Source organism: Legionella santicrucis (assembly GCF_001468135.1).
Taxonomy (GTDB): domain Bacteria; phylum Pseudomonadota; class Gammaproteobacteria; order Legionellales; family Legionellaceae; genus Legionella; species Legionella santicrucis.
The window spans coordinates 66,834-113,014 of sequence record NZ_LNYU01000083.1 but is presented as its reverse complement, the minus strand read 5'-3'; the positions used below and the strand labels follow the sequence as shown (position 1 = coordinate 113,014).

The following is a 46,181-nucleotide window of genomic DNA, read 5'->3' as shown; positions in this document are numbered from 1 at the left end:
TTTTGGCGGTAGCTTTGGTTAGAATATAAAGAGGATCAGTTCTCCTAATAAACTTCTTGAAAGTTTATTAGGGGTGACCTATTACTAATAGCGTCACTTAAGAAAACTGATTCCTATTTTTCTGTAGCCCGGATTCAACGTACCTTGCTGTTCGAGATGAGCTTAACTTAGTGGGCAGTGAAGAGATACATTAGCATCGTCTTGAACTGAGACACTCTCCATAAAACTATGCATTTAGCTTAACTTCTAAAGTATCTAGCTCTAATACTTTATTTTGACTAAATAATTGTTGCATAACAACACAAAAAGCGCCTTTACTTTCTTTAGAAAAACCTGCAACAGAATTTAATTGATTTTTATCTTTCAAGGTATTCATTAATTTTAAATGAAGCTTAGGGTAACGAATTTTAACCATACATAGATCATTATCTAATGGTTTTATGGAAATAAATTGTGACATTTTTACTTTATTGCCTAAAGGATCAAGCCAACCAGCCACAGCGGCACTAGTTGCATCTTTTTCTTGGAGATTTGCTGAATAAAAACCATTATCATCATTTAAATTACAAAATGCTGTGCTTATTTTATGGGAATCCTTTTGATCATCACTTAGTACTAATTTACCGAACCACGCTTTATTCCCTGTAACAAATTGCTCTTTATCATCGATACGTAAATGTCCATTAAGTTGACTTGTTTGCACCGCTTGCAATTGAATTCCAGGACGTAAAGCTAAAGTTTCATTATCTTGATTTGCTTGCTTTAACATATCCACTTTGAAATTAAAGCCTTTCTTATCAGTTTCCTTCACTCCAAAAATCCAACTATCATTGATAGGATTGTAACGTATAAATGAATTACCTACATGCCAATCCAAGGATGTCGATTGCTCTATTTTTTCTTTACCTTCATAAAAAAATACAAGCTCATTTGTTTGTCCATCAATTAAAGCAGCTTTAGCATAAAAATCGATACCCTGACGCTGCATTTCAAAAAAGTAACCGTATTTATCGCCACTTTCATTCTTTACCATTCCAGAAAAAGTCCAACTTCCTGTCATTGGAACAATAGATTGTTGTTGTGGTTGCGGCATTTTTTCAGTTTCAGTCGCAAACAACCCAGTACTTGTGTGGAATACGATTAAAAATAGAAAACAGCGAATCCAAGCAAACATAATCAGCAATAACCTTTTAACTGTTGATGTAACCACAATGCGTTCCAAAATGCATCATCCAATACAGCATCTACCGGTAAATAATGCATTCTGTCTGAACTAAATGATCGACATTTTACTGCATCTTTTTCCGTCATAATAATAAGTGATTCAATATAATTCAAATCTTCCGGCCTAAACTGATAATGATCAGGATAAGAACAGGTATTGAATTCTATCCCTAATTGCTGCAAAGTGGAATAAAAACGTTGGGGATTACCAATTGCAGCAATTGCCTCCCAAGTTCCATATAGCGTTTCGGGAGCAATCTCTTCATCAGTATTTAATTTTTTAATTTTCCCAGGTTTTAGGATCATAGAATATGCATTTTCCATGCTTCCTTCATTCACCACAATAAAATCAACTTGCTTTAAGCGGGATGCCGGCTCTCTTAACGGCCCTGCAGGCAAGCAAAAACCGTTTCCTAAGCCGCGTGTTCCATCAATAACAGCAATTTCAATAGCCCTTCCCATACAATAATGCTGCAATCCATCATCACTAATAATGATTTCGCTTTGATATTTTTTCAAGAGATAGCGTACCGCTTGAGTTCGTTTTGGTGCAATCACTACAGGGCATTTGGTTCTTTGTGCCAATAATAAAGGCTCATCCCCGACTTTTAAAGCAGAATCATGGGGTTGGACTTCATAAGGGAATTGTTTTACTGTCGCGCCATAACCACGACTCACAATACCTACTCTTAATCCTTTTTGTTGCATTTTCTTAGCTAACTCGATCACTAGAGGAGTTTTACCTACCCCTCCAACAGTAATATTGCCGACAATAATAAGAGGGACGGGACAAGCGATTTGGTAAAAACGCTGCAAAAAATAGCGTCTGACCGAAACCGCAATTTGATACCCCCAAGACAATGGGCGTAATAGCCATTGCAATGGATGTGCTCCGTACCATAACTTATCTAAAAAAGAAAGCATCAAGCTATGACTTCCTCTTGAATACCTACACGTTGCATCCCCTGGAGCTGAGCATAATGTCCTTGCCTATCAAGTAACTCCTGATGCGTACCTTGCTCTACAATACGTCCATGTTGCATTACAATGATTTTATCTGCATGTTTTATTGTCGATAAACGATGAGCAATAACAATGGTAGTCCGATTTTTCATGACCCCTTCTAAAGCAATTTGTATGTATCGCTCGGACTCACTATCCAAGGCTGATGTTGCTTCATCAAGAATTAAAATAGGCGCATCTTTCAAAATAGCACGAGCAATCGCGACTCTTTGTCGCTGACCACCAGAAAGCAATACACCGTTCTCCCCAACGCGGGTCTCATAACCTTCAGGCAATCGACTAATGAACTCATCAGCAAAGGCGAGTTTAGCCGCATGCATAATTTGTTCACGGCTTATATCTGAACGACCATAAGCGATATTATTAGCTAAAGTATCATTAAACAAAGTCACATTTTGACTCACTAAAGCCATTTGCTCTCGTAAACTCGACAAACTAATTTGATTGATAGGAATGTTATCTAAGGCAATGATACCTTCAGTAATTTCATAAAAACGAGGAATTAAACTGGCTATAGTTGTCTTACCACTCCCAGAATGACCTACTAAAGCAACTGTTTTTCCTGCTTCAACGGTAAAGCTCACATCATGCAATACATTCTCACCTTGCCTGTAAGCATAAGATACGCACTGAAACACCAACTCACCACGCACTCGCTGTGGCAAAATAATGCCTTGATCTTGCTCGATAGATACATCGAGCATATTGAAAACACTTTCGGCACCCGCCAAACCTTTTTGGATCACTGCATTAAGCGTTGTTAATGTTTTCATGGGTTTTATTAATTGTATCATCGCAGCAATAATTGCCAAAAAAGAACCTGCTGAAACAACAACCACAGTAGATAATTGAATTGCTGCTGCAATAATTGCAGCAATCCCAATAGCAATGACAATTTGTACCCCTGAAACATTAAGTGCCTTACTTGCAGCCACCTTCATATCATTTTGGCGCGAATGTTCTATCGCCCTACTAAACTTTTCTGATTCATAAACAATACCACCAAAGATACGCACCACTTTGTAGCCTTCAATGGCTTCACTAGCAATTTCGGTAACTTCACCCATTGTTTTTTGTACCTTATGACTGATTCGTCTTACTCGTTTGTTTGTGAAATTCACAATGAAGCCCACAAAAGGAATGGTTAAAAGAAACATGAGTGATAATTGCCAGCAAATAACAAACATTACTGTAAGAAAACCTACAATTAAACAAATATTTTGGACAATATCTGTTAGAGCATCTGCACTAACTTGAGCAACTTGTTCCACATCATAAAGAATTTTGGAGAGCATTTGTCCTGAGGTTGCTTGATCATAAAAATCAGCCGGTAAACGAAGAATATGATTAAATACTTTTTCTCTTAATACCTTAACCACGGATCGAGCAACCCAGGTCATACAATAACTACCTAAAGAGCTCACTAGTCCTCTCAAAGTAATCCCTATCAAAACGATATAAGGGATTTTCTTAATAAAATCCATATCGACATTAATAAAACTCTTGTCAAAAAAGGGACGCATCATGTAAGTAAACCCAGCATCAATCAGGGAGTACAACATATTGGCGAAAACACCTAATGCCAGTATTGGCCAAAACGGTTTTACATAAGTGAGCAAACGTTTGTATAGGATACTGGTTTTAACTGTGGGTTTCTTTTTCATGAATTAAGTGGTCAATCGGCCAAATGAACTATTGTAACTGTTATTACATGGAAGTGCTAACTTTAGGTTCATTCTAAGGTCATCTTAATGCGTGTGTAAGCACAACAAAAACCGATTTTTTGCACATTCATATCCGAAATACTTCCTGGTTCAGTAGTTACTGTGGCCCAAGATAAATGATGTTGTTTAGCAAAGTTTAAACGAGCAAGCAATAATCTTTTTTGCAGCCCTTTACCTCGATATTCAGGCAAAGTACTCGTAACTCCTAAATCACAAAAATCATCATGTATGGCAATTGTGGCTCCTGCTACAATTGCCTCATTATCATAAGCTGCAAAAACACTAACTCCTTTAGATTGAGCATAATGAATAAATTGATTTTTAGCTTCAGGAGCCGTAAAACCTAGTGCTACTCGGGTGGCCCATTCATGAATTTCATCGGGTTTTATTTCCTTTATCATCAATGGGTTTTTATGAAAATCAATAGGTTGATATGTTTTTAAATCCAGGACAGACACATTATTTAGTTCATTGATGCAATAACCCCGTTGACTTAAAAAAATAGCAAGATCATTTCCTACAAAAGGGCATAGCTCAATATCTACCCGTGGATGATTTAGGCTTTTATAAAAATGCTCAATGCATTCAATTTCAGTTTTAAATTGTTTTAATGGAGTATTAAAGCCCCATCCAACTACTTGTGATAAATAAGAATCAAAACCAGAAAAACAAGCAGCGCCCCCATTAATTTCCAATACTTTTCCTTCTGAATATCGCTTAGTGACCTCAATGTGAGTTTGCTTGATGCAAGACTCCATTTGTGCTGCCAGATTTTTAGTAATACATTTCATTAGCCACACCCCTGTGACCTTAGTGAAAATAGGAAATTGAAATTCAAAATAAATTCAGATTCTGTCATGCTTTACAGTTCATCCTTTTTAAGATAATCCGCGAGCCAACTCATAGACTAATCTTGGTCCCTGGTAAATCAAACCGCTATATACTTGTATTAATGAAGCTCCTGCGTTCAATTTTGATCGAGCACTCTCACAACTATCAATGCCCCCTACCCCAATCAAAGTCACATTATTACCCACATATTGTTTTAGCAAACGCAAGCATTGGGTTGATAATTCCCACAGAGGTTTACCACTTAATCCTCCTGATTCCTCTGCGAGAGATAAATGCTCCACTCCTTTACGTGAACATGTTGTATTTGTCGCAATAATTCCTTCTATGCCTAAATTCAAAATGACTTCTGCCATTTGTTTCAGTGTTTCTGCGTGTTCATCTGGTGAGATTTTAACAACGAGAGGAACATGACGTTGAAACTTATCCTCTAATTTGATTTGCTCAGCCTGAATTTTTGACAATAGATGGACAAAATACTCCTTTTGTTGTAATTGGCGTAAATCTGGAGTATTAGGTGAAGAAATGTTAATCGTTACATAGGAAGCATATTCATAAACTTTCTTGAAGCAATAAATGTAATCATCTGCAGCATATTCCAGTGATGTATCTTTATTTTTGCCAATATTAATACCTAATATTCCTTTATAGCGTGCTTTTTTTACATGAGTAACTAAAGTATCAACACCCTGATTGTTAAAACCCATACGATTAATGATTGCCTGAGCTTCAGGTAAACGAAATAAACGAGGTTTAGGATTACCTATTTGTGGTTTTGGCGTTACCGTTCCCAATTCAATAAACGCAAAACCAAGCTTAGCCAATGCATCTAAATGCTCGCCATTCTTATCCAATCCTGCAGCTAAACCCACAAGATGAGGGAACTGAAGTCCTAAAGCTTGCACAGGTTGATGCTCTGCTTGCTTAAAACAAAATTTAGGTATGTAGTGTAAAGCAGACAAACTCAAAGCATGGGTTTTTTCTGCATCCATCCTAAAAAGTAAGGGACGTAACATTGAATACATAGAGAATCCTGTAGCCTAAATGGAGCGAAGCATGATCCGGAAATTCTGTGTGGGTAAAGCCTTGGGTTACGCTTCACTTCACCCCAAGCCGCATTAATTAATGCGAGTTCATTTTCGAACTCACATTAATTAAATATCACATTTCTGAGCCCAAACCCGAAGCATCGCATTTTCTGATTTGTGCAAATGATAATCCACTTCTCTAATTTCTACACCATAACCATTTTTTTGCAGCTGCAGTAATACTGGACCTAAAAGCTCAGAACTCTTTCCTTCCATATCATTTAAAGGAAAAATTCTAACTTCTTTAGCTACTCTTGCTAATTCACGAATTACATTTAAATGAAAATCAACTGTTTGATCTTCTAAATCTGCAAATAAATAATGAGCACTTAAAGCAAAGTCAAAAGAAAAATCAGCATAAGGTAAATGATAATCAGCTGCCCCCAAATAGCGCCCTTCAGCCTTACCTTTTTCATAATCGGCAAAGAATGATTTCATTCCTTCTTGTCGGTATTCAAGCAATTGCTCTAAACTGCCATTACGGCTAAAATCAAATTGTTCTTGCTCTTTACGCACTTCATCCGCCATTTGAGCAAAAATCATAATTGCTTTGGAAGATAAAGTATCTTTATCCAAAACAAATAAAGGATCACAACTTACAGCTTGATGCGCCTCCAGAAATTGTTGTGCGTTTACGGCACTTGGGCCACATCCATATTCTAAAATTCGGGAATTCATGTCCTCTTGAGACAAATCAAACATCTCGCGATACTCATCAACACTATGCCCCCAGAGTACTAACTTGCGCATGAACGACTCTCCTAAATAGATAAACCTGAACTCTTAAAACTAAACTTTACTATTGCTCCTAATGGAACAATAGTCATTCTCTCATATACAAGGTCCCGCTTTGAGGCGTGATAACACCTAAAATAATGGATACTAACCTGCGCGCGAATGACAACCTATTCGCAACGTGTATTGAAAGGAATGCATCGCTTTCTTTCGGCTTAAGAGTAGGCGATTTTTTAAATCAGGTAAAGGAGATTCTCTAAATTATATTAAGAGTCCATGCTTATATGTTTCTATGAAGTCGCTGCTGCCAACAACAACCGCGAGACAGGGATAGAGATAAATAATATAGATAAGGATTTTAAGGTCCGTGCCTATCTGCGTTCGGCTGAGGAAATGCGTCATCAGCATTCTTATCTCGAACTCACGTTAATAATGAAATCTTCTCCATCGTATAGAAATTTTATTTGCAACTTCAATTCGATTGGGTATAGTCTAACAAATTTGTTAAAATTCACGGGAAGTCATCTATGTATACAGGACCGAACTATCAACTCGGTGACACTTATAATATGTTACGCGAGAGCGTTTATCAATTTGCTCGTGCTGAAATTGCACCACTTGCTGCTCAAATTGATGAAACAAATACCTTTCCTCATCACTTATGGAAAAAATTAGGTGACATGGGTTTGTTAGGAATTACAGTTAGCGAAGAATATGGTGGCGCCAATATGGGGTATCTCGCCCATGCAATCGCCATGGAGGAAATTTCCCGTGCCTCTGCCTCTGTGGGATTAAGTTATGGTGCTCATTCGAATTTATGTGTCAACCAAATTTATTTAAATGGAAGTCATTCTCAAAAACAAAAATATTTGCCTAAACTTATAAGTGGGGAATACATCGGTGCTTTGGCTATGAGTGAATCCAATTCAGGATCAGATGTAGTCAGTATGCAATTACATGCTCGTCCAGCAGGTAACAAATATATTCTCAACGGTACAAAAATGTGGATCACAAATGGACCTGACGCAGATGTCTTAGTAGTCTATGCAAAGACCGACAAACATGCAGCAAGTAAAGGAATCACTGCCTTTTTGATCGAAAAAGGAATGCCCGGCTTTAAAACAGCTCAAAAATTAGACAAATTAGGAATGCGAGGTTCAAATACTTGTGAACTTGTTTTTGAACAATGTGAAGTACCCGAAGAACAAGTTTTAGGTGAAGTGAATCAAGGTGTTAAAGTATTAATGAGTGGTCTCGATTATGAACGCACTATTCTTGCGGCAGGACCAGTAGGTATAATGCAAGCATGTATGGATGTTGTTTTACCTTATGTTCATGAACGAAAACAGTTTGAACAACCTATAGGTGAGTTTCAATTCATCCAAGGTAAATTGGCCGATATGTATACTGATTTAAATGCATCAAGAGCTTACTTATATGCCATTGCTAAAGCGTGTGATCAAGCTATGGTTAGTCGTAAAGATGCCGCAAGTGTCATTTTATATACAGCTGAAAGAGCAACACAAATGGCATTGCAAGCAATTCAAATTCTTGGTGGAAATGGATACATTAATGAATATCCCACAGGTCGTTTGCTGCGTGATGCAAAATTATACGAAATAGGGGCTGGCACTTCCGAAATCAGAAGAATGCTTATTGGACGAGAACTTTTTAAAGAAACAGTATAAGGAAAAGTAAAAATGGAACAGAATGACATTGTAATCGTTGCAGCAAAAAGAACTCCTATGGGCGCAATGCTAGGAAATCTATCAACACTTTCAGCTCCAGAATTAGGCGCAATCGCACATCAAGCAGCCTTATCTCAAGCTGGGATTAACCCTGCAGACATAGATGAAGTAATTAGTGGCTGTGTGTTACAAGCAGGAATTGGTCAGGCCCCGGCACGACAAGCAGCGATTAAGGCAGGGATACCTAATACTGCAGGAGCCACTACGGTCAATAAAATGTGTGGCTCTGGAATGAAAGCAATTATGTTGGCTCATGATTTAATTCGTGCAGGAACTGCGCATATTATTCTTGCTAGTGGTATGGAAAGTATGAGTAATGCCCCCTATCTACTGAGTAAAGCACGTTCTGGATACCGACTTGGACATGGTGAATTAAAAGATCATATGTTCCTTGATGGATTGGAAGATGCCTACGATAGAGGCAAATTAATGGGTGTTTTCGCAGAAGCTACTGCCAGCCATTTTCATTTCAGTAGGGAGCAACAGGATGAATTCGCTATACGTTCCATGAGCCGAGCGCTTCAAGCTATAGAAAATGGAGCATTCAAAGATGAAATTACTCCAGTAACAATAAATTCACGTAAAGGGGATGTTACTGTAAACATTGATGAAGGTCCTGATGCAGCCAAGCTTGCTAAAATCGCTCAGTTAAAACCTGCTTTTAAAGCAGATGGAACAGTTACCGCTGCTAATTCAAGCTCCATCTCTGATGGTGCAGCAAGTGTAATCCTGATGAGTGCTGGACAAGCAGAAAAACGAGGTATAAGACCTATAGCTCGTATTGTTGCTCATGCAAGCCACTCACAAGCGCCAGAGTGGTTTACAACTGCCCCAGTCGATGCTATGCGCAAAGTTATGAATAAAGCCTCATGGAAACAAAACGATGTTGATCTTTATGAAATCAATGAAGCATTTGCTGTAGTCACTATGGCTGCTATAAAAGAGCTTGAATTAAATCCAGAACACGTTAACATTCATGGCGGTGCATGTGCCTTAGGCCATCCCATTGGTGCTTCAGGTGCGCGTATTTTAGTTACCTTAATACACGCTTTAAAACATCAAGGAAAAAAACGTGGTGTTGCTTCATTATGTATTGGTGGGGGTGAAGCGACTGCTATGGCTATTGAATTAATTTAAAATAAACAGTTCCTTTCTCTTGAGAAGAGACTCAGGGTTGCTGTCACTAACGCAACATCTCAGCCGAGTAGCAAGCTCAGAGAGAACAACAAGATCTAAAATTTTGTTGTTCTCTCTGAGAGGTAATGAGATATTTTTTGGTGAATGACAAATACCTTTGACTCTTCTTATAGTATGTAGAGAGAGGCTGTATCATAAAAAGGACATTCATGCTTCGACACAGTCTTATCTATTTATTACTTAGCATCTTAGTAGTAATATTCGCAAAATATGCACATCTAATCATTGTTTATATCGATCTTTTTTTTACCTACATTAATTTAAAATTAACACCCATTTTCAGCCAAACCGGCTGGGGGCTTGTAGTTCGTAAAATACTTGTTCTTGTCTTATTGCCAGTAGCGATTACTGCTGTTCCAGCTCTTGTATATAGAATTTTTAAAGGCGGTGATATGCCCCACTTTATTGCAATCACCTGGATTATTTGGATCATCATTGTTTTAAGTGATATTTTGGTTCGCTAAGGATTAAGGCATGGCACAATTAATCAGTCAAATTAACACCGGTAGCCAAGAATTCAAGGCTAATCAAGCAACAATGCTCACCTTAGTAGATGAATTAAAAAACCAAATTCAGCGTATTGCTTTAGGTGGTGATGAAAAAGCACGTACTCGCCATCTAAAACACGGCAAATTATTACCAAGAGAGCGACTACAACAATTATTAGATCCTGGCAGTCCTTTTCTTGAACTCTCTCAACTTGCAGCTTATCAAGTCTATGACGATGTAGTTCCTGCTGCAGGAATAATTACCGGGATTGGCTGGGTTTGTGGCATCGAATGCGTCATCGTTGTCAACGACGCCACTGTAAAAGGAGGTACCTACTATCCTTTAACTGTTAAAAAGCACTTAAGAGCGCAAGAAATTGCACTGATGAATCATTTACCCTGTATTTATTTAGTCGACTCAGGCGGAGCTTATTTACCTCTTCAGGATGAGGTATTCCCTGATCACGATCATTTTGGTCGTGTTTTCTATAACCAAGCTCGATTGTCGGCACAAAATATTCCCCAAATTGCGGTAGTTATGGGTTCGTGTACTGCGGGAGGCGCTTACGTTCCAGCTATAGCAGATGAATCGATTATGGTTAAAAATCAAGCCACCATTTTTCTTGGCGGCCCCCCTCTGGTTAAAGCAGCAACAGGTGAAATCATTAGTGCTGAAGAGCTAGGTGGTGCTGAAATTCATTGCCGACATTCTGGGGTAGCTGATCATTATGCCGAAAATGATGCCCATGCACTTCATCTGGCACGAGTTGCTATCAGCAATTTAAACCGCAAAAAACCGCAACAACTAAAACGAATAGAAACCCTAGAGCCACTTTATGACAATAAAGAACTTAACGGTATAGTACCTGCAGATCCAAGAAAACCCTTTGATATACGTGAAATTATTGCCCGTATTGTTGATGGTTCAGAATTTGATGAATTTAAGGCACTTTTTGGTACCACCCTAGTTTGCGGCTTTGCACATTTATACGGTTATCCTGTTGGCATTATCGCCAATAATGGCATTCTTTTTAGTGACAGTGCTTTGAAAGGAACTCACTTTATAGAACTTTGTTGCCAACGTAAAATTCCATTAATATTTCTACAAAATATTACTGGTTTTATGGTAGGGTCAAAATATGAAGCCTCCGGTATTGCCAAGCATGGTGCTAAAATGGTAAATGCAGTAGCCAATGCCAGTGTGCCCAAATTTACAGTCATCGTAGGGGGAAGTTTTGGCGCTGGCAATTATGCAATGTGCGGCCGAGCTTATAATCCCCGGTTCCTGTGGTCTTGGCCAAATTCTCGAATTTCAGTAATGGGCGGCGAGCAGGCAGCCAATGTTTTAGCTCAAATTAACCGAGATAAACTCGCAAAACAAGGAACTGAATGGTCTGCTGTAGAAGAAGAGCATTTTAAGGCTCGATTGCGAGCTCAATATGAAACTCAGGGACATCCATTCTATGCCAGTGCCCGCTTATGGGATGATGGTGTCATTGCACCACAGGATACACGTAAAATATTAGGTTTGGGCTTATCAGCAGCACTTAATACCCCGATTGATTCAACACATTTTGGCGTATTTCGCATGTAAGGAAGGAGTACACGTGAGCGACTTGTTATCTGAAATTTATGGGCACTTATGTATTCTTACTCTCAATCGAGTAAATAAGCATAATGCTTTTGATAATCACCTTTTGACTGAAATACACGATCAACTCAACTCAGCCATAGCTGATTCTAATGTTCGTGTCATTGTGCTTAAGGCCAATGGAAAGCATTTTTCTGCTGGCGCTGATTTAGATTGGATGCAAGACATGGCTCGTTTTAATGAAGAAGAAAATTTAAAAGATGCCATGGTACTTGGTAATCTGATGTACAGTTTAAATACTAGCCCTAAACCTACTGTGGCTATGGTACATGGTTCTGCTTTTGGTGGAGGAGCAGGGCTTGCAGCAGCCTGTGATCTCACTATAGCCGCTCAATCGGCACGATTTTGTTTTTCAGAAGTAAGGTTAGGCTTAATACCCGCTGTAATTAGCCCTTATGTTGTTCAAGCCATAGGAGAACGTAATGCTAAAGCACTATTCATGAGTGCAGAGATTTTTGATGCAGCCAAAGCGTTGTCATTAAATTTGATACAACACTGCGTTCCTGAAGAAAATTTATTAGAATTCACACTTAATTATGCGCAACAAATCTGTAACAATGCGCCCGAAGCAGTACGAGCATCAAAACAGCTGGTAACCTATGTAGCAAATAAAAAAATCGATGCAGAATTAGTCTATTACACCGCCTCCTTAATTGCTCAAAAAAGGGTATCAGTTGAAGGTCAACAAGGGCTTAATGCATTTTTAAAAAAAGAAACACCTAATTGGGGTAACAATTAAAGAGGCTCTCATGTTTAATAAAATTCTTATTGCCAATCGTGGTGAAATAGCGTGCAGAATTATTAAAACTGCTCGATCCATGGGTATACACACAGTAGCTATCTATTCCTCGGTTGATAAAGAAAGTTTACATGTACGCAGCGCTGACAGCGCCTACTTTGTTGGCGACGCCCCTGCTAAAGACAGTTATCTAAACATTACTAATATTATTCATATTGCAAAAAATTGTGGTGCGCAAGCCATACACCCTGGTTACGGTTTTCTCTCTGAAAACCCTGAATTTGCCAGAGCCTGCTATGAAGCCAATATTATTTTTATTGGTCCTTCAATCGAAGCAATGGAAGCTATGGCATCGAAGCAATTAGCAAAACAATTGTTAGAAAAAACAAAAGTTCCCCTAACTCCAGGCTATCACGGCAGCGAGCAAGCAGAAGAACAATTACTTGCACAAGCCCAAAAAATAGGATTTCCTGTTTTAATCAAAGCTGCCAATGGTGGTGGAGGCAAAGGGATGCGTACTGTTTATCATGAATCAGAGTTCAGTATGGCCTTAGCTGGAGCTAAACGAGAATCTATGGCCAGCTTTGCTGATGACACCATGATTATAGAAAAACTAGTATTGCATCCTCGCCATGTCGAATTACAAATAATGGCCGATAATCACGGTAATGTGGTTCATTTATTTGAGCGCGATTGCTCCATTCAACGTCGGCACCAAAAGATTATTGAAGAAGCACCAGCTCCTAATTTATCTGTGTCTTTACGACAAAAACTAGCTGAGGCAGCTTGTGAAGTAGCCCGTTCTATTAAATACAGAGGTGCAGGTACTGTTGAATTTTTAGTAGATGGAGATGAACAATTCTATTTTATGGAAATGAATACCCGCTTACAAGTAGAGCATCCTGTTACTGAACAAATTACTGGGCTTGATTTAGTGGCATGGCAATTAAAAATTGCAGCTAACGAGCCTTTGCCATTAACACAAGATAAAATTCAATCCTATGGCCATGCCATAGAATGTCGTATTTATGCTGAAGATCCTCATCAGGATTTCATTCCGTCAATTGGTCAAATTAATTTTTTGCAAGAACCATCAGGTGATGGTATTCGTATTGATACAGGGATACAGCTTTCATCTCAAATTACCATGTATTATGACCCAATGATTGCCAAACTTATCGCTTGGGGCACTAATCGGGATGAAGCATTATCGAGAATAGAACAAGCACTGTCTCATTACTTTATAGGTGGAGTAAAAACAAATATTCCATTTTTACAAGCCATTTGTCATCACCCTAACTTCAAAGATGTAAAGCTAAGTACTGATTTTTTAAGCAAAGAAGATATTAAAATTGCAATACCTGATTATGAAATAGCTTTACTTATGGCCGTAAGTTTTGATTATTTAACTATGGTCAATTCCATCCAAGACCCACTACTTGAAGAAGCATTTGCTTGGCAATCTCTAGTGTCGAGTCATTGGATTTGGCGTTATAAAAATAAGGATACATCGATTGAAGCATTGATTATGGCAATCAATAAAAATAATTTTAAAGTTCAATTCAATCAAAAAGAACTTTTAATTCATGCAAATTTTATAGGCAATCAGCTACGTATTGAAACAGAAAATCAAAATTATCAAGCCACAATAGAAAACAAAAAACAATCACTGACCTTATATTCCCCACAAGGTTCCATAACGATTGAACGGTTTAATTGGAGTACATTAGGTACACAAACAACAACTCATAAAGGACAGTTGACTGCACCAATGCCAGCAACTGTTGTAGCAATTTTAAAAAATATTGGCGAAAAGGTCAAAGCTGGGGAGCGTTTAATTGTTCTTGAAGCAATGAAAATGGAACATACTATCCATGCGCCTAATGATGGTATTTTGATGGAAGTTTTTTATGCTGTAGGAGCTCAGGTTAAGGAAGGAGAAGAATTACTAACATTAAGTGAAACCGACTCTTAACTTGAGATATAAAAAAGAGATAATTATGGACTATCCGCAACATATAACTATTATAGAAGTAGGTCCCCGCGATGGCTTACAAAATGAAGCTGCTTTCGTGTCCAGCAAACACAAAATTGAATTAGTTAATTTACTCAGTGAATCTGGCTTACGCTATATTGAAGTAACTAGTTTTGTTTCTGCAAAAGCAATACCTCAACTCGCGGATCATAATGAAGTCTTTCGGGCAATAGATAAAGCACCTTCTATCCATTATTCAGCTTTAGTGCCTAATGAGCATGGTATGCTTAAGGCTTTAGAAGCTGGTGTTCGAGAAATCGCTGTATTTACAGCAGCAAGCGAACAGTTTAATCAACGAAATATTAACTGTTCTATTGATGAAAGTATTGCTCGTTTTAAACCAGTCCTTGCCTTGGCTCAAGAAAATCATATTAGGGTTCGCGGTTATATTTCCTGTGTCCTTGGTTGTCCTTATCAAGGAAGCATTCCACCAGAACAAGTAGCGCTTGTAACACAAAAACTATTAGACTTAGGAGTAGATGAAATATCATTAGGCGATACTATAGGGGTTGGAACACCTCGTCAAACACGTTTAGTATTAGATCAAGTGCTTAAACTATTACCTCTAAATCAATTAGCAATGCATTTTCATGACACATATGGCCAAGCTATAGCGAATATTTATGCATCGCTACAGCATGGGGTACATCGTTTTGATAGCTCAGTAGCTGGTCTTGGAGGATGTCCTTATGCTCTAGGAGCTAGCGGTAATGTTGCTACTGAAGACGTTCTATATTTAATGCACGGTTTAGGAATAGAAACAGGTATAGATATTTTTAAAATTGTGGCAGCTGGTGACATGATTTGTAAGATTTTGGGGCGTAAGAATCAATCAAAAGTTGCAAATGCCATGCTTCCTACTCCCTGCAACTAAGAAGAATTTCCTCAAATGGAAATTCAATAATAATTACAGAGAGAAATAATTATGAGTGACATTGTATGGAAACCTCAAAACCCTCAAAAGAGTAGAATGTGGCAATTTATGGAATTTGCTGCTCAAAAGCACTGTCAGATCTTTGAAAATTATCAAGACATGCATACTTGGTCTATCAAACATCCCGATTCATTTTGGCAAACACTTTGCGAATTTTTTCATTTAAAATTTGATAAGCCACCCCACCAAATTCTTAACTATTATAAAGAGATGATCGAAGCACGCTGGTTTACAGGTGCTCAATTTAATTTTGCAGAAAAACTTTTATCACGTAGAGATCAACATATCGCATTAATTAGTCTTAATGAAGATAATCACAGACAAACAATGACTTATGAGCAACTGTATATACAGGTTGCTCAATGCGCCGCGGGCCTAAAAGCGATTGGAGTCACGGTAGGTGATCGAGTAGCAGCTTTAATGCCCAATACTTCTTACACAATAATTGCAATGTTAGCCACAACCTCATTAGGAGCAATATGGTCTTCATGCTCACCTGACTTCGGCGCTCAAGCTGCAATTGATCGGCTGGGGCAAATAACACCCAAAGTCTTATTCATATGTGATGGCCACCAATATCAGGGGAAAAAACACAGTGGCGTGGAAAAAATTAAACAACTTAATGATGCCATATCCTCGCTCATAAAAATTGTAGTTTGCCCAAATACCAACGAACCTGTAGATATTTCTTTACTTCCTAAAGCACAATCATGGAATGATTTTCTCCGTCCAGCAAGCCAATGCGAATTTGTTTCCTTACCTTTTGAACACCCTGTTTATATTATGTTTTCATCAGGAACTACGGGCAAACCCAAATGCATTGTTCATGGTGCTGGAGGTACCCTACTCCAACATCTTAAAGAATTGGGATTACATACTGATCTTCATGCCACTGATAATCTATGCTTTTATACCACTTGTGGTTGGATGATGTGGAATTGGACTGTTTCTGCTTTGGCATTAGGAGCAACGCTCACTTTATATGAGGGTTCTCCAACTTATCCTGAAAATGGTCGTTTATTTCAATTAATTGAAAAAGAACAAGTAACAGTATTTGGAACCAGTGCAAAATTCATTTCTGCTGTTGAAAAAGCAGGAGTAGTTCCTAAAGATGAATATAATTTAACTCATTTACGTTGTATTCTTTCTACAGGCTCTCCACTATTACCTAAAAATTACGATTACGTTTATAACCAAATCAAAAATGATGTACAACTATGCTCTATATCTGGTGGCACAGACATTATTTCGTGTTTTGCATTAGGTAACCCAATGCTTCCAATCTACCGAGGTGAGTTACAATGTCTTGGTTTAGGTATGGCAGTAGATGTTTTTGATGAACAAGGTGACCCCATTCGAGGAGAACGAGGAGAATTAGTTTGTACCGCTCCTTTCCCCTCCATGCCCGTAGGCTTTTGGAATGATCCTGAAAGAGAAGCATATCAACATGCTTATTTTGAGCGCTTTTCTGGTGTTTGGGCACATGGCGATTTTGCTGAAATCACAAAACATCATGGATTGATTATCTATGGTCGATCCGATGCCGTATTAAATCCAGGAGGAGTGCGCATTGGTACTGCTGAAATTTATAGACAAGTAGAAAAAATTGATGAAGTAGTTGATAGTATTGTAATTGGCCAAGATTGGCAGGATGACGTTCGTATCATTTTGTTCGTCAAATTACGTGATGATATGAAACTTACTGAAGAAATCATCAACAAAATACGCTTAATTATTCGACAAAATGCATCTCCTAGACATGTACCGGCAAAAATCCTGCAAGTCGCAGATATTCCACGTACAATTAGCGGCAAAATTGTGGAAGTGGCAGTCAGGCAAGTAGTTCATGGTTTACCGGTAAATAATTTGCAATCTCTAGCAAACCCAAAAGCCCTGGATTATTTTAAAAATCGTGAAGAATTACAGCAATAACCCTGGATATCTATAAAGGAGCACTAACAAATTATGCTAAATTTAAAAGTATCACTTTGTTTATATAAACAATATGTGTATAATATTGCATTAGCGTCGATTTGAAATTCAGCTTGCGGACGCTCAAAAAAGATTTTTTTTGAAAACACGGCTAAAGCGGATATGATTTTCATTCCTCTAAGTCTTACGTCCGTAATAGCTCAAATCCCTAAAGCTCATGTTGATGCAAACTATTGGCTTTAAGTACAGATCACATGAAATGATACTGAGGAAACATAGCATACAGCATAGTATGAGAAACTTCCAAAGAGTTATTTTCGAGCGAAATGTGCCCAATGCATCGTTTCAGGGGGATGATCTATTACTTACGTCCGCACGCATAAGCCCAGGCTATAATTATGATTGAATTAATTGGATTATCCAAATCCTTTTCCGGAAAATCTGTCCTGCGTGACATTAATTTATTTATCCAAGAAGGTGAAATTTTCGGGATCATTGGTAAAAGTGGTGCTGGAAAATCTACTTTATTAAGATGTATCAATCTACTAGAACGTCCTGATCAAGGCGATGTCGTGATTGATGGTCAATACCTAACAAGCTTATCCCGAAAAGATTTAGCTTTAGCTCGCCATAAAATGGCCATGATTTTTCAGCACTTTAATTTACTCAGCTCTAAAAATGTCTATGATAATATTGCGCTTCCTATGCGAATTCAGGGACTGGATGAGGAATTTATCCGCAGAAAAATTGAAGAGTTGCTTCCTATAGTGGAGCTCTCTGAGAAGAAACTGGCGTATCCAGCACAACTTAGTGGAGGACAAAAACAAAGAGTAGCAATTGCCCGTGCATTAAGTTGCTCCCCTAAAATTTTACTCTGCGACGAGGCAACATCAGCATTGGATCCAGAGACAACAGATTCTATTTTAGCATTATTAAAAAAAATTAATGCTCTTTATGGCATTACCATTGTGCTTATTACCCATGAAATGGATGTGGTTAAACGTATCTGTAAACGATTAGCGGTTATGGTTGATGGTGAATTAGCCGAAACAACCTCTCTTGCCAATGTATTTAATAAAAAAGACAGCCTAGCTCGCGGTATGCTTTATGCCCAACTTAGTCCCGAATTACCAGAATGCCTTACGAATAGGCTTGCAGATTATGTCACAGATAAACCTTTACTTCGTTTATTTTTTCAAGGTGAAGAAGCGACAGTACCTTTTATTAGTCAAACAAGTCGGGAGTTAAATCTGGATATTAATATCTTGCTCGCAAATATTGATCGTTATGATACAGTAACTTGTGGTGTTTTAGTTGTTGAGCTCACCGCACACCAGTTTTTACTAGAAGCATTCATTGAGCGCTGTCAGCAAGCCAAACTAACTGTGGAGGTATTGGGCTATGTCCTTCCCAATGGCATATGATTTATTAATCGCGACAGGTGAAACACTGTATATGGTAACCCTAAGCACCCTATTTGCAGTAATACTCGGCTTGCCTTTAGGGACATGGCTCTACTCATCCAATCATGTCAAACCAATGCCACGAGTAAACAAAGTATTATCCACTGTCATTAATATGGCACGCTCCATCCCTTTTATAATTTTGTTAGTGGCAATCATCCCGTTTACACGCCTTATAGTAGGCACTTCAATTGGAATAAATGCCGCAATTGTGCCTCTAACAATTGGAGCCATCCCTTTTTTTGCAAGACTAGTAGATAATGTTTATCGCAGCTTACCATCAGGACTTATCGAAACAGGATATGCAATGGGTGCAAATACGCGGCAAATCATTTTGCATATTTTATTGCCAGAAGCGAAACCAGCATTAATTCATGCCATTACGGTCACTGCCATTACTTTGGTTAATTATTCAGCTATGGCTGGAACAGTTGGAGCAGGAGGTTTGGGAACATTGGCAATTAACTATGGATATCAACGTTTTGATGCTGGAATTATGATTTCCACAGTCATTATCTTAATTATTATGGTACAACTGACACAAATGATTGGAGATTATTTGGCAAAACGTTTTTTACATCATTGATGTGTATGGTGAACACTTAATGGCGTCAACCTAAGCCGAGCTACAGAAAAATAGGAATCAGTTTTCCTTAAGTGGGCGCCATTACGTGGACACTTACGATACATAATCTCAACATTGGAGTTTTAAATGCGGATTTTAGCTTATTGCGTTTTATTATTAAGTCTTATAGCTTGTCACAAACCCTCGCCACCAAATACTTTGATTATTGGGACAATTGCGGGACCAGAGACAGAGCTGGTTGAAACAGCAACGGAAGTAGCAAAAAATAAATATCATTTAAATGTAAAAATCGTGACTTTTAATGATTACAACCTACCTAATGAAGCATTGCAAGATGGGAGCTTAGATGCCAATGTTTATCAACACGTTCCATACCTCGACGCAGCAATGAAAGCCCATAGCTACCCCTTTGAAGCGATAGGAAGAACCTTTGTATATCCTGTAGGCATTTACTCCAAAAAACACACATCCTTAAAGCAATTACCTGAAGGAGCCGTAATTGCAATACCTAATGACCCAAGTAACGAAATGCGTGCTTTGCAATTATTGGAAAAAGCCAATTTAATTACTTTAAAAAATACTCATGATACTGGTTTAAAGAATATTGCTACAAACCCACAAAAACTTCAATTTAAAGAAATGGATGCGGCTCAATTACCCAGAGTTTTACCGGATGTAGATGCAGCTATAATTAATACAACTTTTGCCTTGCCCGCAGGTTTGAGTCCTTCTAAAGATTCTTTATTTAGTGAAGATAAAGATTCACCCTATGCCAATGTTATTGTGATTCGAAGTGATTCACCCAAAAAAGCAAAATTGGAGTTATTTGTTAAAGCATTTAATTCACCCGAAGTTAAAGAAAAAGCTAAAAATATATTTGGAGATGCAGCTATTCCCGCCTGGTAATAAAACTTCAACCCAATTTACTAAAACACTAAGATAAAAAAACGTTTGAGTTCAAATATGACTCAAACGTTACCCCACCATCAAGATTTATTTAAATACACACAAAAAAAATAAATTTGCACTATAATGATAAAAAATGATCAAATACTCACCCAGCCAATCATTCTCTCTTAATGAAAAGATGATATACTTTACTTAACCTAAAAGCTTTTGAGGTAAACTCTATGACATTCAGAAAAGGCGTATTTGATATTTTCGATTCTCGAAAAATTCACAGAGAACTTACGCCTGAGGCGGAAAAAGAACTTCTACAAAAACTTCGTGATCAAATTGGATTATCTGCATTTGATTTTCAAGATAAAGCTTTTAATGATCATGATACCAGCAGAATTCATAGTTCTTCGGATTTTAAACTGCAAATTGGTGCAGATAAAGAAAATACTTTTGATAAACTACTGCGAGGAAAGGAGCCAGAAAAGGCTGAAATAAAAAGAGAATTTGAAAAAGTATTTGTAAAAGAAGATTTTTATGATAAAGCGAAAGAATCATATAATAGATCAATAGCTGCATTCAAAGACGTAATTGTTGAAAAAGTTCCTAAACCCTATTCAGTAGAAGATATTCGAGGTGAACTCAATCGAATTCAAACTAATGCAAGAAATGCCATTGCAGCACAACAAAAAATGGAACTCGATAAATTTAAAGTTGCGGTAGAAAATCAAACAGCTAATTTGAAAGTGGCTTTAGATATCGATGATGACGAAGAAATAAAGGACATAAAATCCAATCTCATCAAAGAACTTGAAGATACTCATAAAAAACAATTAGACGCTTTTGATAAAGCAGCTGCAGAAAACATCACTCTATTAGATAAAGCAGCGAATGCTCAAATGGAACACTATATCTTTGCTGAGCAAATGAAAAAATTCGCCTGGGGGCAAACAGATGCTAAAAAACGCCAAGAAATGCTTGATGCACTTGATGCAGCCGTAGCCAAAAGACTCAAGGAGCACCCCGAGGGAAATACTTTTGTCGACACCGAAGTTAATCCAGATGGGATGTCAATTTCTGCCCTCGATCCCAATGATTTAGATTTTTTTTATACCTTAACAGGGAGAAAAATAGAACAAAAAAAACCTGGTGTTTGGACTATAGAGTTTCCTCCTAGAATTTTTGATCCCGGTTACTATCTAAGCTTTCCAGCAAACCAGGAAAAACCAAAAGCAGATATGCTCGCCCTCGCTCAAACAATTAGACGCGCTGGATTTGGTGGAATTAAAATGACTGTTAATTTTCCAAATGATCCCGATACCGAAAAGCAAAGACTTAAACAAGCTTATGAAGCATGTCTACTCGCTGGATTCCCTCCAGTTGAATATGGTGACGACGGAAAACCTAAAAAACCACAGCATATAGTATTAATAGATGGCAAGGGTAGAGAAGTAAATATTCAAGAGCTTTTCAAAGATGATGGGCCAAAGCTCGCCATGCTTCATGAGCAAGCCAAACAACAACGTAAAGAACTTGATGAGAGAAAAAATGTTCTTACTTCTTCCAAGAAATCTCCTCCTGAAATTACGAATGCATTGAAGGACGATCTGTCTACAGCAAAAAATAAAGGAAAAACAGGAGCAGATATAATTACTCAGGAAAAAGAAAAAGAATTAGAAGAACACGTAGAAAGAGTTCTTAGAGGTCCCTCATAAAAGTGTATACCTTGTTTTAGTGATTAAAACACTAAGACAAGGAAAACTAAAAGATATCTTTTCTCCTATAAATGCTCAAAAAATTCCACTGTTTCCTAAGCTCAAATTCTGGTATTTTATAAAATTGCTCATGGTTGAAGGCTAAGGAGATGGCTATGGATCCACGTGAATTTGATGAAAATGAGATGGAAATGGAAGATATTAATGTTGATACAACGCTATCTACCGAAACAACGACTTCAACCAAGTTAGAAAGAAGAAGACGTATAGAAGATTTGTTTGAAGAAAAACGTCTTAGAGAAGAGCTCGCCGAATTCGGCTAGAATTTATGAAGAATACATACAAACCTAATTTGTTTCATGTAGAAATTATTAAAAATAGTAGTCCTCGTTATATTCCATAAAATGACGAGGCCGATAATCTTTTAAATCAACCCTACAACAAAAGCAAACTTAAATTTTCCCAGTAAAATCAAATGCACCTAAGCTCAGATGGTATAAGGATTTGTCCTTCCATTCCAATTTATTTTCAATGGATTAAAAGCCGATGGTAGAAAGGATACCTTCCTAAATAAACCACCCCCTACATAGCATTACTCCATATATAGAGGATAGAGTGATCATATTACTGATAGTTATCGACCCTCTTTAGAAAAAGTAAATCATGCCCAACAATTGAATGCTGAATCAGCAAAATGGATAATGACTACTTGCTTAGGTTATCATTCTGAATCTGAACTTTTAGCTTTCATTGAGCTTAATAGGCCAAAATTCAATTTGACGTAGAGGATTTATTGTCAAAAACAATATCAGGAGAAATTTTAAGTATTACAAAGTTAAATAGCCTTACTCAGGATGTGTATAATGCATTAAAAACCAACAGTTCCCAGCTACGATTTTCATTTATACGGTGTTTGAGTTACTTAGAAGAAAAGAATGTAGGTACGTCAGAACTTATTCTTCGTCTTTGTAATAATGAACTCAATTTTAACCAATTATATGAGCTATTTGAACCAGTGAATATTGATACTGCGTCGCAAAAGCAATGTTGTCTCAAGGTTTTATTCATAATATGAATAATCAAAAAAACCATTCAGAAAGTAATGAAATAGCACCTTCATCCCCTAATCGCCTCGATAAACCATGGTGAGTGTATTGGAAACATAACAATCAAAAGGGAGAGCGTCAGCTATCTTCAGTTTTCACTGATTTTGCATCACCTTATCCGCAATGAGGTAATATCATTTTCGCGTACCTCAATCCCATTTTTTATTAAAGTTAGAGTCAATTATTAATAATTAGCAGTACAAGAACTTTGGTAATGATCAATTTAAGTTTTATATTTCAGTGGAAGTTTCACTCTAACTTTCTGAAAAAAAAATAATATCTATCTTATTTATATGACATATAAAAACAATAACTTGGATATTTTTTACTCAACACAATTATAATTAGACTAATTTAAAATATTTTTAAGTTGAGGAGAACGATGTGAAGAATAAAATCATAAATAAATCAAGTTATAAAAATTGGTTATCCAGTGTTGTATGTTTGGGGGTATTGGCTCTGGTCAGTCAAAATGCAGCTGCAGGTGATATGAGTGTTGGTGACATGGCATCAGAAATTACCTCATCATTTACAAACCTAACTAAATTAATCACTGCTGGTTCTTATTTAGCTGGTTTAGCATTTTCTATTGCGGCAATTATGAAATTTAAACAGCACAAGGATAATCCAACTCAAATTCCAATAGGAACACCAATTGCTTTAGTTTTTATCGCAGCTGGTTTATTGTTCCTACCTTCTATTTTGGGCGTCACTGGAACAACCATGTTCGGCGTTAATGGTGGTGAAACTGCTGGTCCTACTGGTACTGTTTATACTAATGGCTAGAAATAGCTGCTTGCACCATAATTCAATTTATTTCAAATAATCCTCATCTTAAATGAGGATTTTTTAATATACCTCATAAAATTTTTATAAATCAGCACAATTGAGTTTATTACCCTAGCATCTGGAAATTGATTATTCTCCTTTAAGCATGTTTATTTTTGGATTTGGGAAATAAATATCAAATCGTACTGTTTTACCATTTATTTGTGCATTTACCGGCAATAAAGGGTTACTTTTTTGTGGCCATTTTACAACTACTCTATGTTTGACTCGTGTTATCGCTAATTGAATTAAATCCCGCGCATCATCATCTGTCCCTATTATTTGCTGCAATACCTGCATCTCTTTTTTTACTAATGCTGATTTACTACGTTCAGGATGCATAGGATCGATATAAATTATATCAGGATAATTTTCCTCTTCGAGTGCATTAAAATAAGAATATGCATCACCAGTATAAAGAGATAGATGCATTTTTTGTCGATCAGATTCGCTTCTCCTTGATAGTGCATCCGATAATAAAGAAGCCATAACAGAATGACGTTCTATCATTAATACTTCTGCTCCAAAACTGGCTAATATCGCAGCATCTCGTCCCCAACCTGCAGTAGCATCAATAATTTTAAGTCCAATACTAGGTTTACAAGCACGAATTAAACCTTGCCTTTTTCCTTCTGATTTTCGCTTATTCCAAAATACACTGCTCAATTCAGCCGAAATAGGTGAAAAACCAGGTATTTTCAATGCAAGTTTATCTTCAGCAACAAAAAGACAAGAGTTTGCGTGCTGGTCTAAAACAAAATTTAACTGTTTTGCAAGTACATGTGCTTTATCATATAAATGTTCATGCTCATAACCTACTGTTGTAATCTCAATCATATTTGCAATAATGAAATATCCGCAACACCTTGTAATAAATCCTGCAAGCGGACTAAAAGTGCTAAGCGATTAGACTTTATTGTTTCATCGTCAACCATTACCATTACTTTATCAAAAAACGCATCGACAGGCTCTTTCAGAGTCGCAAGTAATTTCAATAGTGAACTATAGTCAGCAGAACGATATAAAGGCTCCACTGCTTGAGCAATATGTTTTATATGAGTATATAAAGATTTTTCTACCTCCTCTTCAAGAAGTTGTTCTTTGATCGGAGGTAAAACGTGTTTCTCTATTTGAGCAAGCAAATTATTCACTCTTTTACATGCAGCAGAAAGAGAGGCAGCCTCAGGTAGCGTAACAAATGCTTGTAAAGCACTTAGTCGTTTATCCAAATCATACAGCCATTCATCTTGACGAGCACGACCTGCATGTATTAAATCAATGCTTAACCCCTGACCTTGGTAGTGGGATTGTAGACGATCCAATATAAATAATTTTAATTCATCACGCAAATTTGGCTCAATGGATACGGTTGCTCCATAGTGAACGATTGCTTGCTCAATTAAAGTACTTAAATTAAGTGGGGCAGAAGTAGAAATGAGTAAACGAACAACGGCCAAAGCATGACGACGTAATTTAAACGGATCTTTTACTCCTGAAGGTTTTTGCCCAATAGCAAAAATACCCACTAAAGTATCAACTCTTTCTGCTAAAGATAACGCTAAGCCTAAATCAGATTCAGGTAAACTGTCTGCAGAAAAACGAGGCATATATTGCTCATTTAGGGCATGTGCCACCACATGGTCTTCCCCATCATTCAATGCGTAATAATAACCCATTAATCCCTGTAACTCTGGGAACTCACCCACCATACCTGTTAACAAATCACACTTACTTAATTGTGCGGCACGTTGTGCTTGCTGAATTTCTAAATGTAATGCAGCACTTAAATAAGTCATCATTGCTTCAACTCTTAATGCTTTATCTAATAAACTCCCAAGTTTTGCTTGAAAAACTACATACTCTGTTCCTGGAATTCGTTGACTTAAAGGTTGTTTTTTGTCTTGTCTAAAAAAGAATGCTGCATCGCTTAAACGAGCACGCATTACTTTTTCATTTCCCATAATTACTTGTTTCGGATTGGAGCTAACAATATTTGAAACAGTAATAAAATGGGGCAACAAATTTCCTTGTTTGTCTTTTAGAGCAAAACATTTTTGATGTGATTGCATTGATGCAATTAATGATTCAGCTGGAACCTCAAGAAATTCTTTTTCAAAATCAGCTATTAATGCCTGAGGCCATTCCACAATGGAGGTTACTTCATCAAGCAAACTTTCAGGCATAATTGCTGTCGCTTGGTAAGATGCTGCCAGTTGTTTTACTTGCTCTTGAATTATTTTCCTACGATTTGCAAAATCAGCCATAACAAATGCTTCTTTCATTTGTGATTCGTAACTTTGTGCTGAATGAATGGCAATTTGTTGTGGATGATGAAAACGGTGTCCCCTACTAAAGCGACCGCTTTGAATTCCCAAAAGAGTATATTCTATGACTTCATCCCCATAGAGGGTAACTATCCAATGCACGGGTCGTGCAAACTCATCATCACCTGTCCCCCAACGCATAGGCTTCGAGATAGGTAACGCAGCTAAAGCTTGGCCAATCAAAGAAGGTAATAAATCTTTAGTTTTATTCCCTTGACTCTGTGTCTCATAGACTATCCAGGCCCCTTTTTCGGTTTCTAATCGAGTCAGCTGCTCCACTTTTACGCCACAAGATTTTGCAAAACCAAGTAAAGCTGATGACGGTTTACCTTCTTCATCATAAGCAGCAGCCAATGCAGGGCCTCGCCGAGTAATACTTTGGCTTTGCTGTTCTGCTTGTAGACCTAAAATAACAACAGCGATACGTCTAGGCGTAGCATAACGTTTTACTTGCCCATAAACTAATTGTGCTTTGTTTAATGCAGCTAGCAAAAGATTAGCCAATTCATCAGCCAGAGGCCAAACTGAACCAGAAGGTAACTCTTCACAACCTAATTCAAAAATAAAATCATTGACCATCACACACCTTTTGGTTAAGCATGGGAAAGCCTAAAGCTTCACGTGCCTGATAATAAGCTTGCGCCACTGCTCTTGATAAATGTCTTACCCGTAAAATATATCGTTGTCTTTCAGTGACTGAGATTGCTTTGCGTGCATCTAATAAATTGAACGAATGCGACGCTTTAATCACCATTTCATAAGCCGGCAAAGGCAGCTGTAAAGAAATTAATTTTTGCGCCTCGCCTTCATAATAATCAAACTGCTTAAATAATTCCTCTACATTGGCATGTTCAAAATTATAAGTAGACATTTCAACTTCATTTTGATGGAACACATTACCATAAGTAATTATCCCATTTGCTGTTTTGCTCCAGGGAAGATCAAATAAATTATCTACTCCTAACAAATACATAGCCAAGCGTTCCAAGCCATATGTCAATTCACCGGTTACAGGTTTACATACTAAACCCCCTGCTTGCTGAAAATAGGTAAATTGAGATACTTCCATACCATTTTGCCAAACCTCCCAACCTAACCCCCAAGCACCCAGTGTAGGAGATTCCCAGTTATCTTCAACAAAACGAATATCATCTGCCAGAGGGTCTACTCCTAAAGCACGCAAAGAATCCAAGTACTTATCTTGTATGTCTAAAGGTGAAGGTTTAAGTACCACTTGGAATTGATAATAATGCTGCACTCGATTTGGATTATCTCCATAACGACCATCTGTAGGTCTGCGAGAAGGTTGAACATATGCTGCATACCAAGGTTCAGGGCCTATGGCTCGCAAGAAAGTAGCAGGGTGAAAAGTGCCCGCGCCAACTTCCATATCAAATGGTTGTAAAATGACACATCCTTGAGCAGCCCAATATTGCTGCAATGTTAGAATAATATCCTGGAATGTAGTTGGTTTTGTCATGAAGGTCTCAATATAACCTAGGTGCAGCGAAACAGAACCTGGGGTCTAGCACAAATTTTCCGGGCTCTGCTTCGCTGCACCCGGTTACATAGAAACGATTTTATGAATTACCGGCTGCTTTCTTAATTAACTCTTGTAAAGATTCTTCGCTCGCAGCACCAGGTATAAATGAAGGTTCAGATCCTGCTTTAAACTGTCCATCTGGAGTTGAAGCAATAATAAATGCTGGAGTACCCATCAAGTGTAGTTTTTCTGCTAATTCACGATTAGCATCTAAAATCGCGGTAACTTCTTTGCTTTGCATATCAGCTTTTAACTTCTTCATATCCAAACCTAAAGACTTAGCAGTTGTCATCACGATCTGGTCATTCAAACGCTTATCGATAGAAATCAGCGCATTATGCATTGCTTGATATTTACCCTGCATACCAGCAGCTAAAGCAGCCCTAGAAGCAAGCTCGGAGCTCTTACCAAAAATAGGGAATTCTTTATAAACAACACGCAAGTCACTGTCTTTCTTGAGCAAACTGTCTATAACTGGTGACATTTTTTTGCAATGAATGCATTGATAATCAAAAAATTCTACTATAGTCACATTACCTTTAGGATTACCCACTACGGTAGTTTTACCTTGGAATAATTGATCCGTATTATCTTTAATTGCAGATTGAGCTTGTTGCTGCATGTTTTGTTGTTGCTTTTGTTGCAATGCTTGCGAAACTTCCAATAGTACTTCTGGATTAGCTACTAAATAGTCATGCACTACTTTTTCAATTTCTTTTTTTTGTGCATCAGACATAGGAGTCACAAGATTAGTATCTGCTGCTATTGCAGATGATGCCATAGACACTGTCAGTGCTCCTACTGTTAATAAACTTTTAAATTTCACGCAGTTCCCCTTATTTAATAGTTAACATAATACCAAAATCCTTTACAAACGGCACCCTAGCATCCACTTGAAGAAAATTCAATAGTTAGGATGTCATTGTACTTATTTTACTGTGATTCAGACAAAGACAAAATCCAGATTTTAGGCACATTCATAAAACCAAGCAGATAAATTACCTTCATCCAAGCTATGTTGCAACAGCCAAATTGGCATAGGCTAAAACAAGCCATTTTACGCCATGCTCCCTAAATTTCACTTGGACACGCGTATGCGCACCACTCCCCTCAACTGCTAATACTACTCCCTGACCAAATTTTGCATGAGTCACATTTTGCCCAAGAGATAACCCTGATGTTTGTGGCGCAACTGAAGGTTTACTTCGAGAAATAGCAGGCGATTGAAAACTCGCTTTTACACGAATCTCCTCAAATAGCTCCTGTGGCAATTCTCTTAAAAATCGTGAAGGCCGATGATATTCTTCTCGCCCATACTGACGCCTTACTTCAGCATAAGACAAAATCAGCTTACGCATAGCTCGAGTCATACCTACATAGCATAATCGGCGTTCTTCTTCTAAACGACCAGGTTCCTCCAAAGACTGTTTTCCTGGAAAAACACCCTCCTCCATACCCACCAAAAATACCATGGGGAATTCAAGACCTTTAGCAGCATGTAAAGTCATCAAGTGTACGTAACGTTCATGTTCACCTGCTTGCATTTCTCCTGCTTCTAATGATGCATGTGCTAAAAATGCATTCACTAAAGGAATTGCTTCATCTTCCTCTTGTTCATAACGAAATTGTTTCGCAGCATTAATCAACTCTTGTAAGTTATCGAGGCGAGACTCCGATTTATCTCCCTTGATTTTACTGAAATGTGCATACAACCCACTCAACTGAATTACCGTGGAAAGCTGCTCATCCAGTTCCATTTCTACAGTGTTTTGTTGCAATTGCTCGATTAATTCAATAAATTTTGCTAATGCAGAACCAGCACGTTGTGCCATTCCACCTGATTCTAATAAAGTTTTAGCCGCATACCATAAAGAACATTGTTCTGATTTTGCATAATAACGCAAATCATCAAGCGTTTTTTCACCTATGCCGCGAGTTGGAAAATTAACAACACGCTCGAAAGCCGTATCATCATCTGGATTAACCAATAAACGTAAATACGCTAAAGCATCCTTTACTTCTGCACGATCAAAGAATCGTAACCCGCCATAAATACGATACGCAATTCTCGCACGTAAAAGCGCTTCTTCTAAAACCCTGGATTGCGCATTTGAACGATATAAAATAGCAATTTCATCCGCACTGATACCTTGATTAATTTCCATCATAATGCGTTCACAGACAAAACGTGCTTCATCCAGCTCATTAAACGCACTGTAAACAAGAATTTTTTCTCCAGTTGCACCCTCAGTCCACAAATCTTTTCCCATTCGGGAGTGATTATTGGTAATTAATGCATTTGCTGCATCAAGTATGGTCGCAGTAGAACGATAATTTTGTTCTAAGCGAATAGTTAGTGTATTTGTAAAATCTCGGGCGAATTGTTGAATATTCTCAACCTTAGCTCCACGCCAACCATAAATGGATTGATCATCATCACCAACTGCCAAAACAGCAGTATGCTCACCAGCAAGAAGTCGTATCCATGCATATTGAATTGTATTAGTATCCTGAAACTCATCCACTAAAATCGCTTGAAAACGTTGGCGATAATGATGAAGAATTTCTGGATTATCACGTAATAGCTCATGTGTTCTCAATAACAATTCCGCAAAATCAATCACTCCTGCAGTCTGGCAAGCTTGTTCATATACTCTATAAATATTAAGTAATGTTTTACCTGGCCCATAGGATAAAGTATGTACATGTTGTGGTCGTATCCCTTCATCTTTCTGCCCATTAATAAAAGACTGGGCTTGTTTTACTGGCCATTGTTCAGGATCAAGATTTAATGAAGCAATGACTCGTTTAATCATACGCGCTTGATCTTCTGTATCAAGAATATGAAATAATTCAGGTAAATGCGCTTCTCTGTAATGACGACGAAGCAAGCGATGGCATAATCCGTGAAATGTTCCGACCCATAGCCCCATTATAGGTGTATTTAACATATTGTTTAACCGTGCCCTCATTTCACCGGCTGCTTTGTTGGTAAACGTTACTGCCAAAATACCATGGGGAGAAATACCCTGTTCTGCAATCAACCAGGCGATGCGACTTACCAGAACTTTGGTCTTACCACTTCCGGCACCGGCCAGAACCAATGTATTACCAAGCGGGGCAGTAACCGCCTCATGTTGTCGCTCATTCAACTCGCTAAGAATTGCAGCAAGAGTCATAATTAATTCCAGGAAATAATCGATGGTGTATTCTATTAATAGATTCTTTTTCCCGCAAGAAAAAGAAAACACAAAGATATTATTATAATTATACTCGACGCCCTATCTGGTTGCTCAAAGCTGATTTTCAGATTTTAAATCTTGTGACTAAGAAACATTCAAGACCACAGAACATTAGGACTTTTTTACGCACCGACTCCCCGTCCTGCGGTTTGTCTTCAGATTCCAACTGCAGAACGTAGGCTGTGGCTTTTTAATAGGTTACCGATAACTCTAATAACCATTTGAAAAATATAAGATATTTAAAAAAATTCTATGATATATCAATACAATTAATTGTACAAATTAAAATCAATAAGATTAAATGTAATCAAAGGCTTTAAATTCATAGGTTAAACACTATGCCTAACTTACATCCATTGAATTACATCAATAATGCTGATCCAAAGCTAATAAATTTTATTACCCAGGTTAACCAGGATATAGACAAAATCAATGGATTAATTAAAGAGTATAATAATACGACTTCAGATAAAGACAGCATTGAAAACCTGAAAAAAATTCTTCGCTATAAACAAGTTATTGAAAGTAAATACAGTAATTATCATGTGGGCAAATGTCCCGAGTTTTCGACAGAAATACATGAAAATCTGTATTCAAAAATAAAAACTGAATTTGCAATATATGGTATTACCAGTTTATATGGCATTCTTGATCAAACTCCTCCAATTCCAAATACATTCGCTGAAATTCCAACCAATATGGAACAAGAAAAAGTCAATCAATTAATGGATATATTAGCTCAGGGTGCTGCATTTGATAGAAATAAGTTAGAACAGTTATATGCGCCATTGGGTAATGCAGAATTTAATCAGTTCTTAAATAAGAATAGCATTTCATATTTAGGCGGGAATAATTCAAAAAATTTTAAAATTACTCCAAATGATGGTAGCTCACCCTATGTTCTTAAAATTGAGAATCGTCTTGGCATGCCTAAATATCCTGTGCATTATCTGAGGCAGAATGCACTTAAAGAGGTGTTAACACCTGAATGTGCTGAACGGCAAAGCAAATCAGGTTTAAACCTTGTAGTTACAGATTTTTGTTCTGATGGTAATTTACTTACTCATAGCAAAAACCATGGATCCGATGATTTGAATCGTATCAAAGCCGCCCATCATCTATATACGCAAATGCTACATATTGTAATGGAGATGAGCCAGCACGGTTGCGCTTTTCCAGATAAGAAGAATACTAATTGGATGGTTGAAAAAAACAAATTAAAAATTTCCGATACTAAGTCTTTTTTTCCTTATAAAAAAGATGGCAGCATCGATTCAGACACCATTAATAAAACTACAGGAGGATCTTTTGTTACAACTCAATGTTTAAATCCCCCTGAATTTAAAACACGGTTAGAGTTAGGGGCTCCCATTTCAGCTGAAAAAATGCATGCGTTTATGCTTGGAAAAAATCTTTATCAATACTTAACACAATGCACATTAGATGAATTGCATGGCATTAATGATGCTTTTCAATTCAATTTTCATTATCCCATTTTTCAAAGCCATGAAGGCAAAAAATTAATGGCATTAATTCAAGACTTGGTTAAATATGATCCTAAAAATAGAATTTCGTTATATGACGCAGCCAATCGATTAGACAATTTGATGCAAGAAAAAAAACAAGGTGAAAATAAATTAAGCTTAACTGGGCTGGAGAAAGAAGCGCAAAAAATCTTATCTAAAAGTCAAATTAAAATTAATGGAAAAACAGGTATTGATATAATAGGCGAATTCAAAAACCGAAATCAACAATTGATAAAAACGAGTAATGATCTTGAAATCGTTGAGAAATTAAAAGATGAATTAACAAATATCTTAAAGTATCAGAAGTTAGAAGATATTATGGCCATAATCGCTTTTAAAAATGAACTGCAAACGATTTTATCTAATATTCTTGAGATGAGCATAAACGATGCCACAACCGAAGAATTCAAATATGGTGCACAAAATTGTATATTTGAAAATACAAATAACCCTGAAAACCTGATGCAATTAAAAGATGAATTAGCGGAGATGTTTCACATTCAGCATCATCGACTTGAACTATCTAAAGAAGAAAATAGACAACTTATAAATCAAATTCAACTCACAGGGTTTGAAGATAAAGATGAAAGTATGAAAAAATTCATCAAAGAAAAAGAGTCATCCATACGTAATAATCTGGGTACTCTTATGCAGTTAGAAAACGATTTAAAAGCTATTTTAATACACCAGAAAACAGTAAGTATTATCAAGGAAATTATTCAAGATCTGCATAAAAATACGGATGGTTTTAACGTTAATATCGATACTATTAAACAAGCAATGTGCGATGTCCCTATTGAAGAACGAGGGAAAATAGGGATAGAACAACAAGAAGTTGGAGCCAGCTCCAATTTTACAGCGATATTAAAAAAAGAACTCGACGATATCATAAATGGACTTATAGATAAGAATATGGATACATTATATGAGATTGACTCTGAGTTTGATGAGACAACCGCAGATTTAGAAAAAATCTTTGAGCAACAAGAAAATTTAATGAAAAAAGCAGGAAAAATACCACCTGATTTTGGACGATTAAAAAACAATTTAGCATTTATTTTAAAGGATCCAAATGAAAAATATCTGGTAGAGGATCTTATTCTAAATCTTAGACTACACACAATGTTGTCAGCGAATATGCAAAATAAGGACCATCGTATTAACCAAGGCCTTAATGCCCCTGTTAAAAATAAAGAAATCCTGGAAAATTGCTCGAATAATCAAGCGACTAATCACTATAAAGATTTTAAAAGTAGATTAGAAAATATAAAATCTAATGAACAAGAACAAAATGCACTAATCGCACAATTTAGTTCATTTTAAATGATTACTCAAATGAGTAAGGAGAAATTATAATGACCCGCTTTAAGACACTATGTCGTGAGCTTAATTTACCTTCCATCTATGAACACGAGTCAAATCTTAGTTCTCTTCAAGCATGGTGTCATGAACACATCTCCCAAGATATACACTTTCATGGCAGTTTCAATGAAAAATACAGTAAATATCTAACTCTTGCAGAACATTATCTTGATAACTTCATGGCACACCTTCCAAATGATCTTCAGAAAAAAACAGTACCTTATGATAATTCTAATGCCATTCATTATGCAGCTCAACAAGGCTATGATCGGTTTTTTACAGCACAAAAAGAACGTTTAGAACATCTTATCAATGAAGAAGATATTTATGGCATGACACCTTTACACAAAGCAGCTATTCAAGGACATCTGTTTACTGTCAAAGCACTTTTAGCTCAAGGAGCAAATGTTCATAAAGCGAATACACAAATGCAATTGCCGCTTCACAGTGCTTTATTTGTTCCCATAGTTCATGATGAAGAATTATTAAAGCGCAAAGAACAAATTGCTCGCGAACTCCTCCCTTTTACTCCTGAAGCATTAACCATACAAGATAAAGCAGGTAACACTCTGTTACATCTTTTAGCAACACATGATTTTAGTTGCCTCGTTACTGAATTAGTAGAAACGAATCCCAAACTCTTTTTTGTAAAAAATCATGCATCTCTTTATCCCATTCACACGGCAATTTTAAACCACCAACAAAAAACTATTGATTTACTGCTATCCATTGAAGGTATGTCCTTATTAGCTGATGAACAAGGAGGACTTCCCATACATTATGCGGCACGCTATGGCACTGCAAAAATAGTACAATCCTGTTGCATTATGGGGGCTACATATATCAACAACAAAGATACTCAGGCAAGAACCCCTTTACTCTGGGCTGCCTATGCTGGTAATCAAGAAGCACTTGAGATATTAATAAAAAATGGAGCTAACCCAAAACTCACTGATTACCAAGGGTATTCTATTTTGCATCTTGCCGTGCAAGAAAATAACGAATCCATAGTTCGTTGGATAATCGAAAATGTAGGTCATTTTTTAGTGGATCAGAAGGACTCCAATCATCATAGTCCGCTGTATTATGCACAAAAAAATGATTACCAAAAGATTGCCGCACTTCTTAAAAGCAAAGGGGTAAGCAATCGTTGACTTACTTAAACTCATGAGCCGATGCATTCCGTAAAATTTACTGTTGCTTTCAAGCGACTCCCAGCGCAAAATAAGGCAATATAGCAAATTTCCCAAAAGGACTAATATGCATTCACTCTATCCATCAATAAAGCCTTACGCACAACATGAATTAAAAGTCAGTGAGCTGCATACACTTTATATTGAAGAAACAGGAAATCCAAACGGGCTTCCTGTCATAGTACTTCATCCAGGCCCAGGAGCTTCTTCAGGAGATGGGTATCTAAGGCGTTTTTTTGATCCTCAACAGTACCGAATCATATTTTTTGATCAACGTGGATGCGGACGTTCTACACCTCATATAGAACTTCGTGAAAATACAACTCACTTTTTACTTGATGACATCGATGCCATTAGAGATTTTTTGGGATTGTCTGAATTTGTATTATCTGGTGGGGGTTGGGGCTCATTACTTGCATTGCTTTATGCACAAAAATTTCCTCAGCAAATTAGGGCATTACAACTGCATCAAATTTTCCTAGGAAGACAAAAGGATTGTGATTGGTTTTATAAACAAGGTACCAATTTATTTTATCCCGATTACTGGCAAGAATTTATAAGTAGTGTTCCAGAAAACATGCTGAATGAAATTCCAGAGTACTATGCCAATTGTTTACAAGGAACAAACGAATTGGCTCGCATGAGTGCTGCAAAATCTTGGGCATTATGGGAAGCCCGATGCAGCAGTTTACAACCTCATTTGTATGTTATTGACCAATTTAGTGATCCTCATTTTGCTTTAACTCTTGCAACCTTAGAATCTCATTACATGAAAAATCACTTTTTCATTGAAGAAAATCAGGTATTAGCTAACGTCCATAAAATAAGACATATTCCAACATACATTGTTCATGGACGCTTTGATTTAATTTCTCCTTTAGCCGGAGCTTTTGAATTGCATCAAGCGATCCCCGCCTCTAATTTAAGAGTAGTTCGTGATGCAGGGCACTCAGATAGGGAGTCTGGAATCATTGATGCTTTAATTTATGCAAGTAAAGAAATCTCCAAACAGGGACTCGATGCATGTTAGTTGTAATTCAAAGGGTATCTCATGCCCGAGTAGATATTGCAGATGAAACTGTAGCCAACATCGATCAAGGATTACTGATACTCTGTGGTTTTGAACCTAATGATACAGAACATAATATTAATAAAATGTTAGATAAATGTATCAATTACCGTATTTTTGATGATGGGCAAGGCAAAATGAATTTAAGCCTTAAAGAAGTCAATGGTGATTTATTACTAGTACCACAATTTACTTTAATGGCAGACACACAAAAAGGCTTGCGTCCCAGCTTTTCAAATGCAGCACCACCAGAACTTGGGCGACGATTATTTGATAATTTGCTCACTCGTGCTGCACAGGTCTTTCCCAAGATCCAAAGTGGATGTTTTGGCGCCAACATGCAAGTTCATTTATGTAATGACGGTCCTGTAACCTTTTTACTAAAATTTTAGCGTGCATTAAAAATAGATCTTAGGGAAACAAATGGATTAACTGGAAATCAATCATAAACTGGATGGTTTGCAAGAACAGTAAACTCGTGTAACATCTCCAATAAAATAAATAATAAAAAAAATCATGCGATTCATCTCATTAGTTATCAGTGTTACAAGTAGTCTCATTTTATCTGGTTGCGTTTGTAAAGGAACTAACCCCGCAGATCCCTTTGAACCCTTTAACCGCAAGGTATACAAATTTAATACTGCCCTTGATAATTTACTTTTAAAGCCGCCAGCAAAAGTATACAGGGCTGTACTTCCTGCTCCTGTTCGTAAGAGTATTAATAATTTTTACAATAATCTGGATCTTATTCCTACAGTAGGAAATGACCTCTTACAAGCACAAGGAAAATGGGCAATTCGCGACTCATGGCGTTTTATCATCAACTCTTCTTTAGGGGTAGGTGGTTTATTTGATGTAGCGAAAACCTTTGGTTTACCTCCTCACTCAAATGATTTGGGTCTGACACTAGCTAAATGGGGAGATAAAAATTCTCCTTATCTTGTTATACCTTTCTTAGGCCCAAGCACACTTCGAGATGGGGCTGGATGGCTTTTCCAATTTGCATTATACAGCCCTTATGTTTATATAAATGATGATACAGTCGTCTACAGCTTGTTAGCACTTCGTTATATTGATTTACGTTCTCAATTATTTGATACGGATCGTATAATGGATGAGGCTTTTGATAAGTACGCATTTATGCGTGATGCATATTTACAATATAGAAACCATCTTATTACTGGCGTTGAGCCTGATAGTGGCGCTCTTTATTCTTCAGATAAAAAAGCAGAACAAAATGCTGAAGCAGATGTTGGCGGTGATTATGTAGATGAATAAGTTATCCAAAGATCACCACCCTCTGTAAAAGGAGCTGTCTCTTAATCACATCTCTAACTACAACCTGCGGCTTGTCCGCGGGGTTTAGTATTTTACGCAGTGTTCCTGGATTCTGCAGATAAGCCGCATAACGTCAGAGAATAGCTAGGCTGAATTTTTAGAGATGTATAGAAAATTCAGTAAGAAGCGAAGGGCTAAAATAACTCGCCAAACAGTAAAAGTAAACGTGTACAGAGTGTGCCATTCTTTGAGTGTCAGGATAAAAATCAGTCGTCATTTGCGAACAAAATGAAGCAATCCAGTTCATCTCTTCAATCTGGGAACATTCCAGATTGCAAAGACGAAATAGACATAACCGTAAACAAGTTCCGCTAAACCGCTACAATGAATTTATCTACTACGACAAATTGTCTCAAGACAACTTAGAAAATCGCCAGCAATATCTAAATTGGTTTCGGCTTCTATTTCACGTAAGCAGGTCGGGCTTGTAACATTAATTTCAGTTAAATAATCTCCTATCACATCGATACCCACAAAATATAAACCTTTTGTCTTAAGCGTAGGCGCAATTTGTTCACAAAGCCATCTATCTCTAGTGGTGATAGGTACTACCTCTCCTTGAGCTCCTGCTGCCAAATTACCTCGTAAATCTCCTTCCGCAGGAATACGGGCCAAAGCATAAGGAACAGGTTGACCATTAATTAACAAAATACGTTTGTCTCCTGCCGTTTTTATTTCATGAACATAGCGTTGGGCGATGATCGTTTGCGTCTGATTTTTAGTTAATACTTCCAAAATCACTGCCAAATTTTTCCCTTGTTCTTCAACATGAAATACAGAATTTCCACCCATTCCTTCCAAGGGTTTAAAAATTACCTGCTTATGCTCCTCCCAAAATGCTTTCAATCGTTTTATATTCCTAGAGACAAGTGTTGTAGGACAGCATTGTGGGAAATTCAAAGTAAAAAATTTTTCATTGGCATCACGTAAAGCTTGTGGATTATTTGCTACTAAAACGCCTTCACGTTCTGCAAGCTCCAAAAAATAGGTGGTGTAAATATATTCTGTATTAAAAGGAGGATCTTTACGCATCAAAATAATATCAAATGTACCTAAAGGCTTTTCCCCAAGATTTGTTATTTTAGCCCAATCTTTACTATACAAATCACCAATACTTAACTCATAAACTTGTGCAAAAGCACGTCCTTCTTTACAGAATAAATCTTCTTGAGTAAAAACAACACAAGACCACCCTAGCTTTTGTGCTCTTTTGAGTAGAGCAAGGGTAGTGTCCTTATAAGGTTTTAATTGGTCTATCGGATCGAGTAATATTCCTAGTTGCATTATTCCCCCCCAATTGCCGCAATTTCCTTTGCCGCAGCAAGCGCTGCTAAACGTGCAATAACACCATAAACATAAAACCGATTTGGATAATCCACTTCAGTCAAATCATCACAAGGCATATTGCAGGCTTGAGCAAAAGCCAAAGGTTCAAAATGCATTCCAGGCGCATTCAGATTTTCATCAATACCACGTTCTTTATGAACCCTATAAAATCCACCAACTACAAACTGACCAATCATATAAACTACTGGCTCAGCAACAGAACCATTTAGCATAGTTTCAAACGTATATACACCCTCTTGAACAATGACTCTGTCTACTTTACGACCACCCTTACTCGCTGACATCCGGGTACGCTGTTTTCTATTGAGTAAACGAACTTCATCAGCATCATGTACCATCATAACACTCATTCCATACGTGCCATTATCAGCCTTAATGGCAACAAATGGATTTTCTTTGATGCCATAAGTCGCATATTTATCTTTCATTAAAGTTAAAATTTCCTCTACTTCAATGGCTAATTTATCAATGCCTTCTTGTGCCATAAAATCAATACCTTCTATAGCTCTAAAATAAGGATTAATTAGCCAGGAATCCATGCCCACTAACTCGGAAAACTCATTAGCCACTTCATCATAAAAATTAAAGTGTTTGGATTTTAATCTTGAAAACCATCCTAACTGCGCTGTGGGCCTTATTTTTTGTTGTATGCCTTGTAGAACTTCGGGAACACCTTGAGATAAGTCATTATTTAACAAGAGAAAACAAGGATTAAAATCAATTAAGCCTACACGATCATCCTGACGCTGTATCGGTTCCAACAGTAACATTTCACCATTTTCGAGAGCAACTTCTGTAGGCTCGATTATCTCTGGATCTAAACTACCGATGCGTACAATAAAACCAGCTTTTGTAAAAATTGTTTTTAATACATTAAGACTTTGCAAATAAAATTTATTCCGAGTATGACTTTCTGGAATCAATAAAATTTTAGTACAATCAGGAACATAGTCGATTAATACAGACTGAGCTGCCTGAATACACAGGGGAAGAAACTCGAGATTTAAATTATTAAATCCTGCTGGAAATAAATTGGTATCCACAGGGGCTATTTTAAAACCTGCATGCCGTAAATCAACAGACGAGGTTAATGGAGGAGGAGTCTTCTTCCATTGGTGTCTAAACCAAGTCTCAATAGTAGCAATTTGATTTAAAACAATTTTTTCCACATGAAACAAAGGTCCGGAGTGTGCAGTAGTCAAATGAGGAACAGGAATTTCATGTGCATTCATACTTTCTCTCTTATTATTTTTTCCAACGATGTTACCGAGGTTAGCATAGAAATAAAAGATTTTATTAATTTTCTGTTATTATTATATAGCAGTTATGTAAATTAAATTCACAAACAAATCAAAGGAACCTCTGTTTATGATTAATGAACTAGCCCAACAATTTGCTGCACAAATACAAACTTTCCTTTATATCATGACATTAATTAATGGTATTTTACATTTAATTTTTGCTGGTGCTGTGGCTCATGATGCTGGAAATATGAATCAACTGGGACAACGACCAGTTCTTGTTTCTGCAGCTACTTGGGCATTTGCAACTTTAATAGGTGGTGTATTTATAGCAGCAATTTATTGGTTATTACACCACTCCACATTAACAAGACCAGTAAGAGAAATTCGTTATGATAAACCCCAATATTAAAACAATAAATGTACATGAACTTAAAAATAAAATGAAAAGCTGTCCTGATCTTTGTTTAATTGATGTGCGAGAATTAACGGAATGGGAAGAATTTCATATACCAGGTGCAATTCATATACCCAAAGATCGTATTACGGCCTCTATTGAGTCTAAAATTTCTAATAAAAATCAAGCGATTTATTTACACTGTAAAGCGGGAGTAAGATCTTTATACGCAGCTCAATCTTTGATAGATTTAGGATACCAAGAAGTCTACTCCGTTGATGGAGGAATAATGGAATGGGCTTTATTTGGCTATCCTATAGAACAAATACACAATTTCTAATCAGCCTTGCTCAAGAAAACAATGTAATTCTTTGGAATTAGTGTCTCTAACACCAATTCCAAGCTCCGACATTCATGTCTGAAAATTTTAGGTATGAATGAATCGATACATTACTTAATGACTACATGTATGCGTTAGTTGCTCTTCAGGATCTTTGCTGGAAGCAGCTATAGCAGTGCTAACCTTCTCTGCAAATAAACCAAAAGTCTGTGTCGCAGTTTTTTTATCAGGCTCCTTGACTAACTGATCCTCTTTAGCAAGTTTCACCTGCTCTAACTCTAATGCATTTATTTTTTCTATCAAATCAGAAAGTACTTTTTCAACTTCATATCCTCTAATTCTTTTTTTTGAAAAAATTTGCAGACGCTCTTCTAAATAACCATTTCTGGGATTATTAGAATCTAAATATACATGTGCACGCATAAATTTACTTAGTGCACCATACATACTCTGTAAATCTTTTGAATCTGGCATATTTTCTTTAGTAAGACTGAGTGATGTTGTTAATGAATTATATAAATTACTATTCGTTGGGCGCAGAAAAACTGGAGTAACAACTCCTTGATAACTTTCATCTATTTGATTCCAGATATAAAATGCAGCTGCATTAAGAATACAGGTTTTATTTTCTATTTCTGATCGATTAAGTCCGCCCATAACAGCAAGAAGATACTTACACTGTGTGGCTCTTTCCGGATGAGTTTTATAAAGGGTTCTTAATGCGTTTTTTAAATCTTTGTCATAAATCTTATGATGCTTTAGTTCGGTTGTTATACTTTCCTTTATATATTTTTCCAATAACTTATGCTCTACATACTGAAAACCCATTTCTGCTCTCCTTAAACTCCATGAACCGGGAATTAGTAAAATTTACTCCAACGACCGAAGTGTAAACCAATTCATAAATACAGTCATGCATTTTCTTTTTACTGCTTAATTAATTTTTAATCTTTAAAAATCAATAGGTAATCACCCTAGATTTATGATTAAAATGAGGAGACCCAAAATACTTTGAAGTCCAGGCTGCCAAATTGGATCCCCCTAGAAAAAAATTCATGATATCTTGTTTTTTAATCACTTTTGATTACCCTATCCACTCGTTGAAATCTTTTATCCCTTGCTAGGATTATTTATGCAAAATTACATCTGTGCGATTTTTTTTATTTTGGGTTGTATCTCGACTTATGCTCAAACAAATCAACCAAAATTGATCTTACAATTAGTTATTGATCAATTACGTGGTGATTTAATTTACCAACATCAACAACAATTTGGTAATGATGGATTTAATTACTTACTAAGTCATGCTCTTGATTATCATAATACTCACCACCCACATGCCAACACCACGACATGTGCTGGACATGCGACAGTTGCCACAGGAAGTTTCCCTGCATTGCATGGCATCATTAATAATGAATGGTATGACCGAAAAACGCAACAAATGGTCTATTGTATGGAAGATTTAAAAGCAAATATCCTGCGTACCCCCTATACCCATATTGCTGTACCTGGCCGCTCACCTAAAAATTTATATACATCTACGTTGAGTGATGAAATCATACTGTCTCAAAAAGGACGTGCTTTTGGAGTCTCATTAAAGGACCGTTCAGCAATTACCCTAGCAGGCCATGCCGGTAAAGCATTTTGGTTTGATACAACCAATGGCGGTTTTGTTACCAGTGACTATTACTACACCCAATACCCTAAATGGGTCAAAAATTGGAATAAAAACTATCATGCTCAAGATTTTGATTGGAATTTGAGTCAACCTAAATCAGAATATCGCAATACAAATTCTCCAGTATTTCATCATGAAGATGAGCTTTTTGGACAAACTTTTCCACATCATATAACTCAAGCCCCAACTCCAGAATACTTTAAGTCCTTATCAAGAACCCCTAAAGCCGATCAATTAACCGCTGATTTTGCAGAGCATCTCTTAATCGAAGAACAATTGGGCAAATCTCCTAATAAAACAGATTACCTTGCGATTAGTTTCTCCGCAGTCGATGCAATTGGCCATCAATTTGGCCCTAACAGCCTGGAAGCAGAAGATAATTTACTGGTGTTGGATAAAACGCTAGCCCATCTTTTTGCAGCCATCGACAAACAAGTTGGCTTAAACAATACACTCATTGTACTGACTGCTGATCATGGCGTAAATGATGGACCAACCTATCTTAAAGCGCATCATTTTGCAGAAATTAACCCAATTAATATTCCAGAAATGGAACAATACATCCACAGTGCATTAAAGAAACAATATAAACTCCCAGAACAAGTACTCATGTCTATCTCCCCCCCTTTTATTTATCTCAACAACAAACTAATTACCCAAAGCAAACTCAAACCAAATGATATCAAACGTTTTCTAGCACAAGCCTTAACCCTACAACCTGGAGTATTTAAAGCATATTCATTACCTGTTGCACACATTGAAAAAGATTGGCTCAGTGCTAAAGTAAATAAAATGTACTATCCCTATCGATCTGGAGATATATATATTATTCAACCACCTAATCAATCTTACGGTTTAAAAAGTAAAGATCGAGTTGCCCATGGAAGCCCTTGGCAATACGATAGTTATGTGCCTTTATTATTTGCACATCCGTCCTTTAAACCACAACGCATTTTTCGGCCAACCTACACAACAGATATCGCCCCAACTTTATCAGCATTACTGATGATAAAATATCCATCTGCAGCAGTCGGACAACCTTTGCCAGAAGTAGCGCATGCTTTTAATTAATGTAAGTTCGTCATAAAAGGCATAAAATTGCCTTTTATGACGTTATCTCGAAACAAGGAGAGAGCGCTAATTAAAGATTGAATTTGGCCTAAAAAACCTATACTATTTGCACGAAATTTTTAGCGATATCATCATGAACAAACAAGCAATAATTATTGGGATTTCGGGTCCGTCTGCATCAGGTAAAAGTCTTTTAGCGAATACTATTGTTAGTGAGTTAGGTTCAGAGCAAGTAGTAGTTATCTCTGAAGACGCTTATTACAAGGATCATGGTCATTTGCCTTTTGTTGAAAGGGAAAAAATAAACTACGATCATCCAGATTCATTTGATCATGCTTTACTTTGTGAACATTTGCGTCAGCTAAGACAAGGTAAATCAGTCGAAATTCCCATTTATTCTCATTCTCAACATCTGCGCTTACCTGAAACGAGAACTATTGGCCAACACGCCATCATTGTTCTTGAGGGAATTTTACTCTTCAGTGATAAAGAGTTGCGTGACATAATGGATATTCGAATTTTTATGTCTACTCCTCTAGATGTATGTTTGACTCGACGTTTAAAAAGAGATGTTGTTGAACGACATCGAACCTTTGAATCTGTTGTGCATCAATATGAAACAACCGTACGTCCTATGTATTTGCAATTTATTGAACCTTCAAGCCGCTATGCAGATATCATTGTTCCTCGTGGCGGAGAAAATAGAATTGCTATTGAAATGATTCAAGCTAAAATGCGTGAATTATTAGCATCACATACTAATTAGAATTATGGGAGAAAATGGTGGGATTTTTAGCGGGTAAAAAAGCACTCATTATTGGTTTAGCAAGTAATCGCTCAATTGCATATGGTATTGCCAAAGCGTTTCATGAGCAAGGAGCTGAGTTAGCATTTACCTATCAAAATGAACGATTACAAGATCGTGTAGAAAGCATGGCAGCTGAATTCAATTCCACGCTCACATTTCCTTGTGATGTAGCCCATGATGCAGAAATCGAAGCCTTGTTCTCCAATTTACGTAAGCATTGGAATCAACTCGATATTCTAATTCACTCTGTTGCTTATGCTCCTGCGGATCAAATTAGTGGTGACTTTGTTGAGTCTTGCACACGAGAAGGATTTAGAATTGCCCATGATATCAGCGCATACAGCCTTATTGGCCTTGCAAAATCAGCGCTGCCCATGATGGAAGAAACTCAAGGTTCTCTTTTAACCCTATCTTATTATGGTGCCGAGAAAGCAGTACCTAATTATAATGTAATGGGAGTTGCGAAAGCGAGTTTAGAAGCCTCCGTACGCTACTTGGCGGCAAGCCTGGGTCGTAAAGGAGTTCGAGTTAATGCTATCTCAGCAGGACCGATTAAAACTCTTGCGGCTGCGGGTATTAAAGACTTTCGTAAAATCCAAAATGCTTATGCCCAAATTACTCCACTGCAAAGAAACGTAACTATTGAAGAAGTCGGAAACACCGCTGCATTTTTGTGTTCTAACTTAGCATCAGGAATTACCGGTGAAATAGTTCATGTTGATGCTGGCTATCATGCAGTATCAACTATGAGTGATATTGGTTAATTTCAATCATTGCATAGACCTATTCATAGCCTTGTTACTTGCAACTCCCTCTTCATACATTTTTGCCCCGTGACTTGCTCATGGGGTTCGGTGATTTTAGGACAGATCTAATGCATCCTGAAGAGAAATCGAAGACCTTAGAATAAAGCTGGATTGGCATTTCAGCGAGGTGTAGAAATTCAGTTGTTTGCAATTAGGAATTCAATTTATTGCATAAAACCTAGTTACTTTGTCAATAAATGAGAAATAATATGTTTCCTTATATCATTAGTTCATTAGTAAAAAGGAAAAAACCGGTTTCTCTTCGCCCCCCTCCATCTTGGGCTTTTCCTCTACTCTGTTTTTTTGGCCTTTAATTTCTAACAGAGCTTCTGAAAGTCGTTTAACGGTTGCATGCTGAGGATAAAGATCTGCACAGAATTTTATCTTTTTGACCAAAGGTGAGCTCTCAATTAAATTTTGGCTTTCACTGAGGAACGAATTAAGAATTTGGTACAATTGACTGTTTCTTGGTCTAAAAAAATGGGTATAATTATATTCACTATCTATAGTTCTTTGAATCTCTTCTACCTTTATTTTACAGTGAATTAATTTTGCTAAAGGTTGTGTAAAAGCACTCGCTTCCTGTTGAAGTTTTCTTATATCTTGAACTTGATGGGATCGCCTCTGAGTATATTGAGCATAATAACTTACGGTATCCAATAAATTTTTTAGAATTACATCAAAATCGTTAACGTCAACCTGAATGACGGGTAATTTATCATGTTCAACTTGATCAAGAAAAATTTTTGCCGTAGTCATCACTACTTGTCGCCACTCGTGACTCACCTTCCATAACGATTCCCAATCTTGTACAGGAAGGAACATAATGAGTTTACACTTTAACTCAGTAGGTAATAGCTGGATAAAAGGCGTAGTTTTTCTTAGGACATCGGTAATATGAGGTGCTTCAAAGCTCTCGTTTTGAAGCACC

General features: G+C 37.1%; 40 protein-coding genes (1 of these 40 only partly in view). 25 read left to right on the top strand and 15 right to left on the bottom strand.

Going from position 1 to position 46,181, the window contains the following annotated elements:
* Positions 1–226: 226 nt before the first annotated feature.
* The 6 genes from Lsan_RS15470 to Lsan_RS15445 form a co-directional block, all read right to left on the bottom strand.
* Positions 227–1,174, bottom strand: coding sequence for a hypothetical protein (locus tag Lsan_RS15470; RefSeq protein ID WP_058515038.1), 948 nt, complete (start codon positions 1,172–1,174; stop codon positions 227–229).
* 2 nt (positions 1,175–1,176) lie between these two features.
* Entirely contained in the window at positions 1,177–2,148 is a 972-nt protein-coding gene (gene lpxK, locus Lsan_RS15465) for a tetraacyldisaccharide 4'-kinase (RefSeq protein WP_058515037.1), read from the bottom strand.
* The gene (gene msbA, locus Lsan_RS15460; protein WP_058515036.1) at positions 2,148–3,911 is read right to left on the bottom strand and encodes a lipid A export permease/ATP-binding protein MsbA; all 1,764 of its coding nucleotides are present in this window, start codon (positions 3,909–3,911) and stop codon (positions 2,148–2,150) included. Before msbA ends, lpxK begins: the two co-directional genes overlap by 1 nt.
* A gap of 68 nt (positions 3,912–3,979) precedes the next feature.
* Positions 3,980–4,762, bottom strand: coding sequence for a GNAT family N-acetyltransferase (locus tag Lsan_RS15455; protein ID WP_058515035.1), 783 nt, complete (start codon positions 4,760–4,762; stop codon positions 3,980–3,982).
* An 87-nt stretch (positions 4,763–4,849) separates the two neighbouring features.
* The gene (locus tag Lsan_RS15450; RefSeq protein WP_058515034.1) at positions 4,850–5,845 is read right to left on the bottom strand and encodes a quinone-dependent dihydroorotate dehydrogenase; all 996 of its coding nucleotides are present in this window, start codon (positions 5,843–5,845) and stop codon (positions 4,850–4,852) included.
* 129 nt (positions 5,846–5,974) lie between these two features.
* The gene (locus Lsan_RS15445; protein ID WP_058515033.1) at positions 5,975–6,658 is read right to left on the bottom strand and encodes a hypothetical protein; all 684 of its coding nucleotides are present in this window, start codon (positions 6,656–6,658) and stop codon (positions 5,975–5,977) included.
* 512 nt (positions 6,659–7,170) lie between these two features.
* Between Lsan_RS15445 and Lsan_RS15440 the strand changes: the two genes are divergently transcribed.
* The 15 genes from Lsan_RS15440 (at position 7,171) to Lsan_RS15380 (ending at position 23,920) form a co-directional block, all read left to right on the top strand.
* Positions 7,171–8,331: an isovaleryl-CoA dehydrogenase gene (locus tag Lsan_RS15440; RefSeq protein WP_058515032.1), complete on the top strand. Its 1,161-nt coding sequence runs from the start codon at positions 7,171–7,173 to the stop codon at positions 8,329–8,331.
* A gap of 12 nt (positions 8,332–8,343) precedes the next feature.
* On the top strand, positions 8,344–9,528 hold the full coding sequence (locus Lsan_RS15435; RefSeq protein ID WP_058515031.1) for an acetyl-CoA C-acyltransferase: 1,185 nt from the start codon (positions 8,344–8,346) through the stop codon (positions 9,526–9,528).
* Positions 9,529–9,737: 209 nt separating this feature from the next.
* Positions 9,738–10,052, top strand: coding sequence for a hypothetical protein (locus tag Lsan_RS15430; protein ID WP_058515030.1), 315 nt, complete (start codon positions 9,738–9,740; stop codon positions 10,050–10,052).
* A gap of 10 nt (positions 10,053–10,062) precedes the next feature.
* Positions 10,063–11,670, top strand: coding sequence for a carboxyl transferase domain-containing protein (locus Lsan_RS15425; protein WP_058515029.1), 1,608 nt, complete (start codon positions 10,063–10,065; stop codon positions 11,668–11,670).
* 13 nt (positions 11,671–11,683) lie between these two features.
* Positions 11,684–12,466, top strand: coding sequence for an enoyl-CoA hydratase-related protein (locus tag Lsan_RS15420; protein ID WP_058515028.1), 783 nt, complete (start codon positions 11,684–11,686; stop codon positions 12,464–12,466).
* Between the two features lie 10 nt (positions 12,467–12,476).
* Positions 12,477–14,441, top strand: coding sequence for an acetyl/propionyl/methylcrotonyl-CoA carboxylase subunit alpha (locus Lsan_RS15415; RefSeq protein ID WP_058515027.1), 1,965 nt, complete (start codon positions 12,477–12,479; stop codon positions 14,439–14,441).
* Positions 14,442–14,466: 25 nt separating this feature from the next.
* Positions 14,467–15,375: a hydroxymethylglutaryl-CoA lyase gene (locus tag Lsan_RS15410; RefSeq protein ID WP_058515026.1), complete on the top strand. Its 909-nt coding sequence runs from the start codon at positions 14,467–14,469 to the stop codon at positions 15,373–15,375.
* A 51-nt stretch (positions 15,376–15,426) separates the two neighbouring features.
* Entirely contained in the window at positions 15,427–17,367 is a 1,941-nt protein-coding gene (locus tag Lsan_RS15405; RefSeq protein ID WP_058515025.1) for an acetoacetate--CoA ligase, read from the top strand.
* 398 nt (positions 17,368–17,765) lie between these two features.
* The gene (locus Lsan_RS15400; RefSeq protein ID WP_058515024.1) at positions 17,766–18,791 is read left to right on the top strand and encodes a methionine ABC transporter ATP-binding protein; all 1,026 of its coding nucleotides are present in this window, start codon (positions 17,766–17,768) and stop codon (positions 18,789–18,791) included.
* On the top strand, positions 18,769–19,416 hold the full coding sequence (locus tag Lsan_RS15395; RefSeq protein WP_058515023.1) for a methionine ABC transporter permease: 648 nt from the start codon (positions 18,769–18,771) through the stop codon (positions 19,414–19,416). Before Lsan_RS15400 ends, Lsan_RS15395 begins: the two co-directional genes overlap by 23 nt.
* Positions 19,417–19,542: 126 nt before the next feature.
* A complete protein-coding gene (locus Lsan_RS15390) occupies positions 19,543–20,322 on the top strand; it encodes a MetQ/NlpA family ABC transporter substrate-binding protein (protein ID WP_058515022.1) in 780 nt (259 codons plus the stop codon).
* Between the two features lie 224 nt (positions 20,323–20,546).
* Positions 20,547–22,028 (top strand): hypothetical protein, encoded by a 1,482-nt coding sequence (locus tag Lsan_RS15385; RefSeq protein ID WP_058515021.1) that lies wholly within the window; start codon positions 20,547–20,549, stop codon positions 22,026–22,028.
* Positions 22,029–22,183: 155 nt separating this feature from the next.
* Complete coding sequence (locus Lsan_RS22530; RefSeq protein ID WP_165482578.1) at positions 22,184–22,351, top strand: PA3496 family putative envelope integrity protein; 168 nt, start codon at positions 22,184–22,186, stop codon at positions 22,349–22,351.
* Between the two features lie 470 nt (positions 22,352–22,821).
* On the top strand, positions 22,822–23,103 hold the full coding sequence (locus Lsan_RS23125; RefSeq protein ID WP_237762156.1) for a hypothetical protein: 282 nt from the start codon (positions 22,822–22,824) through the stop codon (positions 23,101–23,103).
* A gap of 415 nt (positions 23,104–23,518) precedes the next feature.
* Complete coding sequence (locus tag Lsan_RS15380; RefSeq protein ID WP_058515020.1) at positions 23,519–23,920, top strand: hypothetical protein; 402 nt, start codon at positions 23,519–23,521, stop codon at positions 23,918–23,920.
* A 132-nt stretch (positions 23,921–24,052) separates the two neighbouring features.
* On the opposite strand, the gene Lsan_RS15375 is transcribed toward Lsan_RS15380, so the two are convergent.
* The 5 genes from Lsan_RS15375 to uvrD all read right to left on the bottom strand — a co-directional run bounded on the left by Lsan_RS15375 (position 24,053) and on the right by uvrD (position 31,008).
* Positions 24,053–24,799 (bottom strand): class I SAM-dependent methyltransferase, encoded by a 747-nt coding sequence (locus Lsan_RS15375; protein ID WP_058515019.1) that lies wholly within the window; start codon positions 24,797–24,799, stop codon positions 24,053–24,055.
* A complete protein-coding gene (gene glyS / locus Lsan_RS15370; protein WP_058515018.1) occupies positions 24,796–26,865 on the bottom strand; it encodes a glycine--tRNA ligase subunit beta in 2,070 nt (689 codons plus the stop codon). Before glyS ends, Lsan_RS15375 begins: the two co-directional genes overlap by 4 nt.
* On the bottom strand, positions 26,855–27,766 hold the full coding sequence (glyQ, locus tag Lsan_RS15365) for a glycine--tRNA ligase subunit alpha (RefSeq protein ID WP_058515017.1): 912 nt from the start codon (positions 27,764–27,766) through the stop codon (positions 26,855–26,857). The genes glyS and glyQ overlap by 11 nt, the downstream gene beginning before the upstream one ends.
* Before the next feature lie 100 nt (positions 27,767–27,866).
* Positions 27,867–28,655, bottom strand: coding sequence for a DsbA family protein (locus tag Lsan_RS15360; RefSeq protein ID WP_058515016.1), 789 nt, complete (start codon positions 28,653–28,655; stop codon positions 27,867–27,869).
* Between the two features lie 187 nt (positions 28,656–28,842).
* Positions 28,843–31,008, bottom strand: coding sequence for a DNA helicase II (gene uvrD, locus Lsan_RS15355; RefSeq protein ID WP_058515015.1), 2,166 nt, complete (start codon positions 31,006–31,008; stop codon positions 28,843–28,845).
* Positions 31,009–31,409: 401 nt separating this feature from the next.
* On the opposite strand from uvrD, the gene Lsan_RS15350 reads away from it, so the two are divergent.
* The 5 genes from Lsan_RS15350 (at position 31,410) to Lsan_RS15330 (ending at position 37,499) form a co-directional block, all read left to right on the top strand.
* Positions 31,410–33,920 carry a hypothetical protein gene (locus tag Lsan_RS15350; protein WP_058515014.1) on the top strand — a complete coding sequence of 837 codons (2,511 nt, stop codon included), beginning with the start codon at positions 31,410–31,412 and terminating at the stop codon, positions 33,918–33,920.
* A 32-nt stretch (positions 33,921–33,952) separates the two neighbouring features.
* Entirely contained in the window at positions 33,953–35,113 is a 1,161-nt protein-coding gene (locus Lsan_RS15345) for an ankyrin repeat domain-containing protein (RefSeq protein WP_058515013.1), read from the top strand.
* A 106-nt stretch (positions 35,114–35,219) separates the two neighbouring features.
* Complete coding sequence (gene pip / locus Lsan_RS15340) at positions 35,220–36,182, top strand: prolyl aminopeptidase (protein WP_058515012.1); 963 nt, start codon at positions 35,220–35,222, stop codon at positions 36,180–36,182.
* Complete coding sequence (gene dtd / locus Lsan_RS15335; protein WP_058515011.1) at positions 36,176–36,613, top strand: D-aminoacyl-tRNA deacylase; 438 nt, start codon at positions 36,176–36,178, stop codon at positions 36,611–36,613. The genes pip and dtd overlap by 7 nt, the downstream gene beginning before the upstream one ends.
* 124 nt (positions 36,614–36,737) lie before the next feature.
* Positions 36,738–37,499, top strand: coding sequence for an MlaA family lipoprotein (locus Lsan_RS15330; RefSeq protein ID WP_058515010.1), 762 nt, complete (start codon positions 36,738–36,740; stop codon positions 37,497–37,499).
* Between the two features lie 390 nt (positions 37,500–37,889).
* On the opposite strand, the gene gshB is transcribed toward Lsan_RS15330, so the two are convergent.
* Positions 37,890–38,843, bottom strand: a complete 954-nt coding sequence (gene gshB, locus Lsan_RS15325) for a glutathione synthase (protein WP_058515009.1) — start codon at positions 38,841–38,843, stop codon at positions 37,890–37,892.
* Entirely contained in the window at positions 38,843–40,138 is a 1,296-nt protein-coding gene (gshA, locus tag Lsan_RS15320) for a glutamate--cysteine ligase (RefSeq protein WP_058515008.1), read from the bottom strand. Before gshA ends, gshB begins: the two co-directional genes overlap by 1 nt.
* 136 nt (positions 40,139–40,274) lie before the next feature.
* On the opposite strand from gshA, the gene Lsan_RS15315 reads away from it, so the two are divergent.
* Together Lsan_RS15315 and Lsan_RS15310 are read left to right on the top strand one after the other, a co-directional pair.
* A complete protein-coding gene (locus tag Lsan_RS15315) occupies positions 40,275–40,559 on the top strand; it encodes a hypothetical protein (protein ID WP_058515007.1) in 285 nt (94 codons plus the stop codon).
* Positions 40,540–40,884 carry a rhodanese-like domain-containing protein gene (locus Lsan_RS15310; RefSeq protein WP_058515006.1) on the top strand — a complete coding sequence of 115 codons (345 nt, stop codon included), beginning with the start codon at positions 40,540–40,542 and terminating at the stop codon, positions 40,882–40,884. The genes Lsan_RS15315 and Lsan_RS15310 overlap by 20 nt, the downstream gene beginning before the upstream one ends.
* Before the next feature lie 114 nt (positions 40,885–40,998).
* Here Lsan_RS15310 and Lsan_RS15305 read toward each other — a convergent pair whose 3' ends face one another.
* Positions 40,999–41,712, bottom strand: coding sequence for a hypothetical protein (locus Lsan_RS15305; protein WP_058515005.1), 714 nt, complete (start codon positions 41,710–41,712; stop codon positions 40,999–41,001).
* Positions 41,713–42,016: 304 nt separating this feature from the next.
* Here Lsan_RS15305 and Lsan_RS15300 point away from each other — a divergent pair, with 304 nt between their 5' ends.
* The 3 genes from Lsan_RS15300 to Lsan_RS15290 all read left to right on the top strand — a co-directional run bounded on the left by Lsan_RS15300 (position 42,017) and on the right by Lsan_RS15290 (position 45,208).
* Complete coding sequence (locus tag Lsan_RS15300; RefSeq protein ID WP_058515004.1) at positions 42,017–43,636, top strand: alkaline phosphatase family protein; 1,620 nt, start codon at positions 42,017–42,019, stop codon at positions 43,634–43,636.
* 133 nt (positions 43,637–43,769) lie between these two features.
* Positions 43,770–44,402, top strand: a complete 633-nt coding sequence (gene udk, locus Lsan_RS15295) for a uridine kinase (RefSeq protein ID WP_058515003.1) — start codon at positions 43,770–43,772, stop codon at positions 44,400–44,402.
* 14 nt (positions 44,403–44,416) lie between these two features.
* On the top strand, positions 44,417–45,208 hold the full coding sequence (locus Lsan_RS15290; RefSeq protein ID WP_133134253.1) for an enoyl-ACP reductase FabI: 792 nt from the start codon (positions 44,417–44,419) through the stop codon (positions 45,206–45,208).
* Positions 45,209–45,475: 267 nt separating this feature from the next.
* Here Lsan_RS15290 and Lsan_RS15285 read toward each other — a convergent pair whose 3' ends face one another.
* A protein-coding gene (locus Lsan_RS15285) for an F-box protein (RefSeq protein WP_058515002.1) crosses the window boundary here: on the bottom strand, positions 45,476–46,181 show its 3' portion. Its footprint extends 164 nt past the window's final position; only the last 706 of its 870 coding nucleotides appear in the window; its start codon lies off the right edge, out of view; its stop codon occupies positions 45,476–45,478.

What these genes read in the sequence shown, in the direction of transcription:
- glyS (WP_058515018.1), bottom strand. Translation starts at nt 26,865, where the DNA reads ATGGTCAATGATTTTATTTTTGAATTAGGTTGTGAAGAGTTACCTTCT.
- Lsan_RS15300 (WP_058515004.1), top strand. Translation starts at nt 42,017, where the DNA reads ATGCAAAATTACATCTGTGCGATTTTTTTTATTTTGGGTTGTATCTCG.
- Lsan_RS15400 (WP_058515024.1), top strand. Translation starts at nt 17,766, where the DNA reads ATGATTGAATTAATTGGATTATCCAAATCCTTTTCCGGAAAATCTGTC.
- Lsan_RS15440 (WP_058515032.1), top strand. Translation starts at nt 7,171, where the DNA reads ATGTATACAGGACCGAACTATCAACTCGGTGACACTTATAATATGTTA.
- Lsan_RS15310 (WP_058515006.1), top strand. Translation starts at nt 40,540, where the DNA reads ATGATAAACCCCAATATTAAAACAATAAATGTACATGAACTTAAAAAT.
- Lsan_RS15375 (WP_058515019.1), bottom strand. Translation starts at nt 24,799, where the DNA reads ATGATTGAGATTACAACAGTAGGTTATGAGCATGAACATTTATATGAT.
- uvrD (WP_058515015.1), bottom strand. Translation starts at nt 31,008, where the DNA reads ATGACTCTTGCTGCAATTCTTAGCGAGTTGAATGAGCGACAACATGAG.
- Lsan_RS15410 (WP_058515026.1), top strand. Translation starts at nt 14,467, where the DNA reads ATGGACTATCCGCAACATATAACTATTATAGAAGTAGGTCCCCGCGAT.
- Lsan_RS15425 (WP_058515029.1), top strand. Translation starts at nt 10,063, where the DNA reads ATGGCACAATTAATCAGTCAAATTAACACCGGTAGCCAAGAATTCAAG.
- Lsan_RS15450 (WP_058515034.1), bottom strand. Translation starts at nt 5,845, where the DNA reads ATGTATTCAATGTTACGTCCCTTACTTTTTAGGATGGATGCAGAAAAA.
- Lsan_RS15455 (WP_058515035.1), bottom strand. Translation starts at nt 4,762, where the DNA reads ATGAAATGTATTACTAAAAATCTGGCAGCACAAATGGAGTCTTGCATC.
- Lsan_RS15430 (WP_058515030.1), top strand. Translation starts at nt 9,738, where the DNA reads ATGCTTCGACACAGTCTTATCTATTTATTACTTAGCATCTTAGTAGTA.
- Lsan_RS15290 (WP_133134253.1), top strand. Translation starts at nt 44,417, where the DNA reads ATGGTGGGATTTTTAGCGGGTAAAAAAGCACTCATTATTGGTTTAGCA.
- gshB (WP_058515009.1), bottom strand. Translation starts at nt 38,843, where the DNA reads ATGCAACTAGGAATATTACTCGATCCGATAGACCAATTAAAACCTTAT.
- Lsan_RS15345 (WP_058515013.1), top strand. Translation starts at nt 33,953, where the DNA reads ATGACCCGCTTTAAGACACTATGTCGTGAGCTTAATTTACCTTCCATC.
- dtd (WP_058515011.1), top strand. Translation starts at nt 36,176, where the DNA reads ATGTTAGTTGTAATTCAAAGGGTATCTCATGCCCGAGTAGATATTGCA.
- glyQ (WP_058515017.1), bottom strand. Translation starts at nt 27,766, where the DNA reads ATGACAAAACCAACTACATTCCAGGATATTATTCTAACATTGCAGCAA.
- Lsan_RS15315 (WP_058515007.1), top strand. Translation starts at nt 40,275, where the DNA reads ATGATTAATGAACTAGCCCAACAATTTGCTGCACAAATACAAACTTTC.
- Lsan_RS15445 (WP_058515033.1), bottom strand. Translation starts at nt 6,658, where the DNA reads ATGCGCAAGTTAGTACTCTGGGGGCATAGTGTTGATGAGTATCGCGAG.
- Lsan_RS15330 (WP_058515010.1), top strand. Translation starts at nt 36,738, where the DNA reads ATGCGATTCATCTCATTAGTTATCAGTGTTACAAGTAGTCTCATTTTA.
- pip (WP_058515012.1), top strand. Translation starts at nt 35,220, where the DNA reads ATGCATTCACTCTATCCATCAATAAAGCCTTACGCACAACATGAATTA.
- Lsan_RS15415 (WP_058515027.1), top strand. Translation starts at nt 12,477, where the DNA reads ATGTTTAATAAAATTCTTATTGCCAATCGTGGTGAAATAGCGTGCAGA.
- Lsan_RS15390 (WP_058515022.1), top strand. Translation starts at nt 19,543, where the DNA reads ATGCGGATTTTAGCTTATTGCGTTTTATTATTAAGTCTTATAGCTTGT.
- msbA (WP_058515036.1), bottom strand. Translation starts at nt 3,911, where the DNA reads ATGAAAAAGAAACCCACAGTTAAAACCAGTATCCTATACAAACGTTTG.
- Lsan_RS15305 (WP_058515005.1), bottom strand. Translation starts at nt 41,712, where the DNA reads ATGGGTTTTCAGTATGTAGAGCATAAGTTATTGGAAAAATATATAAAG.
- Lsan_RS22530 (WP_165482578.1), top strand. Translation starts at nt 22,184, where the DNA reads ATGGATCCACGTGAATTTGATGAAAATGAGATGGAAATGGAAGATATT.
- gshA (WP_058515008.1), bottom strand. Translation starts at nt 40,138, where the DNA reads ATGAATGCACATGAAATTCCTGTTCCTCATTTGACTACTGCACACTCC.
- udk (WP_058515003.1), top strand. Translation starts at nt 43,770, where the DNA reads ATGAACAAACAAGCAATAATTATTGGGATTTCGGGTCCGTCTGCATCA.
- Lsan_RS15385 (WP_058515021.1), top strand. Translation starts at nt 20,547, where the DNA reads ATGACATTCAGAAAAGGCGTATTTGATATTTTCGATTCTCGAAAAATT.
- Lsan_RS15470 (WP_058515038.1), bottom strand. Translation starts at nt 1,174, where the DNA reads ATGTTTGCTTGGATTCGCTGTTTTCTATTTTTAATCGTATTCCACACA.
- Lsan_RS15350 (WP_058515014.1), top strand. Translation starts at nt 31,410, where the DNA reads ATGCCTAACTTACATCCATTGAATTACATCAATAATGCTGATCCAAAG.
- lpxK (WP_058515037.1), bottom strand. Translation starts at nt 2,148, where the DNA reads ATGCTTTCTTTTTTAGATAAGTTATGGTACGGAGCACATCCATTGCAA.
- Lsan_RS15435 (WP_058515031.1), top strand. Translation starts at nt 8,344, where the DNA reads ATGGAACAGAATGACATTGTAATCGTTGCAGCAAAAAGAACTCCTATG.
- Lsan_RS15405 (WP_058515025.1), top strand. Translation starts at nt 15,427, where the DNA reads ATGAGTGACATTGTATGGAAACCTCAAAACCCTCAAAAGAGTAGAATG.
- Lsan_RS15395 (WP_058515023.1), top strand. Translation starts at nt 18,769, where the DNA reads ATGTCCTTCCCAATGGCATATGATTTATTAATCGCGACAGGTGAAACA.